The sequence below is a fragment of the Acinetobacter sp. LMB-5 genome (assembly GCF_001541635.1).
Classification (GTDB): domain Bacteria; phylum Pseudomonadota; class Gammaproteobacteria; order Pseudomonadales; family Moraxellaceae; genus Acinetobacter; species Acinetobacter pittii.
The window spans coordinates 1-56,185 of sequence record NZ_LRDR01000017.1; the positions used below are offsets into that span (position 1 = coordinate 1).

Genomic DNA, 56,185 nt, shown 5'->3' on the forward strand with positions numbered 1-56,185 from the left:
AGTGAGATATTTAAAAGATAACCAGATGACTTCTGAGCCGCAGAACTATCTGAGCTACAGTGCACTGGCCGATGAGATTTTTAGGGCAGGGATTAACTACAACTTTTATGCAGGCTATGGGGTTTATCTGGGCTATAACCAGATTAAATATAGTGACAACTCTTACAAGTTACTGTCTACCAATTTAAGTGGAAGTCTGGACAAGAACTGGGGTTTTTATGCATCAGCTTATAAAGATTATGAAAACCATAAGGACTATGGAGTTTACTTTGCGCTGAGATATACCCCGTCCAGTAAAGTGAATGCGATTACGAGTGTATCTAGTGACAGCGGTAGCCTACGGTATCGCCAAGAAATATTCGGATTATCAGAACCCCAAATTGGTTCATTTGGCTGGGGTGGTTATGTTGAGCGCGATCAGGATGCAAAAGAAAACAATGCCTCGATTTATGCCTCTTACCGAGCACGAGCAGCTTACCTGACGGGACGCTATAACCGATTTGGAGACAACGATCAGGTTGCAGTTTCGGCGACAGGATCATTGGTTGCGGCAGCGGGACGTATATTTGCGGCCAATGAAATTGGAGATGGCTACGCAGTTGTCACCAATGCTGGGCCACAAAGTCAAATTATAAATGGCGGAGTCAATTTGGGAGAAACTGACAAGTCTGGAAGATTTCTGATTCCTAGTCTCATGCCATATCAAGTGAACCATATTTATTTAGATCCATCATATCTTCCTCTGAATTGGAATGTTAAATCTACAGATCAAAAAACAGTGGTGGGTTACCGTCAAGGAACCTTGGTTGACTTCGGTGCTCATCAGGTCATTTCTGGATTAGTGAAACTTGTTGATCAAAGCAATTCACCGTTAATGCCGGGTTATACCGTTCGAATTAATGGTCAGCAAAATGGGATGGTTGGGTATGACGGTGAAGTATTTATTCCAAACCTATTAAAACAAAACAAACTTGAAGTCGATCTTCTAGATCATGGCTCCTGCCAAGTTGGCTTCACTTATAACAGTAATCAGTACTCAACTAAAAAATTGGGACCTTATATATGTCATTAAATATTATGAATAAGGCTCAAATAGAGAGCTATAAGTTTTTTCCATTGTCTTTAAAATATTTTGTAGGCATTTGCTTATTTTATCTTGTTTATGCATTTTTTAGTCCTGCACATGCGGCTTGTACGGTAAGTGGGACCACAAATAACACTTTTACCTACACAGCAGCAAATATTAATAGTGATGCAACTGTAAATCTTTCAGGAACAATTACTTGCACGAATGGAGGAATAATACCTCAGATATCTCCATTTATGTGTATGAAGACAGTATTTACAGGAGCAACCACCACGAATAATAGTGTATCGTTACCGTATAGCGTCACTGCAACTGTAGGTGGGGCAGGTTCCTCTACCACCAACCAAACCTCCAATGTTTGGTATGGTCCAGTGGTAACACTTGCTTCAAATAATATTCTTAATTACTCGGTAAATGTAAAAGTACCCGCACGTACAGGATCGCTCATTGCCTACCCTCAAGGGACCTATACAGCTACGGTTCAACTATTTTGGGATATGGATCTTCTAGCGGTGTTATGTTTAGGTGATCTACTCAGCTGGGACTCTGGAAGTGTAACTTTAACTGCGAACTTTGTAGTACCAAGTTTGTGTCAATTAAACTCAACCTCAACTGTAGATTTCGGCGATATTAATGACATTGGTACGACTAAGCGTGATTACACTGCGCAAGGAGCAGTGAATACGACCTGTAACTTTGGAACGCCATACAGTATTTATTTAGGGGACGGCAATAACCGTATAGCTGGGGGTTTTAGGCGTATGAGCAATAGTAATAATGAATTTATTCCCTATCAGCTATATAAAGATTCTAACTATAGTACGGTATGGGATGCCACGGGAGGCGTAACCAATGTTGGGGGAACAGGAGGTGTCTCAAAAACAGGTACAGGCAGTGCTCAAACGACTACAGTTTATGGGAAGATTCCTCAAGGTACTGCCATTGCAAGTAGACCTGGTGTCTATTCTGATAGTGTTGTCGTTACGGTGACTTATTAATCTTTCAAATTTATATGTGGAGCTCTTTTTATAGCAGAGCTCCCTATAATTCAAATTATATTGCTTAAAAATTGTTAAGATATAAATAATAAAAATCAAATAATTCTGAGCTTTCGGAACTTATTCGTCATCAAAAACAGTTTGACTTAAAAAAGCATTCTGTATATTTATTGATTAGTTCTAAAAAAGAACTAGATAAAAGGCAATTAAAAATAAAGGTGAATAAATGTCGAATATTATTTTGCATCAATGGGAAATTTCTCCATTTTGTCAAAAAATTTCAAGAGCTTTGAGATTTAAAGGAATCTCATTTGACACAGTTAACTATAATGGCATTTTGGGGGCTAAAGTTCCTTTGCTCAGTAAAGTGGGTAAAGTACCGGTAATTGACCACAATGGACAGCGGATTCAAGACAGCACTCGAATCGCGCGCTATCTAGATGAAGCGTTTCCAGACACACCTCGGCTTTACCCTGAAGATCCAAATCAAAAAGCTCTTGCTGAACTTTGGGAAGATTGGGCAGATGAGTCTCTTTATTTTTATGAAGTCTATTTACGCGTAAATGACTCAGAAGCTTTAGAAGAAGCAATTCGCATTAGTAGTATTGGTCGTCCAGCTTATGAAAAGCCCATGGTAAAAGGTTTTATTTTAGCCGAGTTAAAAACGCAGCTATTCTTTCAAGGCTTAGGACGAATTAAAGCTGAAAATGTTGAAGAAGAATTTATACGACACCTCGACCGTATTGAGCAGGTTTTATCACAAAGTGAATGGTTAGTTGGAAACAGCCAAACCATTGCAGACATTGCTGTGGTTGCTCAACTCGGTGAAGTGATCCGTACCAGTAAAAAATTTAGTAAAGAAATTTTGAATCGCCCGTTTATTGCATTATGGTATAAAAAACAAACAGGGTGAAACGTCTATGACATCAGCAACACCAGATAAGACACGAGACTGCGTAGTTGTTATTGGCGTCGGGGCATCACAAGGTATTGGTGCAGCGGTGTGTCGTCTTTTCGCCAAAGAAGGCTTAAAAGTCTATGTTGCTGGACGTACTTTCCAGAAAATTGAAGCAGTGGCTGCCCAAATCCATTCCAATGGTGGAGATGCTGTAGCGTTTCGTTTAGATGCAGAAGATATACACCAAGTACAGGCCTTGTTTGACACTATTACAAGTCAAAATGAGCGTATTACTGCTGTCATTCATAATGTGGGAGGAAATATTCCTTCCATCTTTTTACGCAGCCCATTGTCGTTTTTTACTCAAATGTGGCAATCCACTTTTTTTATCGGCCTATTTAGTTTCTCAAAGCTGTCTAAAAATCTTTAAAGATCAAAATCACGGTACGCTTATTTTTACTGGAGCGAGTGCGTCTCTACGCGGCAAACCTTTTTTCGCAGCTTTTACGATGGGAAAATCTGCCTTAAGAGCTTATGCCTTAAATCTAGCCCAAATCTATAAATCACAAGGCATCCATATTGCTCATGTGATTATTGATGGCATGGTCGATGGCGATAGAGTGAATAAAGCATTATTTGGTCTGGGGCGGTTAGCTCGTCTTACGCGTGGCACTGGCGGACTTAATATTGATGCAATTGCAGAAAATTATTGGATGCTTTACCAACAAACACCTCAGCTCTGGACACATGAGTTGGATTTACGCCCTTATCAAGAAAAATTTTGAGAGACTAAAATGCTAAAAAAAATATTTCAAAAATTTCAAAAAAAGCAGGGCTGTGTTGTAGTGGCTGGTCATGACCTTCAACTGATTGAGCGTGATTTTGTAATTCTAGATAAAAACGCACATTGTCCATTACATCTTTATCAAGTTGTGCATGATTCAACCGTGCAAAATATGCAGGTCCATTCTGTAAATGATGGGTTGACAGCAGTTCAATTAAACTTAGTGAATGCAGATCACTTAAAATGCTTATTGCGTTATATTTCAAAACACGGGCATACCATTGAACTCTGTGTATTTCAGCCGAGTTTTTCATCTTCGCCCAATATTGAAGCTTTATCTTTAGAAGAGATTGAACACAGTTGGCAGACCACAGGTTTAAGTGCAGTGAGTATCGCTCAAGCTGTGATTAAGCCTATGCTTAAACAACAGCGGGGGACCCTTATTTTTCTTGGCGCACTCTCTAATCACTCTATCCATTACGATGTGTTAAGCCAAAGCATGTTTGCAGGCATTCGTGCTTTAGCACAGTCATTAGCCAGAGAGTTTCAACCCAAAGGTATTCATGTTAGTTATTGCATGGTTGAAAAATGGGAGGGGCAAAACCAGCACTTTACCTCATCTCTCAAGCAAGTATGCCAACACATCTATCAACAACCTGATTCTGCATGGAGCCAAGAACTAAGCCTATCTTGAAGTTTTACTTTTACATGTTGTTAAAATACATTACTGATCTGAAATGACGACAGAACAATAACTTCGGTAGGTTTTAAATGGTGAATATAAAGAGTTTTCAGCGAACGGTTCAAGTAGCGTCGACCTTGGCAGCTTTTATGTGTTTTCCTCCAATCGCGCAAGCTTCACAATACACTCAAACTGCTCGTTTAGTTAACGAACGCTTATCTTATATGAAGGATGTCGCAGGTTATAAAGCAGAGCAGCATTTACCTATTGAAGATTTAACTCAAGAAAAGAAAGTTCTGGATCAATCGCTTTCTGAAGCCGAATCTTTTGGTTTAAATAGCGAAACGGTAAAGCCATTTATTGTGACGCAAATGAATGTTGCCAAGGCCATTCAATATCGCTATCGCGCAGATTGGTTGTCGAGTCCAGAAAGCAATTGGAAGCCACAAGATTTAGCAGAAGTACGTTTAAAAATTAGTTCTTTGAACACTGAGCTTCTAAAAAATATCGCTTATGAACTTAAGAAAAATCATAACAAAGCACCTCATGGCTGTAGCTATATGTGGCCTGTTCAGCATCCTCAACTTAAAGACACTGACAAAAAAGCTTTATGTGTGGCACTAAATAAAATTAAGTTAAAAGACTGAAAACAATAATTATAACCGTAAAAGTTACCGCTACAGTTGAAGATGCCTACATGTTTTTGTTTGTGATTGATGGGGCAATGATTCAGCTTTTAAGTGCAAATAAGATCGATGAAAGAGATAAATTATTAGAATATTTTATGTCGACGCTCGCTTAGATTGGTTAGTACTCTAAGGTTTAATTCTTATAAAAAAGCCCTCCGAGGAGGGCTTCAAATTTATTTAAAGTTAGGTTGATTTAAGATTTTGTAGACCTTTTCTTTATATACATCATTAGAAATTACACCTTTATCTCGCTGTTGTTTTAGCGATTTAAACTGTTGGCCACGAATTTCTCTTTGAATACCCACATTATCATGATGTCTAATGTAGTAAAGACTACGCTCATGATCGCTCATATTCACTGTTTCATCAGTAAACGAAGAAGGCTTTGTTTCATTTTCTTGATATTGTTTTGCAATTTCAAAAAAATCTACGTTTTGAGAATGAGGAGAATTAAATGAATTTTGTTGTTCAGTCAGCTGATGGTTCTGAGTGTTAGCATTTACTTCAAGCATACTTTTATGCTGATTAAATCTAGGGCGGTTATATTCTTGTTTGGTTTGAAATGTGTTTGTTTCAGCAAAAGTGGAAGAAGAAAAAAGCCCAATATTTAAAGATAAAAAAGTTAATAAAAATCTATTCATTTCTTTGGGAGTCCAATTGAAATTGAGTAAATCACTGTATTGTAACATTAAAATTTGATTTTGAAGGTTTGACTTCAAGTATGCTTGATCAACTGGTAAATAATAAGATCTGTAGCGGAGCGTAAAAGGCAATTTAAAAAGGCTCTTTACACTCATTTTTTTAAGATCGTTTTGAATATTCTTCTTTCAATTTATCCAGAAAAATAAAGAGGTTTTGATTCATTTTTTGATAGTCATGCTTCCGTAATTCTTCACGAGTATTCACAAATTTATAATTATGAGCATCATTTAACTCGATTTCTGAATGTTGAATCAGCAATTCAACTACTTCTGAAGTTAATTCCATATGACATTGTAGGCCATAAACTAATTTGGAATATTCAATAATCTGTCTTGGGCACCCTGCACTAAAAGCAATAATTTTTGCGTTAGGAGTTAAGCCTGGCATATCGTTATGCCAATGGCCAACTTCGGTCATTTTTCCTAAGTGAGAAAACTTAGAATGTGTTATTCCATATTCTGTAAGCATAATTGGAAACTTACCAATTTCTCGCTCAGGGCTGTGTTCAAACTTGGCACCTAAAGCTTCACCGATCAATTGAGATCCTAGGCATACCCCAATAACCACTTTATTTGCTTCAATCGCTTTTTTAATGATTGCTTGTTCTGCTATTGAATTAAAGTGAGGGCACATATCTAATGTAGTATCAGGACTTTGTGGACCACCCATTACAATAAGAAAGTCAATATCTTCAACAGAAGTTGGCAAAACTTCATTTAAATACACTCTTGAATAGGTAATTTTGAAGTTATTCATTTTGCCCCAAATTTCATATACGCCAGGCGCTTCAAAATCTTCATGAACAATAAAATGTAGCCGCATAATAATCCTTAAAATCTAAACATTAATAGGTAGATCATTGGTTAAAAATCAAGGAAATCTTAAAATTAGAATAGGGCTTTTAATACATCCAGTTTTGAAAACTTATATGGGCCAGCTTGATTTGTTTTTATCGAAGTTGAAATTAATTATTTGTTTTTAAAATACATGCGATATATTTATTGTTAAGTTAAACTAAATTATTCTGGTGTGACAATAGCAGTTCAATTTGTTAAATTGTGTAGCTTTTATCAAAGTGGACAAAATTTATGAAGACATTTTTAGTTATATCTTTATTGGGTTTTGGGCTGATTGGTTGTGCTTCATCTCCATATAATTCTCAAGAAAATTATTGGAATAAACCTCCAATAGTTCCAGAGAATAAAGCTTTTAATAGTTTTAAAACACCTGATCACGGGATTTTTACTGATCGAGATGTCTATAATATAAATATATCAGAAAATTCAAATCTAAATTTTCGTTATGAAGTTCCTTTTTAATGAAAATAAAATATTAACTAAAAAAGGGAAGAGCAAAGGTGGCTTAACACCTTTGCTAACTCATAATAATTAATGATTAATACAACCTTTTGGGTGGTTTTTTAAACTCTAAACTGTTAAATTTTAGTTATTGAAAATAAGGTATTTTAAATGAAAAACTTCACTATTGTTGCTTCTTTATTTTTGTTAGTTGGGTGTGCCACAGGTCACAAACAAGTCACTCATGTGCCAGTGGTTGATAATAAAATTATTTCAGAGGCTGAAAAATATAAAAAACAATATCAAAAGAAAATTTATAAAACCTGGGATATTCCCAAGTCTTCTACAGGTATGAGCGCAAGTGTTAAGGTCTTTTTAACGGATACTGGAGAAATCGAGCAAATTATCTTTTTAGATAAAGAAGAGCAAAAATTTAAAACAAGTATTGAAAAAGCTATCTGGCGTTCAAGTCCATTTGTTTTACCATCTAATCCGGAAGTAAGAAAACAAGCAAGAAAATTCAATATTAAATTTCAGGTAAAATAAAAGAAGATACTAAACATGAGGAGCGGATTTAAAGGATTTTCATTTATTTATATTAAATTCGCCCCTTTGTTGTAAATATCTTTAATACTATTTACTTTAAAATTTTGAGGTTACAGAAATATTAAATATACTAATTAATATTTTTTGATAAACAAAATATAAAAATTAATAACATTTTTATCAAAAAGTTAAAGAAATAAAACTTTAATTACATAGCGAATTAATATAAAAGAATATGTAAATCTAGAAGTTTATCAAGAAAAATTATGAGTGAAGTGAAAAAATCTCTTAAAGAAAGTAAGACAACATCAGTTGTAGCATGGGTTGTGATTTTGTTTGGAATTGTCTTAGGTTTAGCTTTTATTTTGTCATATGGGCAAGTTGAAACTCGAAATGATAATTTAGACATTATTCAAGTGTGGTCTAAAGAAATGGTCACTGTTGGTCTTTTTATTATATTTAATGGACTACTTTTCGGTTATTTGTTTTTAAAAATTAGTAGTATTTTGAATCACCTTGAAAACAATAAAAATTAAAAAATATCTTAGTAAATTAATATCTTATATAAGCATATTTCATCTTAAATGGATGGTAAGTTAGTATTGGAAGTATTGCTCATCTATAAAAATAAATTGAAAGAAAATTTTTCAAAATCTTCTTTTATTTTGGTATTTTATGTTGCATGTTTCGCATTTTTAAATGTTTTTAATAAGTAATTTACTATTAACTTTCAAAAACCTTGTATTTCTTACATTTAGTTGATGAGTTTTACCCTATCTTACATAAAAAAATAATAGTTTAAAGAAGTATATAAATATACGCATGAGAAGATAGGAGGTTAAGATGCCAAAATATCTAGCTATAGCAGATAAGGTTTATAAAAAAATTAAAAATGACAACTTGTTTTCTGATGATGTAATAGAAAATTTAAATTGTTTGGTTGGGCTTATTCGTAATGCGATAAAAGGTACTGAATTCAAATTAAAGTATAATTTTATTAATTTTGAAGACTGCTTAACCAAGCCCATCGAGCAATGCTCGGTAAAAATTGATTTTAGTCTTATGCCTAAGTTTGATAATGAAGGTGAGTTTATTTTATGGCTTGCAGGATTTATTGAAAGAATCACTGAAGGAGGTAAAGCCAAATTTCCTCCTATTTCTCAATTGGTCCCTCAAGGTTTTAGTATGGGAAATGAAAATATTCCAGTAACTACTTTACCTGTAAAAGAAGAAAATGCAGAAATGATTGTTAATTATTTTAAATCAGATGATTATATTAAAAATAATAAACTACCTTCTTAAAATATATAAAAGTAATAAGCCAATTATCTCTAACAATTTAGAGCTTAGTAACCGCCTTCGAGGGCGGTTTTCTTTGTTATATGTATCTTAAAGTGTCTGTTACATAAATGATGATTGTTTCATGTTGAATGTATCTGTTAATTATTTGAGCATGGTATGAGACAAGTGAAGTAAAGGATAAATCTCATGATAGATGAAGAAAACCCCTTGAATTTTGATGATGATGAAGAGCCTTTTGATTTTGCAGATGAAGAATTTATCGATGATAAAAAAGAGGATGAGTTGTATAACAGTATTACCAAAGATGGCTCTAGTGTCGATCCGGCAGATGATGGTGAGCGACATATTCGACCTGAAGATGGCGATCCCATAGAAGTCGAAGAATAATCTATAGCCCAATTTTATATTGGGCATTTTAATTTCTAGCGTATTTGGTTGAACAACAACAAACCCTAGATGTTATTCAAAAATTATTATTAATGACTTAAAAAACATGAAAGTTAAGCAATGAGTCTAGAGATATGAGGCTATATATTTATTAAATTCTTATTCTCAGCCAGAAATGAAACTATGAGTAATTATATTTATAAATTTGCCAACCAAAACAAACATAACGCTGTACCACCAGTTAATGACGTTTTGCTCGCTTTTAGAACATTGAAAGCAATACCAGGTGGATTAACGTTGTTGTCAAAAGTTGTTAGCCGTGTTGCTCCATATTTTCAAACAGTAAATCCAATTATTCAAAAACTAGATGCTGACGTGTGTGAAGCTTTCATCAAAAAGAATAAATCAGTCAAAAATCACATAGGAACAGTTCACGTTATTGCCATATGTAATGGATTAGAATTTGTTATGGGTGTACTAACCGAAGCATCTATTCCTCAACATTTAAGATGGTTACCTAAAGGCATGAACGTAAATTATGTCGCCAAAGCCGATTCTGATATTAAAGTCGTCGCAACAATTGATGAAGAATGGAAAGTTGGCGATATGCAAATAAAAGTAAATGCCTATAGAGCAGATGGACAGCCTGTAGTTCAAGGGTATATTACCCTTTGGGTTACAGAGAAAAAGTAAGATGAAAGAGGATTAGATGCAAAAAATATTGGATTATCTTTGCAAGCTTTTTACTACCAAGTCTCGGTCACGTGCCGCTACAAATAGTCCGATTGCTACCGCAACAGACAATGGCGATGAGGAAATTGGTTTTGCGGTAGATGAGATGTCTCTGAGTCAGGAAGGAGTAAACCATATTTGTAATTTTGAAGGATTAAGACTCAGTGCTTATGATGATGGCGTAGGTGTCTGGAGCATTGGTTATGGCACAACCAGATACCCAAACGGTTTGAGCGTTCAAAAAGGTGACACATGTACTCTTGAGCAGGCCAAAGCATATATGCAGCATGATTTGAAAATATTTGAGCGTGCAGTCAATGGCGCTGTAAAAGTTCCTTTAAAGCAAAATCAATTCGACGCATTAGTCTCACTAAGTTATAACATCGGGACAGGAGCCTTTAAAAAATCGACCTTATTAAAAAAATTAAATTCAGGTGATTACAAAGGGGCCGCAAACCAATTCGATGTATGGGTAAACGCAGGCGGTAAGCGTTTGGCTGGATTGGTTAGACGCCGCGCTATTGAAAAGAAATTGTTTTTAGGATCGTAGAGTCTTTTTAATTTTTTATTTCGTTTAGTCAGAAGCTATGAAAAGCCTCAAATAGTCTGGGCTTTTCATATGGAAATTAAATGAATTAACTTTTATCCCCTAAGGTAATTCTGAGCCTGTTTAATGCTCCCATGAGTGAAATGCTAGTTGTTAACTCTACAATCTCTCTTTCACTAAAATACTCGGCCAAGTGAGTTTTTACGGGTTCAATTTTTTCAGATAGAAAAGTGACAGTTTCTGCAAGTTCAAGAGCGAGAAATTGTTTTTTTGAAAAAACGTTTGAATGTTTATAGCCTGGGATTTTATCAATGACTTCTTGGCTTATACCCATATCCCTTAATTCTTGTGCATGAAAAGCACAACAATAAGCGCAGCCGTTAATTTGTGACACATACAATTCAGCTAAAGCAATTAATTGTGGATCAATTCCAGAGCTTCGAATTGAGGCATGTGCTGAGTACAAATGATTAATCGTCTTTTTGGCAACTTCTTTATATTCCATAAAATAGACCAGCATTTTCGTATTAAAAACTTATTATTTACTACAAGGTATAGATTGTAAATTAGGCACTATTTTGTTATATAGGTATATTTTTTATACCTAACTAATCAATGAAAGATAATATTTCTGGCTGTTCTGTAGAAGAAGCAATGACAGTATTGGGTGGGCGCTGGAGAATGTTAATTATTTCATTTCTTATTGAACGACCTATGCGTTTTAATGAGTTAAGACGCGCAATCCCTAATATTTCTCAAAGAATGTTAACTTTGGAATTACGTTTTCTCGAAGAAGAAGGCTTCATTAATAGAGAAGTTTTTGCGGAAGTTCCTGTTAAAGTTGAGTACTCTTTAACTGAAGATGGTAAGAAATTAAACGGTTTAGTTGAGACGTTAAAAGAAGTGGGCACTTGGTTAAAAGCAAGATAGTAAAATTATTTTTAGATAACGTTTCAATAGTATTAGATGAATTTAACGGGCTATCTTTATAAAATCTAGGCATAAAAAAAGCCTGATGCTACGAATCAGGCTTCAGTATTCATCGACAATAGGAGTTGATGAACAAGACCAATCTAACAGACCTGTTCAGTAAAGGCAAACCGAGGCTTGAATTGCTGAGTCAGATAAAAGTAATTTTTCCAAATTACACGCATTAAAAAAGCCCTTGCTCGAAAGCGAAGGGCTTAGTCATTCATTGATCTACCAATGAACTATATAAGGCTCATCTCATACTAAGTTCAGTATATCTGAAATTGGAGCAACTGAGAAGAAAACCTTATAAATACCTTTTTCATTCTATTTAAACTTATTTTATTCAGGCGTATAGCAAGTTACATCATTGGTAAATCAATACACAAAACTTGCACTTTGCATTTTTATGGATGTGGTATTTGTGTAGGCTCTGATTGGCTTAGGAAATAAAACAGTAGCTATCTTTTAAAGGTTCAATATAAAGTTTTGAACATATTGAAGACATCAGGAGCTAGATGTAAGTAGGCAAGTAAATATGAATTTGATTAGATTAGAAGAACTTTCATTGATGAGTAATGCTGTTCTAACACCTCAATTAAACAATTGGCCATGTATACAATCACCAAATTTAGAAGATACTGATTGTCAGAAGCATAGAGATAGTTTTTCCGAACAATCTGATAAAAAATTTCATAAAGAATGGCGAAAACAACAAAAAAAAATACTTAAAAATATTCCGAGTAATGCTGTTTTACTCAGCATTAAAGAGATGGTGTAGTTAGACACGAGACAAGTTTATAAAGATATAAATTACAAGGATAAGCTGTTAGCTAAATAACTTTACGTAGGTACACTTGTTAGTCATAACTTATTCTAGAGATATTAATAATAAGCAAATTACATAAGGTAAGGCAGAAAATAGAAAATAACAAAAAAGGGCAATTCTGTAGAGGTAATTTTTATGGTTAATCTTCATCAGAAATCACTTTTTGATGTTCTGACTCAACATCAAGCTTATCTATATCGAGCATCTTCAAGATCGGTTAATGAACTTCTTAATTTATTTAATTCCGAAACAGTTAACATGCTTACCAAACTAAGTAAGCTGTTAGATGAGCTAAATGAAAAGGAAAAAACTGCATTGGCGGGTGGGCTTTACTCAACAGCCCTATTAAAAGAAATACGTGCACTGATTTCTCAGTGGTTTAATACTACTAACGATATGCTCATTGAAACTTTTACCATCTCTGCTGTGGCATTGGCTGTCTATGAAGTCAGATATATGTCAAAAATTTTTGGTGGTAAACATAAAGAGTTAAAAGGTGAACAGCTCTATAAAGCTGCGAAACGTGTCCCTTTAGCAGGTGGAGCATTGGTGGATGAGTTACTTTCTACAATTGCCGAGGTAGCCCGTCAAAGAGTGGAGTATGCGATTCGGGATGGCCTCAATACTGGAGCGAAGAATCAACAAATTATTCAAAGGATTCGAGGGACTAAACGCCTTAAATATGAAGATGGACTACTAAATAGCTCTAAGATTGATATTGAACGAAGTGTGCGTACGATTCGAAGTCATATATCCAATCAGGCCTATTTAAAAAGCTATAAACAGTTAAAGTTTGAATATGTCAGATTTGTAAGTGTTCTTGATGGCCGAACCTCAAAAATATGTGCAGCCCTCGATAGTAGTGTGTGGAATATCAATGATCCTACAAAAAAAGTTCCGCCTTTACATCCTCATTGCCGCAGTATTCTAGTTCCAACTCATGAAGATGGTCAGCTAGTCGGTAGCCGAGCCTTCATTATGGATGAGAGAAAATTTAAGGATATTCCTAAAAATGAACGTGAACAGTTAATTGGCCAATTAGATGCAAATATGTCATTTAAAGAGTTTTTTAAACTAACAGATGATTTCTTTCAAAAAGAGTGGTTAGGGCCTAAAAGATATCAACTATATAAAGAAGGACAATTCGACTTTGAGAAGTTTTTTGATCCAGAAGGACGGTTGTATACACTTGAGGAGGTTAAAGAACTTGATGAACGAGCTTTTAAAGCATTAGGATTGTGAGATAGAGTAGAAATATTAGAGATAAGATTTTTATCTTGAATAATATTTTTAGTTTTAACTAAATACACACACTTAAACAATTAGTTGAAAAAAGTTTCAATAATCTAGCCAGATAGCATGTTAAGTTTTTCTCAATCATAAAAATTTAGAAAGGATCAAAACATGAAATTTTCCTACCAAGATCTTGCTGGAAATAATATTGAAGTGGAATGTGAAAGTTATATTCATATTCCATCAGGAACAGCTGTAAAATCTACAGAAGCTGGCAATTACCATGTTACTGAAAATTTCAGCTTCTATAAAAAAACTCAAGCTGATTCTGTGCCCATCTATCGATTTGCTATTGATCGTAATTCTAATGTTTTTAATAGCGATGAACTGCCAGCATTAGCTCAAATTGGTAAAGATTGGAAAAGTTTAGACTAGTCTTTAACTCAGCATAAAGCCCTCAGTCGAGGGTTTTATAATGTACCTTAAATGAGTTATTTCTTTTTAAATACAAGCGTTAAGCCTATTAAAATTGCAATCATTCCTATTAAGCCTGCAAGCGGCAACTTGTTTTTTAAAATTAAAAAATCTAAAAGTGCAGTAACAACAGGGACTAAATAAAATAGGCTTGTTACATTTACAAGATTGCCCTGATTTAGAAGACGGTAAAGTAAAAGTTGAGCAACCACAGAAATTAAAATTCCAAGGAATAACACCGAAATAATGAGTTGTGAATTCCACGTTATTTCAAAATGTTCAAATGGAACTATAAATAAACAAACTACAAGGCTAACTACATATTGGAGCGGTAAAACATCTGTAGGGGCTTGTTGAATGTTTTTTTGCATGATGGCACCAAAAGTGATACAGATCAGTGCTGCTAAGGCAAAGAATATTCCGATTGGAGCGATAAAAGACATAGTTAAGCTTTTCCACACTAAAAGTATGAGTCCGGCTAAAGCAATCAATAGACCTAATAATCTCTCTTTTTGTAAATTCTTTTCTAAAAGACAAAGCGTCAAGATTGGCTGTATTCCCATGATTGTGGCCATTAAACCAGGGGTGACTCCGTGAGCCATGGCTTTAAAATAACAAATTGAATAACCTGCAATAATGAGGAGTCCAGTTAATAAAACTTGCTTTCGAGTTCCATGCTTAGGTAAAAGTCTTTTTCTAAAAATAGCAATTAACAACAGAACAAACAAAGCTGTGGCAAAGCGCAGAATTAATAATGCTATAGGTGAGGCACTGTCGAGTCCCCATCGAGTAAAAATCGCAGCGCTTCCCCAAAGTAAAACGAAAGTGGATGTCGCACTTTGTGACGCAAGCATCTGTTTATTTAGGCGCATAAAACCTCCTCCTAGTGCGTAATACCTAAGAAATACGAAGTGATAAAATTGTTAGTAAGGACAGTGATTAACGAGTTATTCAGTTGTTAATCAATTCACCGTTAGCGACGTTAAAAATAAATTGTTTTAACTTCTTATAAGCTCAGTATGAAAGAGACAATAAATAAAGAAAAGCGCATAATTCTTTTATATACTATTTGAAAATCGAATAGATAAATTCTAATGACTTTAAAAAATTTACAGATTGATTGGCTAAAGTGTTTTGTCACCGTAGTAGATACAGGCTCTTTATCAAACGCAGCACCTGAGTTATATCGGTCACAGTCAGCTGTTAGCATGCAACTAAAAAAACTTGAAGAAGCTCTACATTGCCAAATTTTAATACGAACGCACCGACAAATTGAATTAACGTCTCAAGGACAGCTACTTTTAGGTTATGCGCGCCGTATTTTAGATTTGCATGCTGAGGCTCAAATGGCATTTCACGGAGATGAATTAAAGGGGCGTATACGCCTTGGGGTGCCCGATGATTATGCTGCAAAATATTTAACGCCTGTACTTAAGCGTTTTGCTCCACGTTATGGTGGTGTTGAAATTGAATTAATTTGTGAGCAGTCTACTTCGTTAATACCACGCGTAGAAAGTGGAGATATAGACTTGGCATTAATTTCGAGAGATAACGCTCGTCAAGGAACACTTTTATTTCATGAACCAATGGTGTGGGTAGGCTCTCCACAGTTTGAACTCTGGCGAGAAGATCCACTCCCAATTGCAGTTTATGAAAGTACTAGTCAAGCCAAAAAGAGCGCTATTAATTCATTGGCCTTACAGGGACGCCGCTATCGGGTGGTATACAACAGTTCAAGTTTAGCTGGTCAAATTGCAGCAGTAGAAAGTGGATTAGCAATTGCCGTGTTCACACAGTGTAGTGCACCTGAGCATTTAACTATTTTAAGTGCTGATCATGGCGTAGGGCCATTAGAACCTATGGAGGTCGCTGTTTATCGAAGCAGGGCATCTTTGGAGTCTAAAGCTGTAGATCACTTATATGACTTACTCATCAAAACACTCAGGCATTCAGTTAATATTTAATTTAAGTTTATGTTAGGTGCTCGTGCTCGGCTTTGAAATTGTTGAGTTAAATTTTAAATGGGCACTTAAAGTTAAAACTAAATAGCTTTACATTTTTGCGCTAAATCTACAAAAAAGCCTAGAAACCTATGCTGATCGTAAAACTAATAAAAAGTATTTATTAACTCATCAATCTGAACAATTCATGAGGTGAAACATGACAAAAATTATAGTGACCTTGGGTTTAGCCGCCTTTATTTCTTTGAGTGTGAGTGCTTGCCAAGGTGAAAACGACACAAAACAGCAAGATAAAACCACAACTCCTCATTCAATGGATAAAGATTCATAATCTAGATGAATGCTCAAAGCCCATCGTAAGATGGGTTTTTTTATATCTTTTTATTTTTGTCTTAAAGTGTGATTTGTAACTCAAAATATTTATTTTTAATGGTGCTGTTCAAAATATGTTGACTAATACACTTGGTTTTAAATATATTTAAATTCGACACTAATTATTTTAAATAGAACTCTATATTTAAAGTAAATTGGTTCAAATATCCTCAGATCAGAAATTTAACCTTTAAGTTTGATTATAAAAATATTAACTAATCAAGGAGGTAGGTATGGACGCTAAATTTCATTCTGAAAATGAATATGGTTTTATTTTAAATATATTGAACAACTATGTTGTTATAAAGAAGACATTAAAAGATGATCATTATCCTTATGATTCATTTGGTTATCTTCTTGCTCTTTATCAACCACTAAAAGTCTATATTCCTCAGCTTCCACATCCAAAAATTTATATTGAGGTTGGTGGAATTTCTTATGACAGAATGATTGTTATGCAAACCGAGGATGAGACAGAAGCCATAAATATTTTATTGAATTTAGGACAACTTGTTGCTTAACAATGAAGTGATATTTTAATGCTGAGTTTAATTTACTTAAGAAAAAGCTTTCTTAAGTAAATTCACGAAAAAATAAAGGCCATAAAATAGTTGTTGGAAAAGAGAACTTAAAGAAATTTTTTAATGTTACTATTTATTCTCATTAAACAAAGAACTTAATAAGATACAAAAAGCCACAAAAGCTAAATCTATAACTTTAAAAGAATTTGTTTATATAACTAAGAATATTAAAAAGTAGGTAATCGTCATGAAAAAAATACTTTTAACAGCATTGGCTGGATTTGCTTTATTAGGAAGTAGTGCTGTGATGGCTAAACCAGATGCTGCTTTATTAAAAGAAGCAACAAAAAATGTAGCCACAGTGTCCAAAGTAAAAACTTTGGCTGATGAATCTGGAGTAACTTTAACTGGTACGATCGTAAAGCATATTGCTGGGGATCATTTTGAGTTAAAAGATGCTACGGGTTCAATCATAATTGACATTGATGATGACTTATGGAAACCTCTTGAACTAAAAGCAGGGGATAAAGTACGTGTCGTTGGTGAGGTAGATAAGCATAGAGTTAAGCCTACCGATATTGAAGTTTTCCAAATTGAGCGTGTTAAATAAAAGCTAATATTTTAAGTAAATATTGTTCAAAACCAATGAAAAAGAAAACTCCTATTTTTAGGAGTTTTCTTTTGAAGATAGTAAGTTTTTATTATTGCGTTGCATTAAAAGCCTCATGGTATTTGACATTAGCTTTTGGAATATTGCCCGAGAAAGTTAGAGCCTGAAAATATTCACTTGGTACATCAGGCAAAATTAGCTCAGGATAATTTTTAAAACCAAATCGGCTGTAATAATTTGGATCACCTAATAAAACACATCCTTGAGTGCCAAGTTGTTTTAATTTTTCTAGTGATTTATTGATGAGAAGAGAGCCAACACCGCATCCTTGTTTATTTGGATGAACTGAGATAGGACCTAAACCATACCAACCTATTTCGCCTGAGCTAATCTCAACCGGAGAAATAGCAATATGTCCAATAATAGACTCATCTTCAATTGCAACTAGAGAAATAGTAAGTTGTCCGTGATCTCTTAGACTATTAACAATAAAATGCTCGGTATGACTTGTGTGCTCAGCATTTTGAAAAGCTGCTTTTGTCAATTCTTCAATGGCTTCAATATCTTCGGCTTGCTCATCACGAATAATAATATTCATTAAAAATTCTTCCAGACTTATAGATTATTCATATACTTTAACTTTTAAATAATTATTGAAAAGAAAGATAATTTAGATTTCTAAGATACTTTATTTGTTACTGGTTATAAAAAGCAACTACTACTCATCAAACTCATACATAAAGTAAAATTTTATAAAAATCATTTTTAATATAATCATTGTAAAAATAATTTCGAGGGTCAATAAATTGAGGAAAATCATTAAAACATTATTACTATCTACGCTTATTTCAGCTACTTCGTTCACTGTCTATGCCAAAAATACTGAGCAAAAAGTTAATTTTTTACAAAGTTCACCACATACCATTTTAACTGGAAAATTTCAGGGCTACGATGATGTAAGGTATAGAGTTTATGCGAACAAAGGCCAAATATTAAAATTTGATATCAATAGTCTGGGGAATTTAGCCTACATTAATATTTTTGCACCTGGTAAGAAGCCAGGTAAAGATAACGCATTATTAATTGGCTCAACTATAGGTTTTAATGGAGAGCTTACTTTACCAGTTGACGGCGATTATATTATTCAAGTTTATCAAATGCGTAATAGTGCTCGTAAAAATAAAACTGTGAAATATACTTTAGACCTCGAGTTATTAAACAAAGTGAAAAAATAATAACTGATGGAATTTACTAGCTCTCAAATGAGAACTAGTAAATTTGAAAATTGGTATATTACTAACTATTACGTTAAGGAAAATGACTCATGAATGCCCGAGCTTTCAACAAACAGTTGATCGTGTGAAACGAGCAATACCGCACCTTCATAACTCTCAATAGCATTAGCAAGTAGTTCTCTAGATTCAATATCCAAGTGATTTTCTGGTTCATCTAATAACAGAAGTTCAGGTGCAGGTTTTATCTGGCTAAGGGCCAATAAAGCTACTTTTAATTTTTCACCACCACTTAACTGAGACAATAGTTGGATACCTTTATCTCCACGAATTCGAAGTTGACCTAGCAAATTTCTCCATTCGAGTTTTGAAAGTTCATTATTCATGTGAGATAAATTTTCAATAACAGTCATTTCATCACACAAAAAGCTAAAGTTCTGGTCGAGATAGAAACACTCTACAGATAAGTGAATGCTGTCACAGGGTTGATTGCTTTGTGCATGAATTGCCTTAAGTAAAGTTGATTTTCCAATACCATTTTGTCCTGTTATGTGAATTTTTTGAGCTGCTTGTACAGCTAGATCAATGGGTTTTTGAGTACCATATTTCAGTTTCAATTTTTTAATCCGCAGAATTTCACCAGATTTCTTATGAAAAGACGGGAAGAAAAACTGTTGAGATTTAACGGTTTCGAGAAGCAATTTCTTATGTTTTAAATCATTTTGACTGTTCGAAATCTGACGTTGGTGTTGAGACTGTATAGCAGCAATGCTTTGGCCTGCTTGTTCCTTTTTAAAGTCGAGCAAAATCTTGGCTTGAGAATTTGATTCTCTTAATTTATTTCCAGCACGCTCACGTTTTTGAGCTTTCATTAATACATCATGTTGCTTTTGCTTCATGTGTTTAACTTCACGTTGGTTCTGTTGAATAGATTGCTCTAGAGCTGCAATATTGGTTTGATACTGCCCATAAAATTTTTCATAGTTTCCGGTGGTGTGATGTAGACCATGTTCATTTAAATGATAAATATGGTCGACTTCATTTAATAAAGTCCGATCATGGCTAATGATAAGACTACCTGCCGGGTGTTTTTTTAAATGATCGATTAACCATTGTCTAGATTCCTGATCTAGATGATTACTAGGCTCATCAAGTAATAGATAGTGATCTGATTTTAAAAATAAACAGCTTAGAGCCAATTTGGTTTTTTGACCTTCACTTAAATTTTTAACTGGGAAATCTAAATCTGTTGGTAGACCAGCAGATTCTAAGAGGTTGTTCCATAAAGTGGGCAGGTCCCATTTACCTTCCAATAAATCATAATCATCGAAGTCGGCATTACCTTGTTCAACTCTTTTAAAAGCATCGTAAATATCTAAGATATCTAAGGCTTCAGCAATCGTCAGTGCTGTCAAACGATGCAATTGAGGTAAATACGCATGTTTTACATGCCAGGATATTTGCCCTGATGTAACAACTGAATCTAATGCAAGCGTCTCATTTAAAAATTGCATAAGCAAAGATTTGCCTTGGCCATTACGACCAATTAGGGCAGATACCTGATTCGATTCAAGACTAAAATTTAGATGCTTAAACATTACCTTTGAAGGGAACTCTAAGGTAAGTTGCGATATTACACATGCCTGCTGAGTCATAAAAAAACCTCATAAATACAGGATGTACAAAATAGGAGAATGATAATTTTTAATAGAGACGGTAAATCACAAAAATAGTCTATTTTGCACATCAAAAAAAGAAAAAATTGATGAGAAAAAAGACTTACTTCATTGGCGTGACTCACGAAATTGATGGAATAGTGAACTATTCTATAGGGTTTTTTAGTGGGTGTAAAATTTCTATAAGTTATTTTATTAAAAAACCCAATCATAGGATTGGGTTTTTATCTTTCAAGAATTTTACTCTTTTACGACTAAAACTTGAATCTTGGTGCTATTTAAAACATCTTGAGCAAAACTTCCCAAAATTAGTTTTTGGAAACCTTTACGGCCATGCGAACCAATCACAATCAAATCAGAACCTAAGTCTTCTACGGCTTTCAAAATACCATCTGAAGAAATTTCACCTTGGATGATTTGAGTCTCTGCATCAATACCTTCTTCAGCACATAAAGCTTTAACTTTTGCGAGAGTTTTTTCTGCGTTGGCACGTGCTTCAACAAAATAATCTTTTACAACAGGTGAGATGTAATAAAAATCTACGCCACTAAAAGGATCTACCGCAACCAAACTAATGGCGGTCAATTTACTACCAAATGCTTTTGCAATGTGAGCTGCTTGTCGAGCTGCTGCTAAAGAAATCTCAGAACCATCTACTGGTACAATAATATGTTGGTAATTCATGATGTTATTCCTCTTATTTACAGTTGTTATATGTATGAAGCTTTTATTAATTAAAGATTAACATATTTCATTCTATGGAGACATCTATTCAATTAAAAGTAATTGAAATTAAATAAAATAAATATAAATCAAATAGTTGAATTGATTGCTTTGCTGGTTTTGAACAGATAAGTATGCTGTAGACCAATAATTGTTAATATTTACATGAAAATTACAAAAAATTACGGTTCATATTACTGTCACAAAGAAGCCGTATAACAAAATAGTAAATTAAAGGGGGGCTAAGAAAGATGGCAGATTTAACAGCAAAGAAAGTCAATAAACTCATTGAAGAGTTTAGTCAAACAGGTAAAGAACCTCAAAAGTTAATCATTGGTTACAAAACATATGCCAGACTGATGACTGAAGATAAATTTGCAGAAAAAGTTGTTCCTTCACTAGAAGACTCAAAAGAACGCTTATATAAAAACTTAAAAATTAAACTTGTGACTGAAAAACATTATTTTGAAATTAAATAAAACTTATGTGAACTTCATCACTCTCTATTAAACTAAATTAACATTAAATAAGTTTAATAACATTATTAATGTATGATGATACAAATTAATAGTGTAATCAACATTTGAAAACAGCAATCGTTTATAAACTCGATAGAATAAATTGCTTTTATTTTAAGTAGTGGAATAAATTGAAATGCCAACAATCAGTGTAATTATTTTCTATATTTTAGCTATATTAGGCGGTATAACAATTGTTTATGGATTAATCAGTTTAAGTGTGTTTTTGATTACAATCGGATTGGCTCTATTATTTGCAGCACTTTTATTAAAAAAGGAATTTAAAATAGATATTTTATTTTGGCAATAAATATAATATTTATTTGTAATTTAATTTATTTATAAACGTATTTCGATATAACTGACATAAAAAAATGTCAGTTTTTAAAAGATTAAATTAAGTTTTTGTAGAGATATGTGGTTAATGATGTTTTTTGATCAAAATAATTACAATAAAATATAAAAGTAAGAAATTTAAAATTTATTTAAGTATTTAAAAATAAAAAAGTTTCAATTAGGATAAAAGTAAAGTAGTAAGACCATTTTAGCTATTAAACAATAACAAAGTGAGGTAGGCATGACTTATAAGTATGAGTATGCAGGGTTCTGGTTAAGATTTGGCGCAATGATTATTGATAGTCTTATTCTTTGTTTAGCAATTATTCCAGCCGCATGGATTTTTTATCGGGGAGATTACGACTTAGTATTTGCTACAGGCTTAAGTAGTCAGCCACAAAATTATTGGTTCGACATGATTGTGAACTACGCATTTCCTTTTTTATATTCAATTTTATGTTGGTTGTATTTTGCAGGTACACCCGGCAAACGGTTGATGCGCTTAAAAGTTTTAGATGAAAAAACGGGCAACAAGCTCACAGTCATGCAAAGTATTATTCGATACATTGGTTATATTCCATCAATTTTAGTATTTGGTATTGGTCTTTTTTGGGTGGCATTTGATGCTAAGAAACAAGGTTGGCATGACAAAATGGCAAAATCAGTCGTAGTAAGAGAGTTATAAGAAACCATACGAAAAAGCGTTCATAGCATTGAAAATAGGGAGCTATGAACGCTTTTTTATTAGCTTTTTTTGGCTTTAAATTTGAGAATAATAAATACAATAATTCCGACCACCAATCCCCAAAATGCTGAGCCGATCCCGAAGAATTGAATACCCGAAGCACTACATAAAAAGGTAAATAATGCAGCTTCACGTTCTTCCATTTGAGCAAAAGCAATCGCAATGTTGTGGCTGATCGTACCAAGTAATGCAATACCCGCTAAAGCTACAATAAAAATATGTGGAAAAGACATCAATAAACTTGTGAGTGTTGCAGCAAACAAACCCATTAAGATGTAGAAAAAACCGCAGCTTATACCTGCAATATAGCGTTTGCTTGGGTCAGGATGAACTTGGTCATCTAAGCTTACGGCAGCACTAATCGCAGCAATATTTACGCTATAACAGCCAAACGGTGCAAGCACAACTTGGGTTAAACCTGTCCAGCCAATGAGTTGATTCACGTGTGGTTTGTAGCCATAACTTTTGATCATGGCAATGCCCGGTAAATATTGAGAAGCCATACTAATCACAAACAGTGGCAGTGCTAAGCCCAAAAGTGCTGACCAGCTAAAGTCAGGACTAATCCAAACAGGTTTTGCTAAAGACCACTGAATTGTAGGCATATGAAATTCTAAAAAGACAGGGCACAGGGCTATACCTGCAATTACGGTAAATACAATGCTATAACGCGGCCATAATCTTTTTGTAATGACATAAATGCTAAGTAAGGACAAAACAAATGCCCAATCATTTTGTAAACTTGCGAAAAGTGAAATACCAAATTTGAGTAGGACGCCTGCCAGCATGGCACTTGTTAAACTTTGAGGGATGTATGACAGCGCTTTTTGGAAAATTCCTGAAAAACCTAAAATCGCTGTCAGTACACCAACCACTAAAAAAGCACCAATTGCTTCATTTATGCTATATCCACCGCCAGTTGCCATAATTAAAGCAAGACCAGCGGTTGACCATGCCGTCGCTACAGGATATTTAAATTTCCAAGAAAGAATGAGTCCTGATAAGCCAATACCCAAACCCAAAGCCCAAAACCATGAAGTGATTTGTTCAGGTGAAGCACCTAAAGCTTGAGCCGCCTGAATCACTAAAACGGCCGAAACACTAATACCAATGAGAAAGGTAATAAAACCAGCAAATACTGCTGGAATTGAAAAATCTTGAAGAATTTTTTGCATGATACGTATTCTAAATCCAAGAAAAATTAATAGGCTTCTGCCATTGCTTCCAGTTGGGGTGAATTTAACAATTTTTTTTAAGAAGGTGCTTTCTATTTTTAGGTTAAAAAATAAATAATATTTTTAAATTCTTAAATAATGCTATTATTCGTTCCATAAATAACAATGAATCAAGAATATTATTTTATGGATGAGAAAGCTGAAAATTTAACTCCACTAGAACTGAAAATTATGCGTGCCTTACAGGAAAATGGGCGTTTAAGTAATGCTGAATTGGCTAAACTTGTAGGTATTAGTACATCATCTTGTTGGAATCATACTCAGCGTCTTTTTAAGATTGGAGCAATCTTGGATGTCCGTGCTCGGATCAATCCCAATACGGTTCAACGTGGTACTGTGGTGTTAGTTGGTGTGGTTTTGGACCGTTCAACTCCTGACAGCTTTCAAGCATTTGAACAAGCGTCGGGTGATTTGGAAAATGTTTTAGAGTGTTATCTGGTGGCGGGAGAAGTCGATTATTTTCTAAAAATTCGTGTTAAAGATTTAGCTGCGTTTAACCGATTTCATAGTGAAAAGATTATTGCCTTACCCGGAGTAAGACAAGTCAGAACTTTTTTTGTACTTAATGAAGTTAAAACAGATGGCATGCTGGACTTTTAGCAGTTCATGATGTTTTAACTTTCTAATGCAAAAGCTTATTAGAGTAAAAATAATTAAATCGTTGAGGTTGCTAGTTTTAAACCAAATCCGAAAAATAGAATTCCGACTAAAAAGATTCCGCTTGCTGCAATTTTATGGTTTTCTTTAAAAAATGCCGAGAGTTTAATTCCAGAGAAGATTAATGCAGTTAAATAACTAAAACTAATGATCTGTAAAATAATCGCTAAAATTAAAAAGCTCAGAGCAGGATAAGCATAATCTGGCTCAACAAATTGAACAAAGAAAGAGAGGAAAAATAAAATCGCTTTAGGATTGAGTAAACTAATACTGAGTGCTGTTTTATAAGGATGAACTTTATCTAAAGCAGGTAAATCAGCCATTTCTGGTTGAGTTTGATTACGTTGTTTCCAGCGTTGAATACTGCCTTGTAACAGTTTAAAGCCTAAATAAGATAAATAAAGTGCACCTGTTAATTTAAGAATGACAAATACCCATGGGAATGCTTTAAGTAAAGACGCAGCACCAAGCACTGTACACAGCATTAAAATAAGGTCACCGGTGAAAATACCGAATGCACCCATATATCCGGTTTTAATCCCGTAGCGCGAAGCGATTGACATCACATAAAGAGAATTGGGTCCTGGCAATAACACAATTAGGAATGTACCAATAATATATGTTGTTAAATCTGTTATGCCGAACACGAGAAACCCAATAAAAAACCGATTTTTGTCATGATAACAAAAATCGGCAATTTTGTATGAAAAGTGCAGTTTTTTAAGGTTTAATTTCCGCATCAATTCCAAAAGATTGACGTAATAAAAAACTTAATTGGTCACGGGCTTTAATAAAGCCATCAACACCACCTTGTAAAAGTTGGAATGCCATTAAGTCATGATTAAGTTCATCTTTAAAACTTTGTTCATTTTGAGCTGGTCTAACAATAGCCTCTGCTTGCTTTGATTTAGTCGCATCAAGAGCTGCATCAACTGTACGTGTATCTTGCTCAAGCTGAGTAAGTAAGCCCGGAGAGATCGTTAGCAAATCACATCCTGCAAGTCCAAGCACTTGATCAATGCTACGGAAGCTCGCACCCATCACTTGAGTTGGAATATTTTGCTGTTTGTAGTAAGTGTAGATTTTCTTAACTGAAACCACACCCGGGTCTTTTTCGATTGGGTAAGCATCTACGCCTTCAGCTTTTTTGTACCAGTCTAAAATACGGCCTACAAATGGTGAAATTAAAGTTACTTTAGCATCTGCACAAGCTTGAGCTTGATGCAAACCGAAAAGGAGAGTGAGATTACAAGCAATCCCTTCAGCTTCAAGTACTTTAGCAGCTTGAATACCTTCCCAAGTTGACGCGATTTTAATCAGAATACGTGACTGATCAATACCATAACCTTTGTAAAGTTCACATAATTCATGTGCTTTTTGAATGGTGGCTTCAGTGTCATATGAAAGGGCAGCATCAACTTCTGTAGAAACTCGGCCTTCAATGAGTTTTAAAATTTCTACGCCAAATTTTACAGTCAAAATATCAATGGTTCTTTCGATTAACTCATCGTTGCTATAGCCTTCTTCTTTGGCTTGATAATAAGCATCTTCAATCAGCTCTTTACTTTCAGGTTGTTCTGCTGCTGCCGTAATCAATGAAGGGTTTGTCGTCGCGTCTAATGGACGAAATTTACGAATTGCATCAAGGTCACTACTATCGGCAACAACGGTCGTTAATGTTTTTAATTGGTCAAGTGCTGTATGAGTCATTGATATTCAACATCTTCAGTAATAAATCTTATGTTTTCTTTTATAGCACAAAGTCTATTCATGCTGTCGATATATCAATTGTTATATTTCAAAGAAAAACGTTTAGGTTCTGCATCTCAATTGAAATAATTTTAAGGAACCTGTTGCATTCGTTGCTTACGGATATATTCAATTAGAAATCTGGCAGCCGCACCGAGTTCACTTTCACGGCTCCACACTAAGTCGACGTAATATTCAAATCTTGGAGTGAAATCTAATAAATCCAATACTTTAAGCTTGTTTTTTAGTTCGGGGTTTTCTTTAAACATTTCTTGAGGAAGAACACCCCAACCTAGATTGCGTAAAATCATTAAACAAGCAGAGTGGTGGTTGTCTGTGCGCCAGTAATGTTTCGAAAATAGCAATTCAGGTTTTAAAGTCTCATCTCGGCTTGCAACTACAATTTGTCGTGTAGTAAGGATTTGTTCATAAGAAACCTGATTTTGACTTGCGAGGGGATGGCTATTTGAAATAACCGGAATTAGAGCCTCACGTTTAAGTTCTACAAATTGTTCTCTGTTATCTAGGTGTTCGCGTTCAAACATGAGTGCAAGTTGGGCAGATCCATCTAATAACATTTGAAGTGCATCTTCTTGAGGGGCAGACACAATATTAATTTGTAAGTCTGGAAAACGACTTTCTAAAAGACAAATATAGTCGGTCCAATTGGTGTGTAAAAGTTCAGAGACAATCACAAGAGTTAAATTGGCTTCTAACCCTGTACTTAACGCGTGAGCATGCTGTTTCCATTGATTCATCTCAATTAAAAGCTGAGATGTCTTTTCGTATAACACCCGTGCTTCGTCAGTAGGGATGGGTTCACGGCCTTTACGGTCAAATAAAGTCAGGTTCAGATCAATTTCTAAGTTGGCAATAGACATGCTTACAGCCGAAGGAACTTTTCCAAGTTTACGTGCTGCTGCAGAAAAAGAGCCGGTTTCAATCACGGCCTGAAACATGAGTAGTTGTTCTTGATTAATATTCATCTGTCAAAAAAACTGAAAGAACCTGATTGGATTAATCAATATTATAAAAATAAAATGCACATTATCCAAGTTATTATTGAGTATTTAAAAATGTTGATTTCCAAGAGAAGGCTCATTCATGCAATCAGTTATGAAGGAATTTTATTGGTCATCATTGCGATTGCATTAAGTTTTATTTTTGATATGCCAATGGATGTAACCGGAACACTCGGTGTGTTTATGGCAGTGGTTTCAGTTTTCTGGAATATGATTTTTAACCACTATTTCGAAAAAGTAGAGCATAAATATAATTGGGAAAGAACGATCCCTGTACGGATTTTACATGCAATTGGTTTTGAAGGTGGCTTGTTGATTGCAACAGTACCGATGATTGCATATATGCTCCAGATGAGTGTCATTGATGCACTTATTTTAGATATTGGTTTAACCTTATGTATTTTGGTTTATACCTTTATTTTCCAGTGGTGTTATGACCATATCGAAGACAAATTTTTCCCTGATGCTAAAGCTGCATCACTTCATTAAAAATTAAGTTGTTAAACTAAAAAAGCACCCTGATGGGTGCTTTTTTTTAAAGGTGAATCGTAAAATTATTTCTCTACGATTGCTACAACGCCTTCACCACCTGCTGTACAGATCGAGATTAATGCGCGGCCTGAACCTTTTTGATTAATCAATTTAGCAGCAGTTGCCAAGATACGACCACCAGTTGCAGCAAATGGATGACCTGCACCTAAAGATGAACCATTTACGTTCAGTTTAGAACGGTCAATTGAACCTAAAGGTGCATCTAAACCAAGACGTTCTTTACAGAATTTTTCATCTTCCCAAGCTTTCAATGTAGACAACACTTGAGATGCAAATGCTTCATGAATTTCGTAGAAATCGAAATCTTGAAGTTTAAGGTTTGCACGCTTAAGCATACGAGGTACTGCATAAGCAGGAGCCATTAACAAACCTTCTTTAGGACCGTTCTTACCAATAAAGTCAACAGCTGCTGTTTCAGAGAAAGAAAGGTAAGCTAAAACTTCATGACCGTTTTCTTTTGCCCATTCTTCAGAAGCAAGTAATACAACAGAAGCACCGTCAGTCAACGGAGTTGAGTTACCAGCTGTCATTGTCGCAGTTTCACCTTTACCGAAAACTGGTTTTAATTTAGCTAGTTTTTCAACTGTGCTGTCTGCACGTAAGTTGTTGTCACGGTTAAGACCTAAGAATGGAGTGATTAAGTCGTCAAAGAAACCACGTTCATAAGCAGCAGCAAGCTTTTGATGGCTGCTTGCAGCTAACTCGTCTTGCGCTTCGCGAGTGATACCCCATTCTAAAGCAGTAATTGCTTGGTGCTCACCCATTGAAAGGCCAGTACGTGGTTCACCATTGCTTGGTGCATCAAGAAGCTTTTTAAAATCAATTTTTGTTAATGCTTTAAGACGGTCTTTACCAGTCTTAGCAACATTGAGCTCAAGTAAAACTTTACGTAAGCCATCACCTACAGCAATCGGTGCGTCAGAAGTTGTGTCTACACCACCTGCGATACCTACATCGATTTGACCAAGTGCAATTTTGTTTGCAACAACAAAAGCTGCTTGTAAACCTGTACCACAAGCAATTTGAATGTCATAAGCAGGAGTTTCAGGAGCAAGATCTGTGCTCAATACAACTTCACGAGTCATGTTGAAGTCACGGCTATGTTTTAAAACAGCACCTGCAACGACTTCACCAATACGCTTACCTTGTAAGTTAAAACGCTCAACCAAACCATTCAATGCTGCTGTCAGCATGTCAGAATTAGACGCTTTAAAATAAGCAGTATTTGAACGTGCAAATGGAATACGGTTGCCACCAATAATTGCAACGCGGCGAACAGTGTTTTGGCTCATGGTTTTATCCTGTTGAACAGAAGTTTTGGTTTTTGTTGCTTTTGGTGCTGCAGCTACATTTGAAGATGTAGATGGGGTTGCTGTAGCAGCGCTCTTATTACGAGGGCTACGTGCAGGTGCAGTCGTTGAACGAGTACGTGTCGTTTTTGGAGTATTAGTTGCTGCTTTAGGAGCTGTGTTGTTACGCTTAGCCGTGTTAGAAGCCGGCTTTGATGTATTTGACACTTTTTCCTCAGCAGAATTCTCGACTGCTGGATTTTCTTGAGTTGTCTTGCTCATAAGGCTTTTCCAAGCATATTAACGATATTCTTATAAGCTACATTAACACAATTCAAATAGACCTGTATTGACTAGAATGACATTGTAGATAGCATTCAGGTCAAGACATCCAAAGATGAACTCAAGTATGATTTGGAGTAACTCTAATGAACGACTGATTTCATATTGTTGCTATTCATCTCATAACATAATGAAGCCTGTCGTAGAAAATTCATTTCTTTGAGAGATAATAATCATGACTGATCAATACCAAGCATTTACACAATCTCCTATTGGTAAATTTGTTGTTAAAAATCTGGGTTTACCATCGCCAGTTGCATTAGAGCGTTTTGAAAGTGCTCAGCCAGTAGTGAATGGTGCAGTATTGGTTGGCGCAGCGCCGTCAAGTGTATTGTCTGGTGCGATTGCACAAGTACTTAGCAATATTCATGCTGACAGCTATGTAGGCAATAATGTTGCATTACAACAAGAAGCTGCAAAAGTTGGTTTAAATTTACGACCATTTAATGCAGGCGACAAAGAATCAAAATTCAAAGCAGTTGTATTTGATGCTTCTGGTATTCAAAACTCAGAACAGTTAAACGAACTTTATAAATTTTTTAACCCGATTGCACGTCAAGTTGCGACTTCTGGTCGAGTGATTGTGATTGGTACAACTCCTGAAACTGCAAAAACTGTAAAACAAGCGATTGCTCAGCGTGCACTTGAAGGCTTTATCAAATCTGTAGGTAAAGAATTTAAAAAGGGTATTACTGCTCAAGTTGTCTATGTTGATGAAGGTGCTGCTGCAAACCTTGAATCAACTTTACGTTTCTTGCTTTCTCCACGTTCAGCTTATGTGTCTGGTCAAGTTGTTCGTGTGTCTAAAGCAGATGTGGTTGATGTTGATTGGGCAAAACCGCTTGCTGGTAAAACTGCATTAGTCACTGGTGCGAGCCGTGGTATTGGTGAGGCAATTGCACATGTGCTTGCACGTGATGGCGCTCATGTTATTTGTTTAGATGTACCACAACAACAAGCTGACCTTGACCGTGTAGCTGCTGACATTGGTGGTTCTACATTGGCAATTGATATTACGGCTGCTGATGCGGGCGAAAAAATTAAAACTGCTGCGGCAAAACAAGGCGGTTTAGATATTATCGTTCATAACGCAGGTATTACTCGTGACAAAACTTTGGCAAACATGAAGCCTGAGCTTTGGGACTTGGTAATTAACATTAACTTGTCTGCTGCTGAACGTGTGAATGACTACTTGTTAGAAAACGATGGTCTAAATGCAAATGGCCGTATTGTTTGTGTATCATCAATTAGTGGTATTGCTGGTAACCTTGGTCAAACAAACTATGCTGCATCTAAAGCAGGTGTGATTGGTCTAGTGAAATTTACTGCACCTATCTTAAAAAATGGTATTACCATTAACGCAGTAGCACCTGGCTTTATCGAAACTCAAATGACTGCTGCGATTCCATTTGCAATTCGTGAAGCTGGTCGCCGTATGAACTCAATGCAACAAGGCGGTTTACCTGTTGATGTAGCAGAAACAATTGCATGGTTTGCATCAACTGCTTCTACAGGTGTAAACGGCAACGTTGTACGTGTATGTGGTCAAAGCTTGTTGGGCGCTTAAGCACTTTTAGCTAAAAAGGGGTGCTTGTGCATCCCTTTTTTATTCAAGAATCTATAAATTATAAAAGGTTAGGTATGAATACTCGTCATTTTAGCCAGCTACCAAAAGCGGCATTGGCTTACCCAAAAGTGGTACAAGGTTTAATTTTTAAAAAGCCGAAAGGTCCAAAAATCTTACCGCAAGTTGAATATGTAGTAGATACTCTAGAGATTGATCAGAGTCATCTTAAAGCTTATAACGAAGTATGTGGCTTTCAAAATAATGGCTTTGTACCCGCAATTTATTTGGCTGTGCTTTCTCAAAGTTTGCAAATGCACATGATGACAGCAGAAGCCTTTCCATTTCCAATTTTAGGTTTAGTTCATATCCGTAACCAGATTAAACAAACCAGACCAATTGGTGTAACTGAAAAACTAACCTTGTCATGCAAATTTGGGGAACTAAAACCGCATGATAAAGGTGTTCAGTTTGACTTTATTACCACGGCAAAAGTTGGCAATGAAGTGGTGATGGAAGGCTTAACGACTTATTTATCTCGTCAAAAAGTCGAAAAAAGAGTGGGTGAGAAAGCCAAAGAAGAACAAGCGCCAGCTTATGTTCCAAAGGCAGAGTGGGATATTTTAGAAAACACAGGTCGCCGTTATGCGAAAGTGTCTGGAGATTTTAACTTAATTCATATTCATGCTATTACAGCAAAAGCATTTGGCTTTAAGCAAGCCATTGCACATGGTATGTGGAGCAAGGCTAAAGCACTAGCAAACCTCGAATTACCAAATGCTTATGAAGCAGATGTGTGGTTTAAGCTACCAATGTTCTTACCGTCAAAAGTTGAGTTTTTAACTGCCAATGCAGATAAAAAGACTGATTTCTTGATTCGTAATGCGAAATCACAAAAACCGCATGTTGCAGGAACTGTAAAAGCATTATAAAAATATCAGCAGCCTGAACAGAGGTTTGGGCTGCTTTTGAGCAAAATAACAAAAAATGCAAGGAACTTCATGTGATTAAAGAAATTTTACTGGCCGATACCCATAACTATCACGGTATTTTAGATGAACGTTTTATTGATTTAGCCCACCAATTTAGCCGTCTTCAAGATGCTAGAACAGGACAAGGTGGAGCTGCATTAGCGGTTTATTTTAGAGGCCAGAAAGTTGTAGATATTTACACCGGTCTAAAGTCACAAAGTGAAGCTTGGCAACCCGATACTTTGGCAGTTTGCTACTCTACAGGTAAAGGTGTACTTGCAACCTTGGCGCATATTTTAGTCAGTGAAGGTTTTTTAGAATACGATAAACCGATTGCGACCTATTGGCCTGAGTTTGCTCAAAATGGTAAAGAGCAAATGACTTTACGCCATGTGCTGAGCCATCAAAGTGGTATGTTTGATATTCGAAATATCATCGAAAGTGCGAGGGAAATGCTCGACTGGTCACATATGTTAGATGTGATGGCAGCCACCAAGCCAAGATTTCTTGCAGGACAGGGTAATGCTTATCAAGCCTTAACATTTGGTTGGCTTGTCGGTGGCGTGCTTGAAAAAGCAACTGGTCAATCTTTAGATCAACTCATGCAAAAATATCTTGTTGAACCTTTGCAGTTAGACGGTGCTTATTTTGGTACGCCTGCAAGTGAGCTGGAACGTGTAGCACGTTTAATTATTCAACCAAAACCAGAAAAACCAGCATCTACTACTCAGGCTGAAAAACCTAAAAAGCCTCAAGTACGCAAGAGTTCACTTTCTGAAAAAATGATTACGTGGACTGGACAAGACCCTCAAGACTTTCAAGATGCCATGATTCCAAAAGGAATGAAGCATTTTAGTTTCTTTAGTGATGAAGGATTGCAAGCAGTCATTCCGGCGGCGAACGGCACATTTACTGCAAATAGTCTTGCTAAAATTTATGCGATGCTGGCAAAGCAGGGTGAATGGGATGGACAGCAACTTATTCGCCCAGAAGTATTTAAAGAGCTCAGTACCATTCAAAGTTATGCACGTGATCGTGTCATGCCAATTCCGATGAATTGGCGTTTAGGCTATCACCGCATTATTACCATGGGTAAACGCGCTAAAAATGGCTTTGGACATATTGGTTACAATGGTTCAGGGGCGTGGTGCGATCCTGAGCGCGACCTGAGTTTTGCCTATACTCATAACTTTCAAATTGGTTCGATCACGGGTGATTACCGTTTGTGGGGGCTGACTCAAGAAGCCTTACGTTGCACTGACCAAATTTTAAAAGGCCGTAAAGGCTGGTTCTAATTTTAGTGTTTTAAAGCTGGTATTCTAATTAATGCCAGCTTCTATATTTATAATAATTCTAGGCGAATAATTGCTTCGGTATGGCGCTTGAAGTCTTCTTCAACTAAACCGTGTAAACCAAGTTGATAAATCCCTTCTAATCCGCACACAAAAGCAATGAGTCGCCAAGCTATGTCTGTTGAATTAGATATATTTTTAAATTCACCTTCTTTTTTACCAGATTCAATGGCCTGCACAATTGTTTGATGCCAATTCTGCATAGCAAGGTTATAAGCCTTTCGTATTTCAACATCTTGTTCAATTAAGAGTTCTGCTTCATTCCATAATCGTAAGTAGGGCTGAAGTTTATCTATGTTTTCTGCGCCTAATAAGATGAATAGTCTTTGAAATTGGCTAGTGGTTTTTAGGGTTTGTTCAATTTCATCAAGTTGTTCCATAAGCTTTAAAAAAGCTTCAGCTTTTAAATGAGATGCCGAAGAAAAGTGGTGGTGAACTTGTCCGGTTGATGTTTGTGCTTCTGTTGCGATTCGGCGTACCGTCATGGCTGTAAAACCTTCAGCCAAAGCAACTTGCATGGCTGCTTGCAGAATCATTTCTCTGCGTTGATCGCGATTAAGATAGGCCATGTTTCTTTCACCTGACTGAATTCGACACAAATTACATTAAAACTAAAAGTTGGACAAGTGTCCAATTGTGTATATAATAACCATGATTTGAACACATGTCCAAGTTTTGGATATTGAAGAGCGTTATGCAAAAAAAATGGTTAATCCTGACAATTATCGTCCTTATATATTTACCAGTTACGATTGATGCAACGGTGATGCATGTTGCTACACCATCTTTAAGTGCAGCATTGAATTTAACTGCCAATCAGCTTTTATGGGTCATTGATATTTATTCACTGATTATGGCAGGTTTGATTTTGCCGATGGGTGCACTGGGTGATCGTATTGGCTTTAAAAAATTATTATTTATTGGAACTGCAATTTTTGGAGTCGGTTCCTTAGCTGCGGCTTTTTCTCCAACAGCTTACGCGTTAATTGCTTCCCGTGCTGTTTTAGGTCTAGGGGCAGCGATGCTTATTCCTGCCACTTTATCAGGCATTCGTAATGCTTTTACCGAAGAAAAGCAGAGAAATTTTGCACTTGGTCTTTGGTCTACAGTGGGTGGTGGTGGAGCAGCTTTTGGTCCATTAGTCGGTGGTTTTGTACTAGAACATTTCCATTGGGGAGCAGTATTCCTTATCAATATCCCGATTATTTTAGTGGTTCTGGTCATGATTGTGATGATTATCCCTAAACAACAAGAGAAGACTGATCAGCCAATTAATTTAGGGCAAGCTTTAATTTTGGTCGTAGCCATTTTAAGCCTGATCTATTCAATCAAATCGGCGATGTACAACTTCTCGATGCTTACAATCGTGATGTTTGTAATTGGTATAAGTACTTTAATTCACTTCATCCGAAGCCAAAAAAGAGCTACGACGCCAATGATTGATCTGGAGTTATTTAAACATCCAGTGATTTCTACCAGCATTGTTATGGCAGTTGTTTCTATGATTGCTTTGGTTGGTTTTGAATTACTCTTGTCTCAAGAGTTGCAGTTTGTACATGGTTTTTCTCCATTACAGGCAGCCATGTTTATTATTCCATTTATGATTGCGATTAGTTTAGGTGGTCCATTAGCTGGAATTTGCTTGAATAAGTGGGGACTTAGACTTGTATCTACTGTTGGTATTTTAATAAGTGGATTTAGTCTATGGGGACTTGCCCAGCTTAACTTTTCAACCGACCACTTTTTAGCATGGACGTGTATGGTCTTTTTAGGCTTTAGCATTGAGATTGCCTTACTAGCTTCAACTGCTGCGATTATGTCATCTGTACCTCCGCAAAAGGCGAGTGCAGCAGGCGCCATTGAAGGGATGGCTTACGAGCTTGGGGCTGGTTTGGGCGTTGCTATATTTGGGTTAATGTTATCTTGGTTTTATAGTCGTTCAATTATTTTGCCAGAACAGCTCCCAACGGACTTAATTGAAAAAGCGAGTATCTCGATTGGAGAAACCATGCAATTAGCGTCTAACCTTGAAAATCCTTTGGGAGGACAATTAATTGCAGTTGCGCAGCAAGCTTTTAGCTATGCCCATAGTTGGGTGCTTACCATTTCAGCTATTTGTTTCTTCCTTTTAACTGTATTTGTTTGGCTGAGCTTTCCAAAGAAAGTAAATTAAAACTAAAGGATAAAAAGAGAGACTACCTTTCTTTTTATCCTTAAATATCTTTTTAATATTTTCTACATATTAAAAATTGGTTATTTAATTCTCATAAATAAACTATTGTTTAAAAAGGTTCATATTTTTATTTCAAAATGATTCAGTGTTCATGTAATTGAAATTTAATGAAAAATTAATTGTTGTGAAATTGACTGCGTAAAAATGGTTTGCTAACCTGCTATTCGAAAAATCTAAAAACAAATAAAAGAGGCTGCTGTGAATTTTAAATTAAAAACATCACTCATTATTGGAGCAATTGTTGCGTCTTCACTTGTATATGCTGCAACAGTACTTTCACCAAATCAGAATAATAATAGTGGGTCAATTCCATCCGGTTATTCAGATTTAGAATTTAATCTAGCAAATGGGAATTGGGTCAAAAACCTCACTTTACCCACAAGCGCTAATAATTTGGACAAAATTACAATTCGTTCTAGTGCTGCCTATAGTAGTTATTTAGATACTTCTAATACCAATATTCCGTTAGAGGTTTTAAAGATAAATAGTGGTGATGTTTACCAATTCATCTTTAATAGTAGTCAAAATAAATGGATTGCTCAGTTAGCGACAGTGAGTCCTACCAATGGCGCGACCTATGAAGTCGTTCCATTAACAACTGCATCTATGCAAAAAGTACTTATTCAAAATGAAAAATGGGCACAAACCGTTGCATTACCGAGTGATGTACGTGATGGAACAACCGTACAAGTTGTTTCTACAGCAAGTGCAAGTTCGGACATTGATAAAACAAATTTACTATTCCCGAGCAGTTTTACATTAAAAAATGGCTCTGAATATTGGTTCAAATATTATTCTGCTTTAGGAAAATGGGTTCCAGAGTATATAAAACCTCAGAAGTTAAATGTTCAGCAAATTGGAACGTCATTAGCGACAGTTAATAGTCCACTTACCGAAGTTTCATTTGGAGATGGAAACTGGGTTTCCAATTTCACTTTGCCTACCACTGCAAGTGATCGAGATAAAATTATTATCAAGTCTACTGCAACTTGGTCTGCAAAAATTAATAATACCAATATTAATAGCCAAGCGACTTTAACGCTTAAAACAGGCGATCAATATGAGTTTATGTATGTAAGCGACAAAGGATATTGGCAGTTGATCTCTTCACCTACAAAGGTAATTGATTCAATAACAATCCCTGCAACTTTACCGAATATGACTCAGCCCACTTTAAAGGTGAAACTGTCTACATCAAATTGGCAGCCAACCTTGCAACTACCTGCTAAAGCTCAAGTCGGGGATAAGGTGGTTATTGTGTCAAATGCATCGGCAGACACCTATATTAATGCTGCTAATGGCTTGTCTACCGCAATTAAAAATGGTGAAAATCGCCGTTTTATATACACCGCTCAAGGCTGGACAGTAGATAGTTATACAATTGATATGTTGTTAGTTTCTAGCCCAGAGGTAAACTCAATTTTAGGAGAGAGCGCTGCAAAACTTAGAATGATTGAAGGTGTGAACTTAACGAATTTAACTGCTGACAATTCGAATGCACGTTTTTACTTAAGAGATGTAGGTTATCTAACTTATAAAATCCCTGCTACCACTTTAAAAGAAGCAATCTCGACTGGACGAGATGACACCACGGTACAAAATGAGCGTAAACGTGTATTGGCAGACGGAGTTTATTATCAAGGTAATGAACCTGGTGACGGTGGTTGTGGTTGGGCTTGGATTAATGCTTCTGCATATAACATGATTGGCGCAAATGATATTGCAGGTTGTTCTTTCGCTGCTATGCGTCATGAAGTTGGGCATAATCTTGGTCTTTACCATAATGGTTCAACCAATATTGGTTCAGGCTTTGCTCATCCTTTAGGAAGTACAGCAATGGGTGGTAATAATATTAATTTTTATTCGAGTCCCTATCTATATAACCCTAAATATGGTGTACGTTTAGGTGTAGAAGGAAAAATTGATGCGGTTAGTGTCATTAACCTGAACGCACAAAAAATTTCTCTATATAACTAATCTCTATTTTTAGCCGTAAATAATGAAGAAAAATAAATTATTAATAGGAACTGCTATCGCTTGTGTGGCGTTAGCAGTTTTAATCTGGTTTGCCTTTTCACAGCAAAGCTCTTCTGCTTTAACGTCGTCTTCAGAAAATGGGCAAGGGGCTGGGCAAAAAATGGCAGAGAATCAGAATGAATTTGCTCGTCAAAATATGCTGAATTTAAGTCCGTCTGAAAAAGAAAGATTGTCTCAGCAACAGATTGTTTTTAATGAAATAGAAAAGGATCAACTGCCTTCTAATGTTAATTTTCCACTAATTAAAAATGCAGAAGGTATGGTCATTAAATATGATCCAAATGTGATTGAACTTAAAAAAGTGGGTGACACTGTTAAGTTTCAAATGTTGGAATATGGCATTAATCGCACTGGCAAAATTGTAGAGATCGAACCTGTTGACCAAGATATTGTTCGATGGACCGGTAAATTTGATCAGGGCGATCCAAATCAGAATTTCTTTACTATTACTCAAAGTCAAAAAGACCATTATACAATCATGCAGATTTTTACCGAGAAGGGAAATTATTCGGCTGAAATTAAGGATGGTCTGGGGCTCGTGCAAACGATGGATGAGGGGGTTACAGATCAGGAGTTACACCATGATCATCCATAGACAAATAAACGGTTCTGGTAGAGAAAAGAAGCCAGTTCGCAGTTTATCTGTACGGATATGAGCTTTATGCGTTCACACTCTTTTAAAAACAAAGTATGCTTATGCCTGTAACAAGGAGCATACATGTATCAAGTACTTGCTAGAAAATACCGTCCACGTAATTTCAATGAGTTAGTGGGGCAAAACCACGTTTCTCGTGCATTAAGCAGTGCATTGGAACGCGGTCGTCTACACCATGCTTATTTATTTACAGGAACGCGTGGTGTAGGTAAAACTACAATTGCACGTATTTTAGCCAAGTGTTTGAACTGTGAAACGGGTGTGACTTCTACGCCATGTGAAGTCTGCGCAACGTGTAAAGCGGTAAACGAAGGCCGTTTTATTGACCTGATCGAAATCGATGCTGCTTCAAGAACAAAAGTAGAAGATACGCGTGAACTTTTAGACAACGTTCCGTATGCGCCAACGCAAGGTCGTTTTAAAGTTTACCTGATTGACGAAGTACATATGCTATCGACGCATTCTTTTAATGCGTTATTAAAAACACTAGAAGAACCACCTGAACACGTTAAATTTCTGTTTGCAACGACTGATCCACAAAAGCTACCGATTACAGTCATTTCACGTTGTTTGCAATTTACTCTACGACCTTTAGCTGTCGATGAAATTACCAAGCACCTTGGCGCTATTCTTGAAAAAGAACAGATTACTGCTGATCAAGATGCAATTTGGCAAATTGCTGAATCTGCTCAAGGTTCACTGCGTGATGCATTATCTTTAACTGACCAAGCCATTGCTTATGGTCAAGGTTCAGTACATCACCAAGATGTTAAGGAAATGCTTGGTCTAATTGACCGTACGATCATTTATGATTTGATTTTAGCGATTCATCAAAACCAACGTGAAAAAGTTAGTCAGCTTTTATTGCAATTTAGACATCAAGCGTTAGATGTTTCACTGGTGCTTGATCAGTTGATTTCGACATTGCATGAATTGGCAATTTTGCAATATTTGCCTGATTTGAGTTTGAAATATAGCGATGAAATCAATCGCAAAATCATGCAATTGTCTAAGCTGATTTCTGCTCAAGATTTGCAGCTTTATTACCAAATCGCATGTAAAGGTCGTTCAGACTTGCAGCTTGCTGTAACGCAAGAGCAAGGTTTTGAAATGTGTGTTTTACGCTTATTGGCATTCCGTCCTTTAGCACCAAATGAAATTGTGGTGTCAGAGCCTGTTCAACAAAATGGACAAGCAGAAGTAGGTCTAAATTCACAAGCTCAGCCAACAGTCCAAGAGATTACTCCGGTAAATACGGTTCAACCTGTTGAAGTTATTAACCAGCCCGCTATGGTTGAACCTGAACCTGAACCTGAACCTGAACCTGAACCTGAACCTGAACCTGAACCTGAACCTGAACCTGAACCTGAACCTGAACCTGAACCTGAACCTGAACCTGAACCTGAACCTGAACCTGAACCTGAACCTGAACCTGAACCTGAACCTGAACCTGAACCTGAACCTGAACCTGAACCTGAACCTGAACCTGAACCTGAACCTGAACCTGAACCTGAACCTGAACCTGAACCTGAACCTGAACCTGAACCTGAACCTGAACCTGAACCTGAACCTGAACCTGAACCTGAACCTGAACCTGAACCTGAACCTGAACCTGAACCTGAACCTGAACCTGAACCTGAACCTGAACCTGAACCTGAACCTGAACCTGAACCTGAACCTGAACCTGAACCTGAACCTGAACCTGAACCTGAACCTGAACCTGAACCTGAACCTGAACCTGAACCTGAACCTGAACCTGAACCTGAACCTGAACCTGAACCTGAACCTGAACCTGAACCTGAACCTGAACCTGAACCTGAACCTGAACCTGAACCTGAACCTGAACCTGAACCTGAACCTGAACCTGAACCTGAACCTGAACCTGAACCTGAACCTGAACCTGAACCTGAACCTGAACCTGAACCTGAACCTGAACCTGAACCTGAACCTGAACCTGAACCTGAACCTGAACCTGAACCTGAACCTGAACCTGAACCTGAACCTGAACCTGAACCTGAACCTCAGTCTAATCAGGATTTAATGGTATTTGACCCAAATCATCATGAGTTGATTGGGCTTGATTCAGCAGTTGTTCAAGAGACTGTTAGTGTTCTAGAGGAAGATTTCATTCCTGTACCAGAACAAAAGTTAGTACAAGTGCAAGCAGAAACACAAACTAAAAATATTGAACCTGAACCAGCTTTCACTGCTGAACCTATGGGTTTATTTGAAACGCCTAGCGCTGAATTTTCGCTGGCCCAAGATACGCCTGATCTTGCCTCTGAACCTGTTATTGAGCAGCAATCATTGGTGCAGGCTGAAGTTGTTGAAACAGTTGCCGTTGTAGAAGAGCCTAGTGCAACTGATAACGGTCAATTGATGCCTCAAGATATCTTGAAGATTTCTCCTCAAGTTTTAGAAGGTGAATGGACACTCGAAAAGTGGGAATATTGGTTTAGAAATAGTCAGCTTTCTCCAGCTGTTCAAGAACTTGCTCAACATGGTGTGATGACTGGCGAAATTGGTGGCAATACTATTTTCCATATTCCTCAAGAATATGAAAATATGCTGACCCAATTACAACAAGGCCTTATTGATGCATTAAATGAGCAATGGCCGAATACTCAATTTACAGTTGAATATGGTGCTTTGAATACATCTACCCCTTATACCATTCAAAGTGCACGTAAAGAAAAAGCCTTTCACCGAGCAGCTGAGCTATTACAGCAACAGCCAGTGATTAAGAGTCTCATAGAAACTTTTGATGGCGAACTACAAAATATTCAATTAAAGCCTTAAATTCATCTGATTTTTGATCTGGTGCAGAATATGAAAATAATAGACTTTTCATATTTTTCACTGGATTGAAATATTTGGGTCATGTCACTGTCATTGTACTTTTCTATGTTAGCCATTTTAGATTTTAAATGGACTATATATCGTCATGAAAAGGCAATGCACTGGAATAAATTGTTTTAAATATTCATATTTTTTATTAATCGGCGCGATTTTGCTGAGTGGTTGTAACGACTCGGCAAATGATAATTCAAATACACCAGATACGGGTAAAAAGCCTGTAATGCGCTGTGCTCCATAAACTTAAATAATAAAAAGAACCTGATCATGATTACACGTCGTAAATTTTTAAATTACTCTTTAAATATGGGTTTTGGTGCTGCGGCATTGGCAACTTTCCCATCTAGTATTCAAAAAGCTTTAGCAATTCCTGCAAATAATAAAACTGGAACCATTCAGGATGTCGAGCACGTTATTATTTTAATGCAGGAAAACCGATCTTTTGACCATTACTTCGGAACATTAAAAGGCGTCCGAGGGTTTGCTGATCGTTTTACGATTCCTTTGCCAAGTGGCCGCCGTGTTTGGGAGCAGCTTAGAAGTAATGGGCAAGTTTTAACGCCTTTTCACTTAGATGGTACAGCCAATAATGCACAGCGTGCAGATGGTACGCCCCATACTTGGAACGACAGTCAGCTGGCTTGGGACAATGGGCGCATGGCGAACTGGCCAGCCCATAAAACTGATATATCCATGGGTTATTTTAAAGAAAAAGAAATTCCATATCAGTTTGCGCTTGCGAATGCTTTTACGATTTGTGATGCCTACCATTGCTCTATGCACACTGGAACAGATGCAAACCGTTCTTATCATTTAACGGGTACAAATGGTGCAACACCGACCAAGCGTTCATTTGTAAACAATGAGTGGGACTGGATTGATGGTAACCCAGCGACGGCAGACCGTGGTTATACATGGAAGACTTACGCTGAGCGTTTGGAAGAAGCAGGGGTAAGTTGGATTTGTTATCAAAATATGCCAGATGAATGGGGCGATAATATGTTGGGTGCATTTCGTTCGTTTAGAAAGGCCAACATTGCATCTGGCTATCCTGTTTCAAGTGGCGGCGAACCGAATAAACCGTATGCGGATACGGGTCAAAAACTACCTTATAAAGCCTATGATGCGGCTACTGATAATGCTAAAAATCCACTTTATAAGGGCATTGCAAATACATTGCCGGGCAATAAACCAGAAGAATATCTTGATGCTTTTAAACGCGACATTCGTGAGGGTAAATTACCTCAAGTGTCTTGGATTAACGCACCATCGATTTACTGCGAACATCCAGACCCTTCAAGTCCAGTTCAAGGGGCATGGTTTATTCAAGAAATTATTGATGCTTTAACTGCCGTGCCAGAGGTTTGGAGTAAAACAGCACTCATTATCAATTTCGATGAAAATGATGGTTACTTTGACCATATGCCATCGCCATCAGCGCCATCTCGACTTAAAAATGGTCAGTATGCTGGCAAATCGACATTAAGTAGTGCCGATATGCAGGATGAATATTTTGACCACGCTGCGCCTGAAGGAAGCCATTCACAGCCTACACCTGATGGACGCGTTTATGGTCCAGGTCCTCGTGTTCCTTTATATGTGATTTCTCCATGGAGTCGTGGTGGTTGGGTGAACTCACAAGTGTTTGACCATACTTCCGTGCTTATGTTTTTAGAAAAACGTTTCGGTGTGAAAGAGCCGAATATTAGTCCATATCGCCGTGCAGTGTGTGGTGATTTAACTAGTGCATTTAACTTTAAAACACCAAATGCAGATATTTTACCGCAGCTGAATGGTAAACAAACACGTGTGCAAGCAGATGAGTTAAGAGAAAATCAAGAAGCTTTACCGGCTGTGCCTGTACCCACGGATACAAAGTTACCGATTCAGCAAAGTGGTATACGTCTTTCACGTGCGTTACCTTACGAGCTACACACCAGCGCACGCTGTAATACTGATGGCAAAGTGCAATTGATTTTCTCTAATACAGGTACGCAAGCTGCGGTTTTTCATGTTTATGACAAGCTCAACTTAGACCGAATTCCTAAGCGTTATATTGTCGAGCCGAATAAGACTCTAGATGATGTATGGGACGCTTTAAAAGATAATTTAGGTCGTTATGACCTATGGGTACTTGGTCCAAATGGTTACCATCGTCACTTCAAAGGCGATACTCAACGTATTGTTGATAGTGGCGTTAAACCTGAAATTCGAGTGTGCTATGACATTGCCAATGGTGATGTATACGTAGAACTCATGAATGAAGGTACCAAGGATACAATATTGACAGTAAAACCTTGTGCATATCGACAAGATGCGCCTTTACAACTTACCGTAAAAGCGGGACAGGTTATTAAGCAACATTGGGCTTTGGCCGATGTTGGGCATTGGTATGATTTTGAAATCACCAGTCAGAGTGATCCATATTATTACCGACGTTTTGCTGGCCGAGTCGAAACGGGTGAAGACTCTTTTAGTGATCCTGCAATGATGTAAGTCAAGACGAGGCAAAAAGAGCTGCTTATTTTCTTTTTGCCTCATTTTTTTATAATAAATAAGTTTTTAAAGCTTCACGAACTGACTCAGAAATGGGTACAGTCTTACGCGTTTCACGATCTACAAACACATGCACAAAATGTCCTTGAGCTGAAGCTTGATCTTGACCTTGTTTAAAGATCGCCAATTCATAGCGTAAAGATGTCGTGCCGATTTTACCAATCGCAACACCCACCTGAATAATTTCTGGAAATGATAACTCTTGTAAAAAGCTACAAGCTGAATCGACGACTAACCCGATTGATTTTGCTTCATGAATATCAAAACCTGTTTTTTGAATGAGTAAAGCATTGGCTGCTGTATCAAAATAGCTATAGTAAGTCACATTATTCACATGACCGTAAATATCGTTATCTGCCCAACGCGTTTGAATGTCTAAAAAGAACTTAAATTGATCACGGGTTTTTAAAACTGGTTTAGTCATTAATGTATTGCCTGATAAATTGCCAAAGCAGCGGCTTCTGTCATGTCACGTGGGTTATTTTGCAATAAGCGAGTTTGCAACATGGCATCTTGTGCAAGCCGAGGTAAGCTGGACTCATCAATATCCAAATCTCTAAGTTTTAAGGTCAGGCCACTACGGTCTAAGTGGTTCTGCATATGGTCAATAAACAGATCACACAAGCCATCAGTGCTGCCATTACTATATGGATCAAGCCATTGCATAAGCTCTGCATAATATTTTTTTGCATTTGGTGCATTAAACTTTAATACTTCAACCAACACTAAGGCATTGGTATGCCCATGCGACAAATGAAAATGTCCACCTAGTGGATAAGCTAAAGCATGCACAGCGGCAACAGGCGAGTTTGCAAAGGCTTGACCCGCGAGCATTGAACCGAACAGCATGTTTTGACGTGCTTCTAAATCATTACCATCTTTAAGAACTTTTGATAAGTTATGATTTAACAACTTCAAAGCATGCTTGGCTAAAATATCCGTATAAATATTTTTTTTATGTTTAGAGGTATATGCCTCAATAGCATGTACCATCGCATCAATACCTGTTGCAGCGGTAATATGTGCTGGAAGGTTTTGAGTAAAAGTAGCATCAAGAATCGCAGTGTCGGCGTAGAGTACTGGAGAGACAATCCCCATCTTTGTCGTCTCACCTGTAGTGACAATTGAGATTGGCGTTACTTCTGAGCCTGTACCGGCTGTAGTAGGAATTAAAATAAGGGGTAGGCGAGTTGTGGTGACTTGGTTTACGCCGTACATCTCTTGCAAACTTTGAGTCTGGTTAGGGTGGGCGAGTAAAGCAATAACTTTTGCAACATCTAGAGAACTACCACCACCAAAACCAATAATGACATCAACATTTTGCTGTTTAGCGTAATTGGCTGCATCTAGTACTACTTGTTCAGGTGGATCAGCTTGCACATCAGCATAGATGACATATTCAATGTTGAGGTTATCTAAAATTTGCAGGATGGGACGGTGTAATTGATTTTTAACCATGCCTGCATCGGTGACTAGCAATAACTTACGGTAAGCATTTGACGACAAAACATTCTGTAATTCTTGTATAGAGCCTAAGCCAGAGATGATATTTGGAACAGTTTGAAATTGAAAATGGCTCATATACATTATTTCCTTATTTTTGAACATTATTGTTGAATGGTTCTATAAGATTCTATCTCCGAATAAGTTAGCATAAGAAACTTTAAAATAAAGTAGTTCTGAAGTGACTATGCTTTTCTTAAGCCTTGTGCCAACCATAGATAAATACTTTTTTGCAATGTTGGGTCCGACATGTAAGTGAGGATTACCAAGATATTTAAAGGCTCGTCGAAAAGTGGGCTTTTTGCTATTTATAGGGTTCTGTAGATTTTCTGGCAAGCTTCTAATTTATATAATGCCTTAACAATTTATAATTTTATCGGTTCTAAAAAGTGAAAATTTCTAAAACTTTTCTTAGTATTATGGGATGCACGTGTTTGATGCTTAGCTCGGCAGTAATCGCGAAAACCAGCTCTAGTGTATATTCGCCTACAAAAGGTGTAATTTGTGACAAATATATTTGTGCTGACAAAAAAGGTGTTTCTAAAAAGCTTACAGCTAAATACTTAGGCACTTATAAAGCGAATAAAGCCTTCTCTCAAGGTGATTTTGATACTTCAGCGTTTACGCTCTCAAACGGTGTGTTCTGTGATACTAAAACAAAACTATGCCATGTTGATCGATACTTTGAGAATGGGCATCGCAGTAAAATTGATAGAACTATGACAGATAAGCTTTTCAAAAATAAATAATTTTTCTATTGCAGAAATGAAGTAAATATCCCTGATAGATGAGTTTATAAAAGTAAAATTAAATCGCAAAAGACCCCGCTAACTATCGACTAATGGCGGGGTTTTTTATTATTAAGTATTTCTGTAATATCAATTTAATAGTATAGGGTGAAAAATACTAAATGATCAGGGGTAATAATTAATAAGGGAGGGTTTAGTTTTCGGTAGGATCTTTTCTGATTGGGAAGGGAAAAAGGATCTTTTTATTATTAAGAAAAAACATAATTTTTAGGTGGAATTTAAATAGTGATGTACACAATTAGATATGTTCATCGGAACAACACTTACTATATTGCTTCGAACAATGAAGGAAATTTTATTATTCTTGAGTCACTTGATTCAGAGTTTCGTATGGGCCATCAAATTTCATATGATGGTGAAAAAGTATTTAACCTGACACTAAATGATGAAACAGATGCAGTCATTAAACTGGAGAGTAACGAAAAAGGAGCCTATGAGTACTTACATTCAGTTAAGTAAATAAGCTTTTTTATTCTTAAGTATTTCTGTAAGATCCTTCCGTTGCTTTAAACAACAATAAACCTGAATGATCAGCGCAAAAGTCATAAGGGGAAAGCCTACTTGAAAGAGTAGGCTTTTTTTATTTCTTTATAAAAGCATACTGAGGACTTTATGATCAGAGTAGCTAATTTATAAAAATTTATTTTTTGCAATGAATGAGCTTAAGTTCCAAGTTCTTAAAATCTATAACTTGATTAGAAGGATCAACAAGTTTTAATTTAAGTTCATCATCAGTACTCTTATTAAAAACTTTCACCACATCTTTACCAGATTCAATGAAATTACCGCCAGATTCAAGCATGGCCAGTAAAACAATATTTAGACTTTTGCCTTTTTTAGTAAGTAAGTATTCTTTACGTTCTCGCTCATTAACTTCTTTATAAATTGACAGTTCAAATATTTCTAATTGGATGAGATGCTTTAGACGATTAGATAAAATTTGCTTTGATATGCCTGTATTTGCTAAAAAATCATTAAATTTTGTTACCCCATAGAAGGCTTCTCTTAACAAGAGAATCGTCCATCTGTCATTCAATATTTCTGTAATTTTGAAGATCCCACATACATCTACTGGAAATTTATGATCTGGAATAATTTGATTTGACATCAGTGGGAGCTCCAATTAGTATGAGTCTATAATTTAGACCTAGCCTTGATTCAGGTAGCATTATGCCATTTATAAATATACAAACTATAGAAGGTTTACTAGATAAAGATAGTAAGGCTGAGCTTTTCAAGCGAATAACAGATTTATTTGTGGAAATAGAAGGAAAGGGAAATCCTGCTTTTCGAGAACATGTCTGGATCAGAATTGATGAACATCCTCCTGAGCATTGGCAATTAGGCAGCTTCAGGCCTACGAAGGAAATGATTGAATTAATCACTTTATCCAAGTGATATTTGTAAAGCCCTATAAATTAGGGCTTTATTTTTATTTAATTACTACAAAAAATACAAAATTAGCTAATTTATCGCCTGATTTATCAACTTTTAATCTATTGATAAACATTATTTTCCTTTTCAACCCATGTGAGTTTTGACAAAATGCAACAAGTCACAATGGTCAATTCGGTTCTCACAAACTTATAGTCTGTTAAGATTGTGCATGACCCTGTTTATTTTTATGTAATTCAAATGTTTGGAAGTCATTTCTAATGGAAACACAATATAAGGTGTTATGTGTCTGTTTAGGAAATATTTGCCGTTCTCCCACGGCTGAGGTGGTTTTCAGACATTATTGTGACGAGCATCAACTCAATGTAGTTGTCGATTCAGCTGGAACGAGTAATTATCATCCAAATAAATCGCCTGATCAGCGTAGTCAGTTGCATGCCAAGAAAAGAGGCTATGACTTATCATCTTTACGTGCAAGACAACTTTCAACCCAAGACTTTTTAGAGTTTGATTTGATTTTGGCAATGGATCATCAAAATTTTGAAGATATTCATGACGTGTTGCAAAGAGCCGTTTCCCAATTTGGCGCACATCAAATTCGTGCAAAAGTAGCTTTAATGAGTGAGCATGATCCTGAATACCCACAACAAGCGTTGCCTGATCCTTATTATGGCGGTGCTGATGGTTTTGAACGTGTACTCAATCAATGTGAGTCCAGTAGTTTGGCGTGGGTTAATATTTTAAAAAAACAATTGAATGTTTAAGAATAGGTTTTTCAACACAATGCAAATTCAGAATCAAGTACAGCTTAAGCCATTCAATACTCTAAGTTTAGATGCAACTGTTTCTCACTATACTAAAGTTGGCAGTATTCAAGATATTGAATCAGCTTTAGAGTTTGCTGAGCAGCATCAGTTAAATGTACTTGTATTATCGGGCGGTAGTAATATGTTATTACCGCAGCAGATCAATGCTTTAGTGATTCATCTTGATATCCAGGGAATTGAAGTTTTATCAAACGATCATGATTTTGTGCGGGTTAAAGTTGGCGCAGGCCAAGTCTGGCATGATTTTGTTTTATACAGCACTGAACAGAACTGGTTTGGTTTGCAAAATTTAGCCCTTATTCCAGGTTTAGTTGGTGCTTCACCCGTACAAAACATTGGGGCGTATGGGGTAGAGGTAGGCGAGTTTATTGAGTCAGTACAAGTGTATGACCGTAAATTGAAGCAAACTCAGACAATTTTAGCGGCTGACTGCCATTTTGCTTACCGCCATAGTATTTTTAAAGATGATCCGAATCGTTACATTATCACGCATGTTACTTTTAAATTGCTTAAACAGCCGCACTTAAAACTTAACTACGGCGACTTGAAACAAGCAGTTGGAGACAATCAGACTGCCGAAAATTTACAAAATCAGGTCATCCATATTCGACAAAGTAAACTTCCTGATCCAAAAGAGTATCCAAATGTCGGAAGTTTCTTTAAAAATCCGATTGTTAAACCTCAAGAGTTTGAACGCTTAGTCACACAATTCTCAACAATTCCACATTATCCTCAAGCTAACGGAAACGTTAAAATTGCAGCAGGATGGTTAATTGATCAGGCGGGTTGGAAAGGGAAGCAACTCGATATGGTAGGGATGTTCCATAAACAGGCATTAGTTCTGGTGAATTATGCCAATGCATCTCTAGCTGATGTAAGGAAAACTTATCAGGCTGTACAACATGATGTTGATCAGCTTTTCCATATTATGTTAGAACCAGAGCCTGTGCTTTATAACAGTTTAGGTTTAATTGAAAATCATACGGAATAGTTTTATGCCAAAAGTACACTTAATGGTACGTTTAGTACAAGTAGTCACCGTGCTATTTGTACTATTAGGCTGTTTCGTGGTTTTTTTATATTCGCCATTTTATTCAAAACTTATTGTAGCTGGGCTTAACTATTTTGTACCTGTTGATGTTAATCAAGTCGCTGCTGAGAGCCAGAGACAGGCTGCATTAAGTGAGCATGATAATTTAGAGCCAGGTTCAAATTTATGGATCGCTCGTCAGGCTTATTTAAAACTGACAGAGCAAGCGTTACGTGAAAAAAGAACATCTGATCTGACCTATATTCAAGAGAATTATAAAGCCTTGCAGCAAATTATTCTTTTAGAAGAAAAGGAGCAGGATTCGGAAGAGCAAGCAGCATCTGTAACGGTCCCTTTAGTCGCTAAAAACTCAGAAATTGATGCCGCAGATGAGGCGAGTAGTCCTGTTGACGAAGCACTTTTTATTAATAGTTCTGAAAATAAAGCGCTTACTGAGCAATATACAGAGTTTTTAGCAAGAAAACCTGTGGTGCCAGAGCACCAGAAAGCTGTTAGTGAACCTGAACAAAAAGTCGAGTATGTGCGTAAAAATCCATTACCTGTACAACCTAAAAAGTTATCAGAGCCTTATGCAATTGTTGTGTTGGGCGGAGGATTAACCTTAGATAAAAATGGTAAAGATATTGTTGTTAATGGTTATACGCGTTTGCGATTAGAAAAAACTTTAGAAGTTGAAAAACAAAATCATCTGCCTATTGTGCTTAGCGGTGTAGAAGCGCCTTATATGCAAGCTTGGTTAAAAGAACGCGGTGTTGATGCAAAGCTATTAGAAAAGCGGAGTATGAATACATGTGAAAATACTCGTTTTAGCTCTTTATTGCTTCAGAAAAAAGGCGGAGCACCGACAGTCATGTTGGTTACAGATGAATACCATATGCCACGTACACGCCGACTCTTTGCTTTAAATGGTATAGAAACTATTCCTGTTGTAGCTCCAATGCCAACTCCACTGACACGTTGGCAACCAAGTGTGCAAAATTACGATCATAGCCGCCGTGCAAATTATGAATTACTTGCGACAATTCGTGACATGTTGTTTGGCTCAAGTGATTGTCGAGAGGTTCCTTAATGTCAGATATTCCATTTCTCAATCCTGCCGTATTAAAACAATTAGATTTACCTGTTCCTAATCGTGATCTTACGCCGCAGGTTTTGAGTCCACTCAATTTAAATACATTAGAAGAACCTTCCCGTGATTTGCTAGCCTATCGCAAATTGTATGGTTTACATTTACTTGAATGTGACCATTGGCAAGGCTATGTTCAAATGCCTTTATTCCGTTTGCATGTGCAAGTTTTCAAACCTAAAGTAGAAAAAATACAAGGTACAGTTTGTCTATTGCATGGCTATCTTGAGCATAGCGGTATTTACCAGCCAATCATTCGTGAAATTCTTGAGCAGGGCTTTAGTATCATTACTTATGATTTGCCGGGGCATGGATTAAGTGATGGTTCACCAGCCAGCATTAAAAACTTTGATCATTACCAGCAAGTTTTGATGGCTGTTTATCAATATGTGAAACATGCAGATCAGTTACCTAAACCATGGGTGGGTATTGGTCAAAGTACGGGTGGAGCAATTTGGATGCATCACTTATTAGAATATGCTGAAAAACGCCAAGATCCGATTGTAGATCGAGTACTTTTACTTTCTCCATTAATTCGCCCTGCAAAAACCGCGTGGTGGCATAACCCCGTTGGATTAGGTATTATTCGCCGTATTAAGCGTCAGGTACCAAGGCATTTTAGACGTAATAATCATAATCCTGAATTTTTGCGTTTTATTCGTTTAAAGGATCCTTTGCAACCCCGAATGATGGGCATGGACTGGATTTTGGCAATGTCAAAATGGATGCAGGAAATGGAAGAGCGACCTGCTTGCCGTATCCCAGTCTGGCTTGCACAAGGTGCTCTCGATCAGACGGTTGATTGGCGTTACAACATTGAATTTATTCGTCGTAAATTTAGACTACAGACGTTGTTAATGCTTGAAGAAGGCTCTCATCAATTAATTAATGAACGTGCAGATATACGTGCGGCTTTAACGGGCTTGATTCCGGCCTTTTTGCATGCAAAGCCAAAACATTTTTATTATTAGAAAAGTCATGCATCTATCCAAAATTCTAGATAGATGCATTATTTAATCTTTGTAGTTTATTTTGAATTTTGATAAAGCTGCATAAAGTTTTTATAAACCGAAGACTGCTTTTGTGGACTGTACATATTACGCTCGATTGTTCCTTTATCTGTTTTGATTAAAACATTCACATTTTGAGCATTTTTAAATTCTTGCAAGAATTGACTTGGAATAACAAAGTAAGTGGTTGAATGTTTAGGCACTAATCGGCTCACATTTGTCTTTTCAGTGGCTTGAGCTGGTTCGTAATTGAATCGTTTGCCATCAATATCAAAGGTCAAAGCGTTAATATCATAAAAGTTATAACTACTACTTAAATGAACATCTACTCGAAGCTGATTTTTTTGATTTTCATTCCATTTAACCAATAAGCTTGGGCATAGTTCAGTTGGTGAGCAGTTTAGTTGACCAGCTGTCTTTACCTCTTTAGGAGTTGTTGTATTAACCTGTGTGGTGCTACAAGCCGCTGTAAGTAGACATGAACCCAATAAGAGTAGAGATTTTTTCATCGTATAAATTCCAAGATCGTATGTTTAATATTATTTATGTTAAGAGTAATAAATTTTGACATAAATTAACGCGTAGTTGGACCTAAAAATACAAATGGTTTTGCAATTTTAAAGGAAGAGGTGGCATCACCTGCATAGATATGGCTTTGATCAGGTCCTAAATCAAGTCTACGTGTTTTACCATCTTTAAAGTTAATCTTTTTTAAGTCAACCCAAAATACATTTGGTGAGAGAGCGGATTCAAAAAAGTAGAGCATCTGTTTGTGGTCGGCAACAGTTCGCCAGCGAGTCGAAGAGATATTAGGTTCTTCTTGAGTATTTAGCCCATAGGGAACAGATGCATTCCGAATCACACTAAATACAGAGGCTTGTGCTTGTTTTGTATTATCATTTTTAGGAATAGCATTAATGTAAAATGATGCACGTGCAAAGCGATCAGATGCTCTGTTAGTACCGGGAAGCATAATTGTTCCGCCAATTTGCTTCCAATATTCAACAAGTGCAAGTTGTTTATCGAAAGTAGGTGAGTTGGTCATGACCTGATAGCTTCGACTATGGTGAATCACTTGTTTTCCACCAATATATTCGATAATTGCACTATCACCTGTTTTATCAGAAATAGATAAATGTAAGGTGGTGAGCCGTGTTTCACCGGGAACATTGTCTGTAATAATAGTATAGGGTTCTTTTTCTAAGGCCTTAACGGCTTCATCTACAGTTGCAAAATTATCGAGTACATATTGAGCCCATGCTGCAATACTTAATAAAGGCTTATCTGTCTTTTTTGCATCTGGGTATTCAGACTCTACTAACCATAAAATATTAGCAACCAAACCTGCTTCATTCATTCCATCTGTTGTGGAAACTTCATAACCTGTAGCAATTACACTTCCATATTTCGACGTCCATTTTATTGAGTTGGGACCAGCGCTACCGTCACGGCTAACCCCGCTTGGCATAATCCATAAGTTGGTACCTGTATCAACCTTCCAGTCCATTGAGCGAGCAGTAATAATATGTTGATTATTACCTAAATATACGGCACGTGTACAAGCAACAGCATAGCTGCTTAAGCCTACAGCGATTGCAACAAAAGAAGAGATGAATGTTTTTTTCAACATGATGAGGTACCTTCTTGTTATAAGCATAAAAATTTTTATTAAATAAAATTAAAATGTGTACGTTATTTATACTTTTATATTAGGTGAAAAATCTATTAAATACAAATTAAAAGGGGAGTGAAATTTAAGCAAAAATCACATATTAGGTTTAAATATGGAAGAGCATCACACTATAAAGGTGATGCTCAACTTATAAAAATGAATATAAATTAAAAATGATTGGCATCAGCCATATTCCACATTCGATAGTAGAAATTATCATCGTCATTATTAAGTTCAGATTGTAAAAGTTCACCTTCTTTCAAGAAAAAATGCAACTGAGCATAGTTCTTAATTTCACGGTCATTTACTCGTTGAGCCAAATGATGAGCTTTAATATCAGAAGGATGGCGTAAACCCGCAGCAGCAATCATTTCTGATAATGCATGCAAGGTATTTTTATGAAAATTAAATACTCGTTCTGATTTAGTCGGTACATCAATTGCTTTTTGACGATCTTTGTCTTGAGTCGCTACACCCACAGGGCATTGGTTGGTGTGGCAGCTTTGTGCCTGAATACATCCAACTGCAAACATGAAACCACGTGCTGAATTAACCCAGTCTGCACCGAGTGCAAAAGTGCTAGCGATATCAAAAGCACTAATGATTTTACCACTTGCGCCAATTTTAACTTGATCTCTTAGTCCTGCACCGACAAGAGTATTATGGACAAAGCGTAAACCCTCTCGTAATGGGGTACCAATATTGTCACTAAACTCAATTGGTGCTGCACCAGTACCACCTTCAGAACCATCCACAACAATAAAATCGGGAACAATTTTTGTTTCAAGCATTGCTTTAACAATACTCATGAATTGCCAAGGTTGGCCAATACACAGTTTAAAACCAACTGGCTTGCCGCCAGATAATGTTCGCAGCTTCTGTAAGAAATGCATCATTTCAATTGGGGTAGAAAAACTAGAATGCTTAGCTGGAGAAATACAATCATGATCGCGTGAAACGCCACGGATTTGGGCAATTTCTTCGGTAATTTTATGCTTAGGTAAGATACCGCCATGGCCCGGTTTTGCACCTTGTGAAAGCTTTAATTCGATCATTTTGATCTGTGGCAATTGAGATTGTTTAGCAAACTTTTGTTCGTCAAATTTTCCATCTAGGGTACGGCAACCAAAATAACCACTGGCAATTTGCCAAACAATATCTCCACCATTTTCGAGATGATAAGGGCTTAAGCTACCTTCACCAGTATCGTGATAAAACCCACCTAATTGCGCTCCTTTATTGAGTGCTCGAATTGCATTGGCACTTAAACTACCAAAGCTCATGGCAGAGATATTCATAATAGATGCGCTATAGGGTTGAAGGCATTGCGCATTACCCACCTGAATGCGGAAGCTTTTTGGATCAGCTGGTGGACAAGGGCTTATTGAGTGGACAATAAAGCGGTAATTCTCTTGATAGACATCAATAATTGAGCCAAAAGGTTTATCTGCATTTTCGTTTTTAGCACGTTGATAAACTAAGCTTCGTTGCATGCGAGAAAAAGGTAGAGCATCTTGATCCGCTTCAATAAAGTATTGACGAATTTCGGGACGTATATCTTCAAACAAAAAACGAAAATGTCCCATAATTGGGTAATTTCTTAAAATTGAATGTTTATTCTGTAAAACATCATAGAGGCCTAATAGGCTTAAGGCGCCTGTAACTACCCATAAACCATTAAGGAGAGTATCAGAAATAAAATAATAGATACTATGAGGGGTGTAGACGGTTCGAAACCATGTGATGCTGAGCGCAGTAAAAATACATAAAAACCAGAGAGAATGACGTGAAAAAAATGTATTGAGAAATTTATGTCGAATGATTTGTGCTGGACTCGCCATATTGGAACAAATTCCTAATGTTTTACTGATACATACCTTGCCAATAAGGAACTAAAACCACAAGTATGGAATTGTTAGCTTAAGGACGGTATAACAAAATCCAAAGATTATTAGGTTTGATTTTTCATTTTTATTTTTAGAAATAGTTGAGCTAGCAATACATACTTTTAGTAGTGAAGACCTGCCTCTAGCTATTGAAATGTCTAAAAAAATTCTAAAGATGTGATAAAACACTTAGATTTCTTATTCATAAAGTATTATTTTCTTATTCATTTAAAATATATAGAATAATCATATGCTTACTTTTTGTTCTTATTTTTTTGACCAAACTTTAAAAAATTATAAAATATGAATAGTTATGGTAAATTTTAACTAATGAAAAATTAAAATTTTTTAGAAAAACTAATAAAAATGTAAATGAAATTATCGAAAATTAATAAAAAGAGTGGGGATAACCATAAAATTTTTTATAATTGAGAAATCAATCAAAATTTTGATTATTAATTGATATTTGGAATGAAACAAACATTAGTGTTTTTGTTGTTTTTTTGTATTATGCGCAACTAGTAGAGTAAAAAAATAATGCTTTGAAAAAACAGTCAGAAGAACTAGTGATTGTGATGGGGAAGGCTAGTTTTTACATCTATTAATTTTATTGGCGTAATGTAAAAAGGTTTTTAACCATGAATAAGTCTCTCATTTGTTTATCAGCAATTGCTATGGGTTCAATGTCTATTAATGCTGCAAATGCCGCAAATGCCGCCGGTACATTAACTGTTAAAGCAACAATTGCAAATAGTTGTGTTCTCAATACTTCTGCAACTGGTACTACCTCAAATGCAATTTTAGATTTTGGTACGTTAAGTTCGCTTGCAAACAACGTAGATGCAGATACTACAACGACAGGTGGAACTGCAATTAAAGTGTTATGTAACAACACTGTGCCATGGACTCTGGCTTTTGATGGCGGTAAAAACGCGCAATCTTCTCAACGTAATATGATTGGTGGTGCTTCAAGCAACGAATATAT

General features: G+C 36.3%; 62 protein-coding genes and 3 pseudogenes (1 of these 65 cut by a window edge). 46 read left to right on the forward strand and 19 right to left on the reverse strand.

Annotated features, from left to right (window positions below):
* The 7 genes and pseudogenes from AW165_RS17300 to AW165_RS20190 all read left to right on the forward strand — a co-directional run.
* Positions 1–1,072, forward strand: a 1,072-nt coding sequence (locus tag AW165_RS17300; RefSeq protein WP_155859648.1) for a fimbria/pilus outer membrane usher protein, incomplete at its 5' end; no start/stop codon positions are given.
* On the forward strand, positions 1,063–2,085 hold the full coding sequence (locus AW165_RS17305; RefSeq protein WP_060466556.1) for a spore coat U domain-containing protein: 1,023 nt from the start codon (positions 1,063–1,065) through the stop codon (positions 2,083–2,085). The genes AW165_RS17300 and AW165_RS17305, both read left to right, overlap by 10 nt.
* A gap of 226 nt (positions 2,086–2,311) precedes the next feature.
* Entirely contained in the window at positions 2,312–2,998 is a 687-nt protein-coding gene (locus AW165_RS17310; RefSeq protein ID WP_060466557.1) for a glutathione S-transferase family protein, read from the forward strand.
* A 7-nt stretch (positions 2,999–3,005) separates the two neighbouring features.
* Positions 3,006–3,768: pseudogene (locus AW165_RS17315) on the forward strand (SDR family NAD(P)-dependent oxidoreductase).
* Between the two features lie 9 nt (positions 3,769–3,777).
* The gene (locus AW165_RS17320; RefSeq protein WP_060466558.1) at positions 3,778–4,461 is read left to right on the forward strand and encodes an SDR family NAD(P)-dependent oxidoreductase; all 684 of its coding nucleotides are present in this window, start codon (positions 3,778–3,780) and stop codon (positions 4,459–4,461) included.
* A gap of 77 nt (positions 4,462–4,538) precedes the next feature.
* Positions 4,539–5,096, forward strand: coding sequence for a chorismate mutase (locus tag AW165_RS17325; protein ID WP_060466559.1), 558 nt, complete (start codon positions 4,539–4,541; stop codon positions 5,094–5,096).
* Between the two features lie 14 nt (positions 5,097–5,110).
* Positions 5,111–5,251: pseudogene (locus tag AW165_RS20190) on the forward strand (TetR family transcriptional regulator); the annotation flags it as partial.
* Positions 5,252–5,311: 60 nt separating this feature from the next.
* On the opposite strand, the gene AW165_RS17330 reads toward AW165_RS20190, so the two are convergent.
* Together AW165_RS17330 and AW165_RS17335 are read right to left on the reverse strand one after the other, a co-directional pair.
* A complete protein-coding gene (locus AW165_RS17330; protein ID WP_060466596.1) occupies positions 5,312–5,827 on the reverse strand; it encodes a hypothetical protein in 516 nt (171 codons plus the stop codon).
* Between the two features lie 112 nt (positions 5,828–5,939).
* Positions 5,940–6,662, reverse strand: coding sequence for a type 1 glutamine amidotransferase (locus AW165_RS17335; protein ID WP_060466560.1), 723 nt, complete (start codon positions 6,660–6,662; stop codon positions 5,940–5,942).
* A gap of 266 nt (positions 6,663–6,928) precedes the next feature.
* On the opposite strand from AW165_RS17335, the gene AW165_RS17340 reads away from it, so the two are divergent.
* The 7 genes from AW165_RS17340 (at position 6,929) to AW165_RS17370 (ending at position 10,655) form a co-directional block, all read left to right on the forward strand.
* Positions 6,929–7,159, forward strand: a complete 231-nt coding sequence (locus AW165_RS17340) for a hypothetical protein (RefSeq protein WP_060466561.1) — start codon at positions 6,929–6,931, stop codon at positions 7,157–7,159.
* Positions 7,160–7,309: 150 nt separating this feature from the next.
* Positions 7,310–7,684, forward strand: a complete 375-nt coding sequence (locus AW165_RS17345; RefSeq protein WP_060466562.1) for a TonB C-terminal domain-containing protein — start codon at positions 7,310–7,312, stop codon at positions 7,682–7,684.
* A 266-nt stretch (positions 7,685–7,950) separates the two neighbouring features.
* On the forward strand, positions 7,951–8,220 hold the full coding sequence (locus AW165_RS17350) for a hypothetical protein (protein ID WP_005803531.1): 270 nt from the start codon (positions 7,951–7,953) through the stop codon (positions 8,218–8,220).
* A gap of 307 nt (positions 8,221–8,527) precedes the next feature.
* Positions 8,528–8,986 carry a hypothetical protein gene (locus AW165_RS17355; protein ID WP_005803530.1) on the forward strand — a complete coding sequence of 153 codons (459 nt, stop codon included), beginning with the start codon at positions 8,528–8,530 and terminating at the stop codon, positions 8,984–8,986.
* Positions 8,987–9,172: 186 nt separating this feature from the next.
* Positions 9,173–9,373, forward strand: coding sequence for a hypothetical protein (locus tag AW165_RS17360; RefSeq protein WP_060466563.1), 201 nt, complete (start codon positions 9,173–9,175; stop codon positions 9,371–9,373).
* Between the two features lie 183 nt (positions 9,374–9,556).
* The gene (locus AW165_RS17365; protein ID WP_060466564.1) at positions 9,557–10,066 is read left to right on the forward strand and encodes a hotdog fold domain-containing protein; all 510 of its coding nucleotides are present in this window, start codon (positions 9,557–9,559) and stop codon (positions 10,064–10,066) included.
* Positions 10,067–10,082: 16 nt separating this feature from the next.
* Positions 10,083–10,655, forward strand: a complete 573-nt coding sequence (locus AW165_RS17370) for a lysozyme (RefSeq protein WP_060466565.1) — start codon at positions 10,083–10,085, stop codon at positions 10,653–10,655.
* Positions 10,656–10,740: 85 nt separating this feature from the next.
* Here the strand turns inward: AW165_RS17370 and AW165_RS17375 are convergent, their stop codons facing one another.
* A complete protein-coding gene (locus tag AW165_RS17375) occupies positions 10,741–11,157 on the reverse strand; it encodes a carboxymuconolactone decarboxylase family protein (RefSeq protein ID WP_060466566.1) in 417 nt (138 codons plus the stop codon).
* Positions 11,158–11,267: 110 nt separating this feature from the next.
* Here AW165_RS17375 and AW165_RS17380 point away from each other — a divergent pair, with 110 nt between their 5' ends.
* The 4 genes from AW165_RS17380 (at position 11,268) to AW165_RS17395 (ending at position 14,118) form a co-directional block, all read left to right on the forward strand.
* Entirely contained in the window at positions 11,268–11,582 is a 315-nt protein-coding gene (locus tag AW165_RS17380; RefSeq protein ID WP_046813565.1) for a winged helix-turn-helix transcriptional regulator, read from the forward strand.
* A gap of 577 nt (positions 11,583–12,159) precedes the next feature.
* Positions 12,160–12,402 (forward strand): hypothetical protein, encoded by a 243-nt coding sequence (locus AW165_RS17385; RefSeq protein WP_060466567.1) that lies wholly within the window; start codon positions 12,160–12,162, stop codon positions 12,400–12,402.
* Positions 12,403–12,585: 183 nt separating this feature from the next.
* Complete coding sequence (locus tag AW165_RS17390) at positions 12,586–13,692, forward strand: minor capsid protein (RefSeq protein WP_060466568.1); 1,107 nt, start codon at positions 12,586–12,588, stop codon at positions 13,690–13,692.
* Positions 13,693–13,854: 162 nt separating this feature from the next.
* Complete coding sequence (locus tag AW165_RS17395) at positions 13,855–14,118, forward strand: hypothetical protein (RefSeq protein ID WP_060466569.1); 264 nt, start codon at positions 13,855–13,857, stop codon at positions 14,116–14,118.
* Between the two features lie 56 nt (positions 14,119–14,174).
* Here the strand turns inward: AW165_RS17395 and AW165_RS17400 are convergent, their stop codons facing one another.
* A complete protein-coding gene (locus AW165_RS17400; RefSeq protein WP_060466570.1) occupies positions 14,175–15,029 on the reverse strand; it encodes a DMT family transporter in 855 nt (284 codons plus the stop codon).
* A 222-nt stretch (positions 15,030–15,251) separates the two neighbouring features.
* On the opposite strand from AW165_RS17400, the gene AW165_RS17405 reads away from it, so the two are divergent.
* From AW165_RS17405 to AW165_RS17415, 4 genes are all read left to right on the forward strand, one after another.
* The gene (locus AW165_RS17405) at positions 15,252–16,121 is read left to right on the forward strand and encodes a LysR family transcriptional regulator (RefSeq protein WP_060466571.1); all 870 of its coding nucleotides are present in this window, start codon (positions 15,252–15,254) and stop codon (positions 16,119–16,121) included.
* A 196-nt stretch (positions 16,122–16,317) separates the two neighbouring features.
* On the forward strand, positions 16,318–16,449 hold the full coding sequence (locus AW165_RS19515; protein ID WP_081410711.1) for a hypothetical protein: 132 nt from the start codon (positions 16,318–16,320) through the stop codon (positions 16,447–16,449).
* A gap of 274 nt (positions 16,450–16,723) precedes the next feature.
* Positions 16,724–17,011, forward strand: a complete 288-nt coding sequence (locus AW165_RS17410; RefSeq protein WP_017398397.1) for a hypothetical protein — start codon at positions 16,724–16,726, stop codon at positions 17,009–17,011.
* A 247-nt stretch (positions 17,012–17,258) separates the two neighbouring features.
* The gene (locus tag AW165_RS17415; protein WP_060466572.1) at positions 17,259–17,621 is read left to right on the forward strand and encodes a NirD/YgiW/YdeI family stress tolerance protein; all 363 of its coding nucleotides are present in this window, start codon (positions 17,259–17,261) and stop codon (positions 17,619–17,621) included.
* Positions 17,622–17,712: 91 nt separating this feature from the next.
* Here the strand turns inward: AW165_RS17415 and AW165_RS17420 are convergent, their stop codons facing one another.
* Positions 17,713–18,219, reverse strand: a complete 507-nt coding sequence (locus tag AW165_RS17420) for a GNAT family N-acetyltransferase (RefSeq protein WP_060466573.1) — start codon at positions 18,217–18,219, stop codon at positions 17,713–17,715.
* A 54-nt stretch (positions 18,220–18,273) separates the two neighbouring features.
* Here AW165_RS17420 and AW165_RS19680 point away from each other — a divergent pair.
* Both AW165_RS19680 and AW165_RS17425 read left to right on the forward strand, forming a co-directional pair.
* Positions 18,274–18,390 (forward strand): annotated as a pseudogene (locus AW165_RS19680) (hypothetical protein).
* A gap of 37 nt (positions 18,391–18,427) precedes the next feature.
* Positions 18,428–18,856, forward strand: coding sequence for a hypothetical protein (locus AW165_RS17425; protein WP_060466574.1), 429 nt, complete (start codon positions 18,428–18,430; stop codon positions 18,854–18,856).
* 68 nt (positions 18,857–18,924) lie between these two features.
* Here the strand turns inward: AW165_RS17425 and AW165_RS17430 are convergent, their stop codons facing one another.
* Together AW165_RS17430 and AW165_RS17435 are read right to left on the reverse strand one after the other, a co-directional pair.
* Positions 18,925–20,508, reverse strand: coding sequence for an ATP-binding cassette domain-containing protein (locus AW165_RS17430; RefSeq protein WP_060466575.1), 1,584 nt, complete (start codon positions 20,506–20,508; stop codon positions 18,925–18,927).
* A 261-nt stretch (positions 20,509–20,769) separates the two neighbouring features.
* Positions 20,770–21,213, reverse strand: a complete 444-nt coding sequence (locus tag AW165_RS17435) for a universal stress protein (protein WP_002115225.1) — start codon at positions 21,211–21,213, stop codon at positions 20,770–20,772.
* 290 nt (positions 21,214–21,503) lie between these two features.
* Here AW165_RS17435 and AW165_RS17440 point away from each other — a divergent pair, with 290 nt between their 5' ends.
* The 3 genes from AW165_RS17440 to AW165_RS17445 all read left to right on the forward strand — a co-directional run bounded on the left by AW165_RS17440 (position 21,504) and on the right by AW165_RS17445 (position 22,791).
* Positions 21,504–21,731: a hypothetical protein gene (locus tag AW165_RS17440; protein WP_002115208.1), complete on the forward strand. Its 228-nt coding sequence runs from the start codon at positions 21,504–21,506 to the stop codon at positions 21,729–21,731.
* Between the two features lie 175 nt (positions 21,732–21,906).
* Complete coding sequence (locus tag AW165_RS19520; RefSeq protein WP_005068723.1) at positions 21,907–22,080, forward strand: hypothetical protein; 174 nt, start codon at positions 21,907–21,909, stop codon at positions 22,078–22,080.
* Between the two features lie 267 nt (positions 22,081–22,347).
* Complete coding sequence (locus AW165_RS17445; RefSeq protein WP_060466576.1) at positions 22,348–22,791, forward strand: RDD family protein; 444 nt, start codon at positions 22,348–22,350, stop codon at positions 22,789–22,791.
* Positions 22,792–22,850: 59 nt separating this feature from the next.
* Here the strand turns inward: AW165_RS17445 and AW165_RS17450 are convergent, their stop codons facing one another.
* On the reverse strand, positions 22,851–24,026 hold the full coding sequence (locus tag AW165_RS17450) for a benzoate/H(+) symporter BenE family transporter (protein ID WP_060466577.1): 1,176 nt from the start codon (positions 24,024–24,026) through the stop codon (positions 22,851–22,853).
* A gap of 186 nt (positions 24,027–24,212) precedes the next feature.
* Between AW165_RS17450 and AW165_RS17455 the strand changes: the two genes are divergently transcribed.
* Positions 24,213–24,686: an Lrp/AsnC family transcriptional regulator gene (locus AW165_RS17455; RefSeq protein ID WP_002115169.1), complete on the forward strand. Its 474-nt coding sequence runs from the start codon at positions 24,213–24,215 to the stop codon at positions 24,684–24,686.
* 53 nt (positions 24,687–24,739) lie between these two features.
* Here AW165_RS17455 and leuE read toward each other — a convergent pair whose 3' ends face one another.
* The 3 genes from leuE to AW165_RS17470 form a co-directional block, all read right to left on the reverse strand.
* Positions 24,740–25,390, reverse strand: a complete 651-nt coding sequence (gene leuE, locus AW165_RS17460) for a leucine efflux protein LeuE (protein ID WP_016803130.1) — start codon at positions 25,388–25,390, stop codon at positions 24,740–24,742.
* A 73-nt stretch (positions 25,391–25,463) separates the two neighbouring features.
* Complete coding sequence (tal, locus tag AW165_RS17465; protein ID WP_060466578.1) at positions 25,464–26,453, reverse strand: transaldolase; 990 nt, start codon at positions 26,451–26,453, stop codon at positions 25,464–25,466.
* 131 nt (positions 26,454–26,584) lie between these two features.
* Positions 26,585–27,478 (reverse strand): LysR family transcriptional regulator, encoded by an 894-nt coding sequence (locus AW165_RS17470; RefSeq protein ID WP_060466579.1) that lies wholly within the window; start codon positions 27,476–27,478, stop codon positions 26,585–26,587.
* Positions 27,479–27,568: 90 nt separating this feature from the next.
* On the opposite strand from AW165_RS17470, the gene aceI reads away from it, so the two are divergent.
* Complete coding sequence (gene aceI, locus AW165_RS17475; protein ID WP_005073799.1) at positions 27,569–28,003, forward strand: chlorhexidine efflux PACE transporter AceI; 435 nt, start codon at positions 27,569–27,571, stop codon at positions 28,001–28,003.
* A 65-nt stretch (positions 28,004–28,068) separates the two neighbouring features.
* Here aceI and AW165_RS17480 read toward each other — a convergent pair whose 3' ends face one another.
* Positions 28,069–29,637 (reverse strand): acetyl-CoA C-acetyltransferase, encoded by a 1,569-nt coding sequence (locus tag AW165_RS17480; RefSeq protein ID WP_060466580.1) that lies wholly within the window; start codon positions 29,635–29,637, stop codon positions 28,069–28,071.
* A 235-nt stretch (positions 29,638–29,872) separates the two neighbouring features.
* On the opposite strand from AW165_RS17480, the gene AW165_RS17485 reads away from it, so the two are divergent.
* The 3 genes from AW165_RS17485 (at position 29,873) to AW165_RS17495 (ending at position 33,527) form a co-directional block, all read left to right on the forward strand.
* Positions 29,873–31,264 carry a 3-oxoacyl-ACP reductase gene (locus tag AW165_RS17485; protein ID WP_060466581.1) on the forward strand — a complete coding sequence of 464 codons (1,392 nt, stop codon included), beginning with the start codon at positions 29,873–29,875 and terminating at the stop codon, positions 31,262–31,264.
* A gap of 74 nt (positions 31,265–31,338) precedes the next feature.
* Positions 31,339–32,193: a MaoC family dehydratase gene (locus AW165_RS17490; protein ID WP_005306450.1), complete on the forward strand. Its 855-nt coding sequence runs from the start codon at positions 31,339–31,341 to the stop codon at positions 32,191–32,193.
* 71 nt (positions 32,194–32,264) lie between these two features.
* The gene (locus AW165_RS17495; protein ID WP_060466582.1) at positions 32,265–33,527 is read left to right on the forward strand and encodes a serine hydrolase domain-containing protein; all 1,263 of its coding nucleotides are present in this window, start codon (positions 32,265–32,267) and stop codon (positions 33,525–33,527) included.
* A gap of 47 nt (positions 33,528–33,574) precedes the next feature.
* Here AW165_RS17495 and AW165_RS17500 read toward each other — a convergent pair whose 3' ends face one another.
* Positions 33,575–34,153 carry a TetR family transcriptional regulator gene (locus AW165_RS17500; RefSeq protein ID WP_060466583.1) on the reverse strand — a complete coding sequence of 193 codons (579 nt, stop codon included), beginning with the start codon at positions 34,151–34,153 and terminating at the stop codon, positions 33,575–33,577.
* Between the two features lie 125 nt (positions 34,154–34,278).
* On the opposite strand from AW165_RS17500, the gene amvA reads away from it, so the two are divergent.
* The 6 genes from amvA to AW165_RS17530 all read left to right on the forward strand — a co-directional run bounded on the left by amvA (position 34,279) and on the right by AW165_RS17530 (position 43,861).
* The gene (amvA, locus tag AW165_RS17505) at positions 34,279–35,757 is read left to right on the forward strand and encodes a multidrug efflux MFS transporter AmvA (RefSeq protein ID WP_060466584.1); all 1,479 of its coding nucleotides are present in this window, start codon (positions 34,279–34,281) and stop codon (positions 35,755–35,757) included.
* 258 nt (positions 35,758–36,015) lie between these two features.
* Positions 36,016–37,794 (forward strand): metalloendopeptidase CpaA, encoded by a 1,779-nt coding sequence (gene cpaA, locus AW165_RS17510; protein ID WP_060466585.1) that lies wholly within the window; start codon positions 36,016–36,018, stop codon positions 37,792–37,794.
* A 22-nt stretch (positions 37,795–37,816) separates the two neighbouring features.
* The gene (gene cpaB, locus AW165_RS17515) at positions 37,817–38,449 is read left to right on the forward strand and encodes a metalloprotease secretion chaperone CpaB (RefSeq protein ID WP_060466586.1); all 633 of its coding nucleotides are present in this window, start codon (positions 37,817–37,819) and stop codon (positions 38,447–38,449) included.
* Positions 38,450–38,572: 123 nt separating this feature from the next.
* Entirely contained in the window at positions 38,573–41,308 is a 2,736-nt protein-coding gene (dnaX, locus tag AW165_RS20195) for a DNA polymerase III subunit gamma/tau (RefSeq protein ID WP_171254259.1), read from the forward strand.
* A 145-nt stretch (positions 41,309–41,453) separates the two neighbouring features.
* Positions 41,454–41,606, forward strand: a complete 153-nt coding sequence (locus AW165_RS19685; protein WP_155393323.1) for a hypothetical protein — start codon at positions 41,454–41,456, stop codon at positions 41,604–41,606.
* A gap of 26 nt (positions 41,607–41,632) precedes the next feature.
* Positions 41,633–43,861 (forward strand): phosphocholine-specific phospholipase C, encoded by a 2,229-nt coding sequence (locus AW165_RS17530; protein ID WP_060466587.1) that lies wholly within the window; start codon positions 41,633–41,635, stop codon positions 43,859–43,861.
* Positions 43,862–43,910: 49 nt separating this feature from the next.
* Here the strand turns inward: AW165_RS17530 and AW165_RS17535 are convergent, their stop codons facing one another.
* Both AW165_RS17535 and AW165_RS17540 read right to left on the reverse strand, forming a co-directional pair.
* Positions 43,911–44,345, reverse strand: a complete 435-nt coding sequence (locus tag AW165_RS17535; RefSeq protein WP_060466588.1) for an acyl-CoA thioesterase — start codon at positions 44,343–44,345, stop codon at positions 43,911–43,913.
* Positions 44,345–45,502: an iron-containing alcohol dehydrogenase gene (locus AW165_RS17540; protein WP_060466589.1), complete on the reverse strand. Its 1,158-nt coding sequence runs from the start codon at positions 45,500–45,502 to the stop codon at positions 44,345–44,347. The genes AW165_RS17535 and AW165_RS17540 overlap by 1 nt, the downstream gene beginning before the upstream one ends.
* Positions 45,503–45,843: 341 nt before the next feature.
* On the opposite strand from AW165_RS17540, the gene AW165_RS17545 reads away from it, so the two are divergent.
* Together AW165_RS17545 and AW165_RS19980 are read left to right on the forward strand one after the other, a co-directional pair.
* Positions 45,844–46,173: a YcgJ family protein gene (locus AW165_RS17545; protein ID WP_199985366.1), complete on the forward strand. Its 330-nt coding sequence runs from the start codon at positions 45,844–45,846 to the stop codon at positions 46,171–46,173.
* A 288-nt stretch (positions 46,174–46,461) separates the two neighbouring features.
* On the forward strand, positions 46,462–46,692 hold the full coding sequence (locus AW165_RS19980; RefSeq protein WP_005068773.1) for a hypothetical protein: 231 nt from the start codon (positions 46,462–46,464) through the stop codon (positions 46,690–46,692).
* A gap of 181 nt (positions 46,693–46,873) precedes the next feature.
* On the opposite strand, the gene AW165_RS17555 is transcribed toward AW165_RS19980, so the two are convergent.
* Positions 46,874–47,341 (reverse strand): winged helix-turn-helix transcriptional regulator, encoded by a 468-nt coding sequence (locus tag AW165_RS17555; RefSeq protein WP_057062189.1) that lies wholly within the window; start codon positions 47,339–47,341, stop codon positions 46,874–46,876.
* A 62-nt stretch (positions 47,342–47,403) separates the two neighbouring features.
* On the opposite strand from AW165_RS17555, the gene AW165_RS17560 reads away from it, so the two are divergent.
* The 5 genes from AW165_RS17560 (at position 47,404) to AW165_RS17580 (ending at position 51,603) form a co-directional block, all read left to right on the forward strand.
* On the forward strand, positions 47,404–47,631 hold the full coding sequence (locus AW165_RS17560; RefSeq protein WP_060466590.1) for a tautomerase family protein: 228 nt from the start codon (positions 47,404–47,406) through the stop codon (positions 47,629–47,631).
* Between the two features lie 257 nt (positions 47,632–47,888).
* The gene (locus AW165_RS17565) at positions 47,889–48,392 is read left to right on the forward strand and encodes a low molecular weight protein-tyrosine-phosphatase (RefSeq protein WP_060466591.1); all 504 of its coding nucleotides are present in this window, start codon (positions 47,889–47,891) and stop codon (positions 48,390–48,392) included.
* 19 nt (positions 48,393–48,411) lie between these two features.
* Entirely contained in the window at positions 48,412–49,446 is a 1,035-nt protein-coding gene (murB, locus tag AW165_RS17570) for a UDP-N-acetylmuramate dehydrogenase (RefSeq protein ID WP_060466592.1), read from the forward strand.
* Between the two features lie 4 nt (positions 49,447–49,450).
* Positions 49,451–50,575 (forward strand): YdcF family protein, encoded by a 1,125-nt coding sequence (locus tag AW165_RS17575; protein ID WP_002115205.1) that lies wholly within the window; start codon positions 49,451–49,453, stop codon positions 50,573–50,575.
* A complete protein-coding gene (locus tag AW165_RS17580; RefSeq protein WP_002115207.1) occupies positions 50,575–51,603 on the forward strand; it encodes an alpha/beta hydrolase in 1,029 nt (342 codons plus the stop codon). Before AW165_RS17575 ends, AW165_RS17580 begins: the two co-directional genes overlap by 1 nt.
* A 56-nt stretch (positions 51,604–51,659) precedes the next feature.
* On the opposite strand, the gene AW165_RS17585 is transcribed toward AW165_RS17580, so the two are convergent.
* The 3 genes from AW165_RS17585 to AW165_RS17595 form a co-directional block, all read right to left on the reverse strand.
* On the reverse strand, positions 51,660–52,151 hold the full coding sequence (locus AW165_RS17585) for a hypothetical protein (RefSeq protein ID WP_060466593.1): 492 nt from the start codon (positions 52,149–52,151) through the stop codon (positions 51,660–51,662).
* A 65-nt stretch (positions 52,152–52,216) separates the two neighbouring features.
* Entirely contained in the window at positions 52,217–53,272 is a 1,056-nt protein-coding gene (locus AW165_RS17590) for a linear amide C-N hydrolase (protein WP_017387349.1), read from the reverse strand.
* A 209-nt stretch (positions 53,273–53,481) separates the two neighbouring features.
* Entirely contained in the window at positions 53,482–55,155 is a 1,674-nt protein-coding gene (locus AW165_RS17595; protein WP_016145697.1) for an FMN-binding glutamate synthase family protein, read from the reverse strand.
* Positions 55,156–55,838: 683 nt separating this feature from the next.
* Here AW165_RS17595 and AW165_RS17600 point away from each other — a divergent pair.
* Positions 55,839–56,185, forward strand: the 5' portion of a protein-coding gene (locus tag AW165_RS17600; RefSeq protein WP_060466594.1) for a spore coat U domain-containing protein. The gene runs 184 nt beyond the window's last position; the window shows 347 of its 531 coding nt (coding positions 1–347); it begins with the start codon at positions 55,839–55,841; its stop codon lies beyond the right edge, outside the window.

Excerpts from the sequence above, each read along its gene's own strand:
- AW165_RS17595 (WP_016145697.1), bottom strand. The coding sequence starts at position 55,155 with ATGGCGAGTCCAGCACAAATCATTCGACATAAATTTCTCAATACATTT.
- AW165_RS17530 (WP_060466587.1), top strand. The coding sequence starts at position 41,633 with ATGATTACACGTCGTAAATTTTTAAATTACTCTTTAAATATGGGTTTT.
- AW165_RS17435 (WP_002115225.1), bottom strand. The coding sequence starts at position 21,213 with ATGAATTACCAACATATTATTGTACCAGTAGATGGTTCTGAGATTTCT.
- AW165_RS17430 (WP_060466575.1), bottom strand. The coding sequence starts at position 20,508 with ATGACTCAGCAGGCATGTGTAATATCGCAACTTACCTTAGAGTTCCCT.
- AW165_RS17405 (WP_060466571.1), top strand. The coding sequence starts at position 15,252 with ATGACTTTAAAAAATTTACAGATTGATTGGCTAAAGTGTTTTGTCACC.
- AW165_RS17470 (WP_060466579.1), bottom strand. The coding sequence starts at position 27,478 with ATGAATATTAATCAAGAACAACTACTCATGTTTCAGGCCGTGATTGAA.
- AW165_RS17580 (WP_002115207.1), top strand. The coding sequence starts at position 50,575 with ATGTCAGATATTCCATTTCTCAATCCTGCCGTATTAAAACAATTAGAT.
- AW165_RS17540 (WP_060466589.1), bottom strand. The coding sequence starts at position 45,502 with ATGAGCCATTTTCAATTTCAAACTGTTCCAAATATCATCTCTGGCTTA.
- AW165_RS17360 (WP_060466563.1), top strand. The coding sequence starts at position 9,173 with ATGATAGATGAAGAAAACCCCTTGAATTTTGATGATGATGAAGAGCCT.
- AW165_RS17555 (WP_057062189.1), bottom strand. The coding sequence starts at position 47,341 with ATGTCAAATCAAATTATTCCAGATCATAAATTTCCAGTAGATGTATGT.
- AW165_RS17490 (WP_005306450.1), top strand. The coding sequence starts at position 31,339 with ATGAATACTCGTCATTTTAGCCAGCTACCAAAAGCGGCATTGGCTTAC.
- AW165_RS17335 (WP_060466560.1), bottom strand. The coding sequence starts at position 6,662 with ATGCGGCTACATTTTATTGTTCATGAAGATTTTGAAGCGCCTGGCGTA.
- AW165_RS17455 (WP_002115169.1), top strand. The coding sequence starts at position 24,213 with ATGGATGAGAAAGCTGAAAATTTAACTCCACTAGAACTGAAAATTATG.
- murB (WP_060466592.1), top strand. The coding sequence starts at position 48,412 with ATGCAAATTCAGAATCAAGTACAGCTTAAGCCATTCAATACTCTAAGT.
- AW165_RS17330 (WP_060466596.1), bottom strand. The coding sequence starts at position 5,827 with ATGTTACAATACAGTGATTTACTCAATTTCAATTGGACTCCCAAAGAA.
- AW165_RS17305 (WP_060466556.1), top strand. The coding sequence starts at position 1,063 with ATGTCATTAAATATTATGAATAAGGCTCAAATAGAGAGCTATAAGTTT.
- AW165_RS17480 (WP_060466580.1), bottom strand. The coding sequence starts at position 29,637 with ATGAGCAAGACAACTCAAGAAAATCCAGCAGTCGAGAATTCTGCTGAG.
- tal (WP_060466578.1), bottom strand. The coding sequence starts at position 26,453 with ATGACTCATACAGCACTTGACCAATTAAAAACATTAACGACCGTTGTT.
- AW165_RS17420 (WP_060466573.1), bottom strand. The coding sequence starts at position 18,219 with ATGAATATTATTATTCGTGATGAGCAAGCCGAAGATATTGAAGCCATT.
- AW165_RS17485 (WP_060466581.1), top strand. The coding sequence starts at position 29,873 with ATGACTGATCAATACCAAGCATTTACACAATCTCCTATTGGTAAATTT.
- AW165_RS17445 (WP_060466576.1), top strand. The coding sequence starts at position 22,348 with ATGACTTATAAGTATGAGTATGCAGGGTTCTGGTTAAGATTTGGCGCA.
- AW165_RS17560 (WP_060466590.1), top strand. The coding sequence starts at position 47,404 with ATGCCATTTATAAATATACAAACTATAGAAGGTTTACTAGATAAAGAT.
- AW165_RS17375 (WP_060466566.1), bottom strand. The coding sequence starts at position 11,157 with ATGGAATATAAAGAAGTTGCCAAAAAGACGATTAATCATTTGTACTCA.
- AW165_RS17320 (WP_060466558.1), top strand. The coding sequence starts at position 3,778 with ATGCTAAAAAAAATATTTCAAAAATTTCAAAAAAAGCAGGGCTGTGTT.
- AW165_RS17440 (WP_002115208.1), top strand. The coding sequence starts at position 21,504 with ATGGCAGATTTAACAGCAAAGAAAGTCAATAAACTCATTGAAGAGTTT.
- AW165_RS19685 (WP_155393323.1), top strand. The coding sequence starts at position 41,454 with ATGAAAAGGCAATGCACTGGAATAAATTGTTTTAAATATTCATATTTT.
- AW165_RS17390 (WP_060466568.1), top strand. The coding sequence starts at position 12,586 with ATGGTTAATCTTCATCAGAAATCACTTTTTGATGTTCTGACTCAACAT.
- aceI (WP_005073799.1), top strand. The coding sequence starts at position 27,569 with ATGTTGATTTCCAAGAGAAGGCTCATTCATGCAATCAGTTATGAAGGA.
- AW165_RS17415 (WP_060466572.1), top strand. The coding sequence starts at position 17,259 with ATGAAAAAAATACTTTTAACAGCATTGGCTGGATTTGCTTTATTAGGA.
- AW165_RS17370 (WP_060466565.1), top strand. The coding sequence starts at position 10,083 with ATGCAAAAAATATTGGATTATCTTTGCAAGCTTTTTACTACCAAGTCT.
- AW165_RS17350 (WP_005803531.1), top strand. The coding sequence starts at position 7,951 with ATGAGTGAAGTGAAAAAATCTCTTAAAGAAAGTAAGACAACATCAGTT.
- amvA (WP_060466584.1), top strand. The coding sequence starts at position 34,279 with ATGCAAAAAAAATGGTTAATCCTGACAATTATCGTCCTTATATATTTA.
- AW165_RS17585 (WP_060466593.1), bottom strand. The coding sequence starts at position 52,151 with ATGAAAAAATCTCTACTCTTATTGGGTTCATGTCTACTTACAGCGGCT.
- AW165_RS17310 (WP_060466557.1), top strand. The coding sequence starts at position 2,312 with ATGTCGAATATTATTTTGCATCAATGGGAAATTTCTCCATTTTGTCAA.
- AW165_RS17355 (WP_005803530.1), top strand. The coding sequence starts at position 8,528 with ATGCCAAAATATCTAGCTATAGCAGATAAGGTTTATAAAAAAATTAAA.
- AW165_RS17385 (WP_060466567.1), top strand. The coding sequence starts at position 12,160 with ATGAATTTGATTAGATTAGAAGAACTTTCATTGATGAGTAATGCTGTT.
- AW165_RS19515 (WP_081410711.1), top strand. The coding sequence starts at position 16,318 with ATGACAAAAATTATAGTGACCTTGGGTTTAGCCGCCTTTATTTCTTTG.
- cpaB (WP_060466586.1), top strand. The coding sequence starts at position 37,817 with ATGAAGAAAAATAAATTATTAATAGGAACTGCTATCGCTTGTGTGGCG.
- AW165_RS17325 (WP_060466559.1), top strand. The coding sequence starts at position 4,539 with ATGGTGAATATAAAGAGTTTTCAGCGAACGGTTCAAGTAGCGTCGACC.
- AW165_RS17340 (WP_060466561.1), top strand. The coding sequence starts at position 6,929 with ATGAAGACATTTTTAGTTATATCTTTATTGGGTTTTGGGCTGATTGGT.
- AW165_RS17365 (WP_060466564.1), top strand. The coding sequence starts at position 9,557 with ATGAGTAATTATATTTATAAATTTGCCAACCAAAACAAACATAACGCT.
- AW165_RS17590 (WP_017387349.1), bottom strand. The coding sequence starts at position 53,272 with ATGTTGAAAAAAACATTCATCTCTTCTTTTGTTGCAATCGCTGTAGGC.
- AW165_RS17400 (WP_060466570.1), bottom strand. The coding sequence starts at position 15,029 with ATGCGCCTAAATAAACAGATGCTTGCGTCACAAAGTGCGACATCCACT.
- AW165_RS19980 (WP_005068773.1), top strand. The coding sequence starts at position 46,462 with ATGTACACAATTAGATATGTTCATCGGAACAACACTTACTATATTGCT.
- dnaX (WP_171254259.1), top strand. The coding sequence starts at position 38,573 with ATGTATCAAGTACTTGCTAGAAAATACCGTCCACGTAATTTCAATGAG.
- AW165_RS17450 (WP_060466577.1), bottom strand. The coding sequence starts at position 24,026 with ATGCAAAAAATTCTTCAAGATTTTTCAATTCCAGCAGTATTTGCTGGT.
- AW165_RS17500 (WP_060466583.1), bottom strand. The coding sequence starts at position 34,153 with ATGGCCTATCTTAATCGCGATCAACGCAGAGAAATGATTCTGCAAGCA.
- AW165_RS17535 (WP_060466588.1), bottom strand. The coding sequence starts at position 44,345 with ATGACTAAACCAGTTTTAAAAACCCGTGATCAATTTAAGTTCTTTTTA.
- AW165_RS19520 (WP_005068723.1), top strand. The coding sequence starts at position 21,907 with ATGCCAACAATCAGTGTAATTATTTTCTATATTTTAGCTATATTAGGC.
- AW165_RS17410 (WP_017398397.1), top strand. The coding sequence starts at position 16,724 with ATGGACGCTAAATTTCATTCTGAAAATGAATATGGTTTTATTTTAAAT.
- AW165_RS17545 (WP_199985366.1), top strand. The coding sequence starts at position 45,844 with ATGGGATGCACGTGTTTGATGCTTAGCTCGGCAGTAATCGCGAAAACC.
- AW165_RS17575 (WP_002115205.1), top strand. The coding sequence starts at position 49,451 with ATGCCAAAAGTACACTTAATGGTACGTTTAGTACAAGTAGTCACCGTG.
- AW165_RS17395 (WP_060466569.1), top strand. The coding sequence starts at position 13,855 with ATGAAATTTTCCTACCAAGATCTTGCTGGAAATAATATTGAAGTGGAA.
- AW165_RS17565 (WP_060466591.1), top strand. The coding sequence starts at position 47,889 with ATGGAAACACAATATAAGGTGTTATGTGTCTGTTTAGGAAATATTTGC.
- AW165_RS17345 (WP_060466562.1), top strand. The coding sequence starts at position 7,310 with ATGAAAAACTTCACTATTGTTGCTTCTTTATTTTTGTTAGTTGGGTGT.
- AW165_RS17380 (WP_046813565.1), top strand. The coding sequence starts at position 11,268 with ATGAAAGATAATATTTCTGGCTGTTCTGTAGAAGAAGCAATGACAGTA.